General features: G+C 68.3%; 52 protein-coding genes (1 of these 52 running past the window's edge). 25 read left to right on the top strand and 27 right to left on the bottom strand.

What is annotated here, in order from left to right; genetic code table 11:
• The first annotated feature begins 13 nt into the window (after nt 1–13).
• The 4 genes from RZE79_RS12435 (at nt 14) to RZE79_RS12420 (ending at nt 3,048) form a co-directional block, all read left to right on the top strand.
• The gene (locus RZE79_RS12435) at nt 14–916 is read left to right on the top strand and encodes a LysR substrate-binding domain-containing protein (RefSeq protein WP_319360648.1); all 903 of its coding nucleotides are present in this window, start codon (nt 14–16) and stop codon (nt 914–916) included.
• Between the two features lie 33 nt (nt 917–949).
• Nucleotides 950–1,705, top strand: coding sequence for a glutamine amidotransferase (locus tag RZE79_RS12430; protein WP_319360647.1), 756 nt, complete (start codon nt 950–952; stop codon nt 1,703–1,705).
• 87 nt (nt 1,706–1,792) lie between these two features.
• A complete protein-coding gene (locus tag RZE79_RS12425; protein WP_319360646.1) occupies nt 1,793–2,431 on the top strand; it encodes a CDP-alcohol phosphatidyltransferase family protein in 639 nt (212 codons plus the stop codon).
• Between the two features lie 35 nt (nt 2,432–2,466).
• The gene (locus RZE79_RS12420) at nt 2,467–3,048 is read left to right on the top strand and encodes a glutathione S-transferase family protein (protein WP_319360645.1); all 582 of its coding nucleotides are present in this window, start codon (nt 2,467–2,469) and stop codon (nt 3,046–3,048) included.
• Between the two features lie 42 nt (nt 3,049–3,090).
• Here the strand turns inward: RZE79_RS12420 and RZE79_RS12415 are convergent, their stop codons facing one another.
• Nucleotides 3,091–3,867: an IclR family transcriptional regulator gene (locus tag RZE79_RS12415; RefSeq protein WP_319360644.1), complete on the bottom strand. Its 777-nt coding sequence runs from the start codon at nt 3,865–3,867 to the stop codon at nt 3,091–3,093.
• A 131-nt stretch (nt 3,868–3,998) separates the two neighbouring features.
• Here RZE79_RS12415 and RZE79_RS12410 point away from each other — a divergent pair, with 131 nt between their 5' ends.
• From RZE79_RS12410 to RZE79_RS12345, 14 genes are all read left to right on the top strand, one after another.
• The gene (locus RZE79_RS12410; RefSeq protein WP_319360643.1) at nt 3,999–4,970 is read left to right on the top strand and encodes a tripartite tricarboxylate transporter substrate binding protein; all 972 of its coding nucleotides are present in this window, start codon (nt 3,999–4,001) and stop codon (nt 4,968–4,970) included.
• A gap of 11 nt (nt 4,971–4,981) precedes the next feature.
• Nucleotides 4,982–5,863, top strand: a complete 882-nt coding sequence (locus RZE79_RS12405) for an SDR family oxidoreductase (protein ID WP_319361162.1) — start codon at nt 4,982–4,984, stop codon at nt 5,861–5,863.
• A gap of 2 nt (nt 5,864–5,865) precedes the next feature.
• Entirely contained in the window at nt 5,866–7,014 is a 1,149-nt protein-coding gene (locus tag RZE79_RS12400) for an acyl-CoA dehydrogenase family protein (RefSeq protein ID WP_319360642.1), read from the top strand.
• 75 nt (nt 7,015–7,089) lie between these two features.
• Nucleotides 7,090–8,703: an acyl-CoA carboxylase subunit beta gene (locus RZE79_RS12395; RefSeq protein WP_319360641.1), complete on the top strand. Its 1,614-nt coding sequence runs from the start codon at nt 7,090–7,092 to the stop codon at nt 8,701–8,703.
• Between the two features lie 20 nt (nt 8,704–8,723).
• A complete protein-coding gene (locus tag RZE79_RS12390; RefSeq protein WP_319360640.1) occupies nt 8,724–9,887 on the top strand; it encodes an acyl-CoA dehydrogenase family protein in 1,164 nt (387 codons plus the stop codon).
• Between the two features lie 12 nt (nt 9,888–9,899).
• Nucleotides 9,900–10,739, top strand: coding sequence for an enoyl-CoA hydratase-related protein (locus RZE79_RS12385; RefSeq protein WP_319360639.1), 840 nt, complete (start codon nt 9,900–9,902; stop codon nt 10,737–10,739).
• 15 nt (nt 10,740–10,754) lie between these two features.
• A complete protein-coding gene (locus tag RZE79_RS12380) occupies nt 10,755–12,773 on the top strand; it encodes a biotin carboxylase N-terminal domain-containing protein (RefSeq protein ID WP_319360638.1) in 2,019 nt (672 codons plus the stop codon).
• Entirely contained in the window at nt 12,770–14,578 is a 1,809-nt protein-coding gene (locus RZE79_RS12375) for an acyclic terpene utilization AtuA family protein (RefSeq protein WP_319360637.1), read from the top strand. The genes RZE79_RS12380 and RZE79_RS12375 overlap by 4 nt, the downstream gene beginning before the upstream one ends.
• Nucleotides 14,579–14,610: 32 nt before the next feature.
• On the top strand, nt 14,611–15,606 hold the full coding sequence (locus RZE79_RS12370) for a tripartite tricarboxylate transporter substrate binding protein (RefSeq protein ID WP_319360636.1): 996 nt from the start codon (nt 14,611–14,613) through the stop codon (nt 15,604–15,606).
• 5 nt (nt 15,607–15,611) lie between these two features.
• Nucleotides 15,612–16,832, top strand: a complete 1,221-nt coding sequence (locus RZE79_RS12365) for a CaiB/BaiF CoA-transferase family protein (protein ID WP_319360635.1) — start codon at nt 15,612–15,614, stop codon at nt 16,830–16,832.
• Nucleotides 16,833–16,919: 87 nt separating this feature from the next.
• A complete protein-coding gene (locus RZE79_RS12360; RefSeq protein ID WP_319360634.1) occupies nt 16,920–17,576 on the top strand; it encodes a histidine phosphatase family protein in 657 nt (218 codons plus the stop codon).
• 51 nt (nt 17,577–17,627) lie between these two features.
• Entirely contained in the window at nt 17,628–18,590 is a 963-nt protein-coding gene (locus tag RZE79_RS12355) for a DnaJ C-terminal domain-containing protein (RefSeq protein ID WP_319360633.1), read from the top strand.
• A gap of 2 nt (nt 18,591–18,592) precedes the next feature.
• The gene (locus RZE79_RS12350) at nt 18,593–18,913 is read left to right on the top strand and encodes a chaperone modulator CbpM (protein WP_319360632.1); all 321 of its coding nucleotides are present in this window, start codon (nt 18,593–18,595) and stop codon (nt 18,911–18,913) included.
• A gap of 218 nt (nt 18,914–19,131) precedes the next feature.
• A complete protein-coding gene (locus RZE79_RS12345) occupies nt 19,132–20,100 on the top strand; it encodes a fimbrial protein (RefSeq protein ID WP_319360631.1) in 969 nt (322 codons plus the stop codon).
• A gap of 10 nt (nt 20,101–20,110) precedes the next feature.
• Here the strand turns inward: RZE79_RS12345 and RZE79_RS12340 are convergent, their stop codons facing one another.
• Nucleotides 20,111–21,850 (bottom strand): dipeptidase, encoded by a 1,740-nt coding sequence (locus RZE79_RS12340; protein WP_319360630.1) that lies wholly within the window; start codon nt 21,848–21,850, stop codon nt 20,111–20,113.
• Between the two features lie 48 nt (nt 21,851–21,898).
• Between RZE79_RS12340 and RZE79_RS12335 the strand changes: the two genes are divergently transcribed.
• Nucleotides 21,899–22,483 carry a DNA-3-methyladenine glycosylase I gene (locus tag RZE79_RS12335; protein WP_319360629.1) on the top strand — a complete coding sequence of 195 codons (585 nt, stop codon included), beginning with the start codon at nt 21,899–21,901 and terminating at the stop codon, nt 22,481–22,483.
• 106 nt (nt 22,484–22,589) lie between these two features.
• On the opposite strand, the gene RZE79_RS12330 is transcribed toward RZE79_RS12335, so the two are convergent.
• The 3 genes from RZE79_RS12330 to metE form a co-directional block, all read right to left on the bottom strand.
• Entirely contained in the window at nt 22,590–22,934 is a 345-nt protein-coding gene (locus tag RZE79_RS12330; protein ID WP_056573774.1) for a hypothetical protein, read from the bottom strand.
• A 200-nt stretch (nt 22,935–23,134) separates the two neighbouring features.
• Nucleotides 23,135–23,890 carry a hypothetical protein gene (locus tag RZE79_RS12325; RefSeq protein ID WP_319360628.1) on the bottom strand — a complete coding sequence of 252 codons (756 nt, stop codon included), beginning with the start codon at nt 23,888–23,890 and terminating at the stop codon, nt 23,135–23,137.
• 133 nt (nt 23,891–24,023) lie between these two features.
• Nucleotides 24,024–26,369, bottom strand: a complete 2,346-nt coding sequence (gene metE / locus RZE79_RS12320) for a 5-methyltetrahydropteroyltriglutamate--homocysteine S-methyltransferase (RefSeq protein WP_319360627.1) — start codon at nt 26,367–26,369, stop codon at nt 24,024–24,026.
• A gap of 99 nt (nt 26,370–26,468) precedes the next feature.
• Between metE and RZE79_RS12315 the strand changes: the two genes are divergently transcribed.
• Nucleotides 26,469–27,395 carry a LysR family transcriptional regulator gene (locus RZE79_RS12315; RefSeq protein WP_319360626.1) on the top strand — a complete coding sequence of 309 codons (927 nt, stop codon included), beginning with the start codon at nt 26,469–26,471 and terminating at the stop codon, nt 27,393–27,395.
• An 83-nt stretch (nt 27,396–27,478) separates the two neighbouring features.
• Entirely contained in the window at nt 27,479–28,744 is a 1,266-nt protein-coding gene (locus RZE79_RS12310; RefSeq protein WP_319360625.1) for an MFS transporter, read from the top strand.
• Here RZE79_RS12310 and mmsB read toward each other — a convergent pair.
• Genes mmsB through RZE79_RS12285 form a run of 5 tightly spaced genes read right to left on the bottom strand, consistent with a single transcriptional unit; the run spans nt 28,729 to nt 33,890 of the window.
• Nucleotides 28,729–29,625, bottom strand: a complete 897-nt coding sequence (gene mmsB, locus RZE79_RS12305; protein ID WP_319360624.1) for a 3-hydroxyisobutyrate dehydrogenase — start codon at nt 29,623–29,625, stop codon at nt 28,729–28,731. The genes RZE79_RS12310 and mmsB overlap by 16 nt on opposite strands.
• A gap of 40 nt (nt 29,626–29,665) precedes the next feature.
• Complete coding sequence (locus tag RZE79_RS12300) at nt 29,666–30,784, bottom strand: enoyl-CoA hydratase/isomerase family protein (protein WP_319360623.1); 1,119 nt, start codon at nt 30,782–30,784, stop codon at nt 29,666–29,668.
• 36 nt (nt 30,785–30,820) lie between these two features.
• A complete protein-coding gene (locus RZE79_RS12295) occupies nt 30,821–31,975 on the bottom strand; it encodes an acyl-CoA dehydrogenase family protein (RefSeq protein ID WP_099796512.1) in 1,155 nt (384 codons plus the stop codon).
• Entirely contained in the window at nt 31,972–32,325 is a 354-nt protein-coding gene (locus tag RZE79_RS12290) for a lysozyme inhibitor LprI family protein (RefSeq protein ID WP_228121800.1), read from the bottom strand. The genes RZE79_RS12295 and RZE79_RS12290 overlap by 4 nt, the downstream gene beginning before the upstream one ends.
• Nucleotides 32,326–32,366: 41 nt before the next feature.
• Nucleotides 32,367–33,890, bottom strand: a complete 1,524-nt coding sequence (locus tag RZE79_RS12285; RefSeq protein ID WP_319360622.1) for a CoA-acylating methylmalonate-semialdehyde dehydrogenase — start codon at nt 33,888–33,890, stop codon at nt 32,367–32,369.
• Between the two features lie 160 nt (nt 33,891–34,050).
• Here RZE79_RS12285 and RZE79_RS12280 point away from each other — a divergent pair, with 160 nt between their 5' ends.
• Nucleotides 34,051–34,959 (top strand): LysR family transcriptional regulator, encoded by a 909-nt coding sequence (locus RZE79_RS12280; RefSeq protein WP_153284808.1) that lies wholly within the window; start codon nt 34,051–34,053, stop codon nt 34,957–34,959.
• A 13-nt stretch (nt 34,960–34,972) separates the two neighbouring features.
• On the opposite strand, the gene RZE79_RS12275 is transcribed toward RZE79_RS12280, so the two are convergent.
• From RZE79_RS12275 to RZE79_RS12260, 4 genes are all read right to left on the bottom strand, one after another.
• A complete protein-coding gene (locus RZE79_RS12275) occupies nt 34,973–36,034 on the bottom strand; it encodes a DUF4241 domain-containing protein (RefSeq protein ID WP_319360621.1) in 1,062 nt (353 codons plus the stop codon).
• Nucleotides 36,035–36,046: 12 nt separating this feature from the next.
• Nucleotides 36,047–37,444, bottom strand: coding sequence for a CoA transferase (locus RZE79_RS12270; protein ID WP_319360620.1), 1,398 nt, complete (start codon nt 37,442–37,444; stop codon nt 36,047–36,049).
• A gap of 114 nt (nt 37,445–37,558) precedes the next feature.
• Complete coding sequence (locus RZE79_RS12265; protein WP_056573812.1) at nt 37,559–38,197, bottom strand: 3-oxoacid CoA-transferase subunit B; 639 nt, start codon at nt 38,195–38,197, stop codon at nt 37,559–37,561.
• Nucleotide 38,198: 1 nt separating this feature from the next.
• Nucleotides 38,199–39,002 carry a CoA transferase subunit A gene (locus RZE79_RS12260; protein WP_319360619.1) on the bottom strand — a complete coding sequence of 268 codons (804 nt, stop codon included), beginning with the start codon at nt 39,000–39,002 and terminating at the stop codon, nt 38,199–38,201.
• A gap of 92 nt (nt 39,003–39,094) precedes the next feature.
• On the opposite strand from RZE79_RS12260, the gene RZE79_RS12255 reads away from it, so the two are divergent.
• Together RZE79_RS12255 and RZE79_RS12250 are read left to right on the top strand one after the other, a co-directional pair.
• Complete coding sequence (locus RZE79_RS12255) at nt 39,095–39,661, top strand: LuxR C-terminal-related transcriptional regulator (RefSeq protein WP_062476432.1); 567 nt, start codon at nt 39,095–39,097, stop codon at nt 39,659–39,661.
• Between the two features lie 205 nt (nt 39,662–39,866).
• Nucleotides 39,867–40,013 carry a hypothetical protein gene (locus tag RZE79_RS12250; RefSeq protein ID WP_172438277.1) on the top strand — a complete coding sequence of 49 codons (147 nt, stop codon included), beginning with the start codon at nt 39,867–39,869 and terminating at the stop codon, nt 40,011–40,013.
• Between the two features lie 15 nt (nt 40,014–40,028).
• Here the strand turns inward: RZE79_RS12250 and RZE79_RS12245 are convergent, their stop codons facing one another.
• The 13 genes from RZE79_RS12245 to RZE79_RS12185 all read right to left on the bottom strand — a co-directional run bounded on the left by RZE79_RS12245 (nt 40,029) and on the right by RZE79_RS12185 (nt 55,427).
• Nucleotides 40,029–40,997: a tripartite tricarboxylate transporter substrate binding protein gene (locus tag RZE79_RS12245; RefSeq protein WP_319360618.1), complete on the bottom strand. Its 969-nt coding sequence runs from the start codon at nt 40,995–40,997 to the stop codon at nt 40,029–40,031.
• Nucleotides 40,998–41,044: 47 nt separating this feature from the next.
• Nucleotides 41,045–41,425, bottom strand: coding sequence for a VOC family protein (locus RZE79_RS12240; protein WP_319360617.1), 381 nt, complete (start codon nt 41,423–41,425; stop codon nt 41,045–41,047).
• Entirely contained in the window at nt 41,422–42,405 is a 984-nt protein-coding gene (locus RZE79_RS12235) for a hydroxymethylglutaryl-CoA lyase (protein ID WP_319360616.1), read from the bottom strand. Before RZE79_RS12235 ends, RZE79_RS12240 begins: the two co-directional genes overlap by 4 nt.
• On the bottom strand, nt 42,402–43,574 hold the full coding sequence (locus tag RZE79_RS12230) for a CoA transferase (protein ID WP_319360615.1): 1,173 nt from the start codon (nt 43,572–43,574) through the stop codon (nt 42,402–42,404). The genes RZE79_RS12235 and RZE79_RS12230 overlap by 4 nt, the downstream gene beginning before the upstream one ends.
• A 118-nt stretch (nt 43,575–43,692) precedes the next feature.
• Nucleotides 43,693–44,466, bottom strand: coding sequence for a hypothetical protein (locus RZE79_RS12225; RefSeq protein WP_319360614.1), 774 nt, complete (start codon nt 44,464–44,466; stop codon nt 43,693–43,695).
• On the bottom strand, nt 44,466–45,164 hold the full coding sequence (locus RZE79_RS12220; RefSeq protein ID WP_319360613.1) for a phospholipase D-like domain-containing protein: 699 nt from the start codon (nt 45,162–45,164) through the stop codon (nt 44,466–44,468). Before RZE79_RS12220 ends, RZE79_RS12225 begins: the two co-directional genes overlap by 1 nt.
• The gene (locus RZE79_RS12215) at nt 45,164–50,431 is read right to left on the bottom strand and encodes a DNA repair ATPase (RefSeq protein ID WP_319360612.1); all 5,268 of its coding nucleotides are present in this window, start codon (nt 50,429–50,431) and stop codon (nt 45,164–45,166) included. The genes RZE79_RS12220 and RZE79_RS12215 overlap by 1 nt, the downstream gene beginning before the upstream one ends.
• A 12-nt stretch (nt 50,432–50,443) precedes the next feature.
• On the bottom strand, nt 50,444–50,989 hold the full coding sequence (locus tag RZE79_RS12210; protein WP_319360611.1) for a zf-TFIIB domain-containing protein: 546 nt from the start codon (nt 50,987–50,989) through the stop codon (nt 50,444–50,446).
• Nucleotides 50,986–53,172, bottom strand: coding sequence for a hypothetical protein (locus RZE79_RS12205; RefSeq protein ID WP_319360610.1), 2,187 nt, complete (start codon nt 53,170–53,172; stop codon nt 50,986–50,988). The genes RZE79_RS12210 and RZE79_RS12205 overlap by 4 nt, the downstream gene beginning before the upstream one ends.
• Nucleotides 53,173–53,226: 54 nt before the next feature.
• Nucleotides 53,227–53,871 carry an OB-fold-containig protein gene (locus tag RZE79_RS12200; protein WP_319360609.1) on the bottom strand — a complete coding sequence of 215 codons (645 nt, stop codon included), beginning with the start codon at nt 53,869–53,871 and terminating at the stop codon, nt 53,227–53,229.
• Between the two features lie 42 nt (nt 53,872–53,913).
• Entirely contained in the window at nt 53,914–54,273 is a 360-nt protein-coding gene (locus tag RZE79_RS12195; RefSeq protein ID WP_319360608.1) for a hypothetical protein, read from the bottom strand.
• 2 nt (nt 54,274–54,275) lie between these two features.
• A complete protein-coding gene (locus RZE79_RS12190; RefSeq protein WP_319360607.1) occupies nt 54,276–54,998 on the bottom strand; it encodes a PspA/IM30 family protein in 723 nt (240 codons plus the stop codon).
• Between the two features lie 12 nt (nt 54,999–55,010).
• A complete protein-coding gene (locus tag RZE79_RS12185) occupies nt 55,011–55,427 on the bottom strand; it encodes a YjfI family protein (protein WP_153284824.1) in 417 nt (138 codons plus the stop codon).
• Nucleotides 55,428–55,568: 141 nt separating this feature from the next.
• Between RZE79_RS12185 and RZE79_RS12180 the strand changes: the two genes are divergently transcribed.
• Nucleotides 55,569–55,738, top strand: the start of a protein-coding gene (locus RZE79_RS12180; RefSeq protein ID WP_319360606.1) for a LysR family transcriptional regulator. Its footprint extends 748 nt past the window's final position; 170 of the gene's 918 nt are visible here — the first part of the coding sequence; its start codon is at nt 55,569–55,571; the stop codon falls past the right edge of the window.

Here is a 55,738-nt window from a genome sequence, read left to right as displayed (position 1 = left end):
AGGAGCCGCGCCCGTGCGAGTCGACATCACGCTGCAGCAACTCGAGGCCTTCGTCGAAGTCGCGAAGACCACCAACTTCCGCGCCGCCGCGCAGGCGCTGCATGTGTCGCAGCCGGCGCTGAGCCGCACGGTGCGCATCGTCGAAGAGCTGGTGGGCGCGCGCCTGTTCGACCGCGACACGCGGCATGTGGAGCTCACGCCGGCCGGGCGCGAGCTGCTGCCGATTGCGCTGCGCATCCTGGAGAACTTCAACAGCTCGTTCAGCGAGCTATCGCAGTTTCTGGAAGGCCGCAGCGGGCACCTGACCATCGCGGCGCTGCCCTCGACCGGCGTGGCACTGCTGCCCGGCGCCATCGCCGAGTTTCGCGAGCAGCATCCGCAGGTGCAGTTCTCGCTGATCGAAGGGCCGGCCGACGCGGTGCGCGCCGCGGTCGACGAAGGCCGTGCCGACTTCGGCCTCAGCGTGCGCCCGGCCCCGCACGAGCCCCTGCTCTACCGGCACCTGCGCGACGACCCCTTCGTGCTGCTGTGCCGGCGCGACGACCCGCTGGCCGCGCGCGCCTCGGTATCGTGGTCGGTGTTCGCGACGCGGCCCTTCATTGCGAGCAGCTTCCAGAGCAGCATCCGGCCGATCACCGACGCCGCCTTTCTGCAGCGCGGCCTGCAGGTGCAGCCCGCGCTCGAATACCCGAGCGTGGCCGTGGCCGGTGCGCTCGTCGCGGCCGGGCTGGGGCTCACCGCCCTGCCCCGGCTCGCGCTGCAGCTGTCGCAGAACGACGAACTCACCACCGTGCCGCTGCAGCGTCCGGTGATGTCGCGGCCCATCGGGCTGGTCACGCGCGCCGGGCGCTCGCCCTCGCCGGTCGGCCGCGCATTCATGGACCTGCTGCACCGCCGGGAATCGCCCCCACGCTGACTCCGGCGCGCCAGCTGCGGCATCATCGACGCCATGCACAGCACGCCCCCGTATCCCCTGGTCATCGTCAAGGTCGGTGACACCCATGACGCGCTGCGCGAAGGCCGCGGCGACTTCGAACACTGGATCGCCGACGGCCTCGGCACGCAGACCCTGCCCCTTGTCGTGGTCGACCCGCGCCGCGGCGACACGCTGCCCGCGCCCGGCCAGGTGGCCGGCGTGGTCGTCACCGGCTCGCACGCGATGGTGTCGCACCGCGAGCCCTGGAGCGAAACCACGGCCGCCTGGCTCGCCGAACTGGTCGCACGCGACACGCCCGTGCTCGGCATCTGCTACGGCCACCAGCTGCTGGCGCATGCGCTCGGCGGCGAGGCCGGCCATCACCCGCAAGGCCCCGAGGTCGGCACGGTCACCGTGACGCTCGACGCAGCTGCCGCCGGCGACGCGCTGCTCGGCGATCTGCCCGCGCAGTTCCCGGCGCAGGCGATCCACTGGCAGAGCGCGCTGCGCCTGCCCGAAGGCGCGGTGCGGCTGGCCCACAGCGCGCATGAGCCGGTTCATGCCTTCCGCGTGGGCGCGCAAGCCTGGGGCCTGCAGTTCCACCCCGAGTTCGACGACGAGACCATGGGCGGCTACATCGACCTGCTGGCCCGCGACCTCGCCGCGGACGGCCTCGATGCCGCGGCGCTGCGCGACGGCGTGCGCCCCACGGGCGCGGCGGCGGGCCTGCTCGGGCGCTTTGCGCGGATCGTGGAGGCCAAGGCCCAGGCGCAGCAACCAGGCGCCTGACACCGCCGACGGACGTCGGACCGCGACTACAAAAAGCGGGCCGCGCTTGGGTTAAGGTGCGATTCCTTTCGCTGCTTTCCCCACCCCATGACCACGCCTTCGCCCACGCCGGCCCGCAAGCACTTCTCGATGATCCGCGGCTTTCACCTGGCCGACGTGTTCACGCTCGGCAACGCGGCCTGCGGCGTCGGGGCGGTGTTCTTCGCGATGGCCTTCATGCGCAGCCAGTCGCTTGCGCACTTCTACTGGGCCGCGGCGCTCGCCCCGGCGGCCTTCATCTTCGACGTGCTCGACGGCCGCATCGCGCGCTGGCGCCAGACCAACTCCGCGCTCGGTCGCGAACTCGATTCGCTGGCCGACGTGATCTCGTTCGGCGTGCTCCCCGCCGCACTGGCCTTCGCGGCTGGCCTGGACGGCGGCTGGGACTGCGCGGTGCTCATCTACTTCGTCGGCTGCGGCGTGAGCCGGCTCGCGCGCTACAACGTGACGGCCGAGGCACTCTCGGCTGGTGCCGACAAGGTGAAGTACTTCGAAGGCACGCCGATCCCGACCAGCGTCGTGCTCGTGGGCGTGCTGGCCTACGCGGCCTCGAAGGGCGCCATCGGTGCCAACGTGTGGGGCGGCGCCTGGACGCTCGGCCCGTGGCAGCTGCATCCGCTGGTGCTGCTGTTCGCGCTCTCGGGCACGCTGATGATCAGCAAGACGCTCCGCATTCCGAAGTTCTGACGAGCCCCGTCCTCAACGCACCAAGGAGACCTCGCATGACCATGAAGCTGTATTTCGACCCACGCAGCCGTGCGCAGGTCGCCAAGTGGATGCTCGACGAGGCCGAAGTCGACTACGAGATCGTGCCCACCCTCATCAAGGAGGGCGCCCACAAGCGCCCCGAGTTCCTGAAGATCAACCCCGCCGGCAAGCTGCCCGCGCTGGTCGACGGCCGCACGCGCATTTTCGAGAACGCGGCCATCTGCATGTACATCGCCGAGAAGTACCCCGGCAAGCGCCTGGCACCGGCCGTGGGCACGCCCGAGCGCGGGCGCTACCTGTCGCTCATGGTCTATTCGACCGCGCAGCTCGAGCCCTCGATGGGCGACAGCCTGCTGAAGATCAAGAGCAACAACAGCGCGCGCGGCTGGACCGATTTCGAACACGCCAAGGACGCCGTCGAACGCGAGCTCGGCGACGGCCCCTACCTGTTCGGCGCGCAGTTCACGGCGGCCGACGTGATGATCGGTTCGATGCTCATCTGGCACCGCGCCTTCGGCGGCCGCACCAACCGCCCCAAGCTCGACGCGTACATCCACCGGCTGCAGGCGCGGCCGAAGGGCATGAAGTTCGGCTGAGGCGGGCGGCAGCAACACACGTTGCCTCGCCGCGCCTCGCTGTCATGGCGGTTGCGGCGAGTCGGGCGTCAGCTGAGGCAGCACGCGGCGGATTTCGTGCCGCATGGCCTGCGCCAGTTCATCGACACGCGAACGCGGCAAGCGGCTCTTGGGCCCGATGATGCTCATGGCGGCGTTGCCGCACGAGCCCATGCGGAACTGAAGCCCCACGCCGGCCACGCCGCCGGCATGGATATGAGAGTGGCCACGCTGCCGGGTCTGCGAAACCCACCGTTGCAGCTTCGGCAGCCCCACGTCATGGTCCGCATACTCGTCCCGGTGGCGCGCGTAGTGATGCACCAGCGCCTCGTCCGAGAGCGTGGCCAGCAGTGCAATGCTGGCCACGCCCAGGCCCAACAGGCGTGTGCCGCCCACGTTCAGCGCAAACGAGCGCACCGGGTGCACGCCTTCTTCCAGGTGAACGCAGTAGCTGCTGTCGCCCGAGCGCACCACCAGGAAGACGCTGTCACCTGACAGGCGCACCAGGGTCTTCATCACGGGGCGGCATGCCTGCGTCAGCGGCGAGCGCTCCATGCACGTCGCCCCCAGCGCCATCGCCTCGATGCCCAGGTGGTAGAGGCCGCTGTCTGCGTCCTTTGAAACGAGCCCTTGCTGTTCGAGACTGGACACGATGCGCCAGGCGGTCGTGCGGTCCAGGCCGGTCCGCTGGACCAACTCGCGCAACGCCGTCCCTGACGCGTGTCCAGCCGCAATCCAGCGCAGCAGCGCGGTCGCGCGGTCGATGCTCTGGGCACCTGGAATGGCTCGTGTCTGGGTCATGGTGTGCACATTATGCGCAACCCGGCGACTAGTGTTTGCGCCGCCGCAACGCCTCCTTTTGAATCCACATGTCGCTCTTTGCGCAACCGCGCGAAGAACGAATTGGCGTTCAAACACAAAGGAGACAAGGCATGCATTCATCATTTCGACGTCGGCTGCTTCTGGCGCTGGCCGCGACGCTCGCGGGCTGGGGCGCCACCTGCGCCGCAGCGGATTTTCCGACCCACCCTGTCACGCTGGTCGTTCCCTTCCCGGCGGGCGGTGCCACCGATTCCCTGGTGCGGCACGTCGCCGACCGCGCCGGCCGCGAACTGGGGCAGCCCGTGATCGTCGAGAACAAGCCGGGCGCGGCGGGCGTGCTCGGGGCCAACCAGCTGGTTCGCTCCGCGCCGGACGGCTACACGCTGTCCATCCTCCCCGAATCGGTCTTTCGCCTGCCGCATCTGCAGAAGACGCAGTTCGACCCCTTGAAGGACTTCAGCTACGTGATTCACTTGTCCGGCTACGCGCTGGGCATCGCGACGTCGAGCACCTCGCCCTGGCACGACTGGCAGGCGATGGTCGCCGACGCCAAGAAGCGCCCCGGCCAGATCAGCTACGGCACGACCGGCGTCAACGGCACCATGCATGTCACGGTGGAGGAAATGGCCCAACGCCAAGGCATCCGGTTGAACCATGTCCCCTACAAGGGCGAATCGGAAATCATCGCGGCGCTGCTGGGCGGACATATCGACCTGGCGGTCACGGCCGGATCGATCGGCCCCATGGTCGACGATGGCAAGGCGCGCGTGCTGGTCGTATGGACCGCCAAGCGCGTGCCGCGCTGGCCGGCCGTTCCCACGCTGCGCGATCTGGGCCTGGACATGGTGGCCAACTCGCCCTTCGGCATCGCCGGCCCCAAGGGCATGCCGCCCGCTGTCGTGAAGACCCTGCACGACGCATTCCGCAAGGCGCTCGAAGACCCGAACACCCAGAAGTTGCTCGAGCGCCTGAACCAGGACAACGCCTACCTCGACAGCGAGGGCTACGCCGCCTTCGCCCGCGAGCGCTTCGAAGCGGCCCGCAAGCAGGTCGCACGCATGAACCCGGCGACCAACCCATGAGCGCAGCAGCCATGCACTACGAGTCCGTCTTCCGCCCGCGCCTCTTCGAAGGCAAGGTCGTCGTCGTCACCGGCGGCGGCAGCGGCATCGGCCGCTGCACCGCTCACGAACTGGCCAGCCTGGGCGCGAGCCTGGCGCTGGTCGGCCGCACCGAGAGCAAGCTCCAGGCGGTGCGCGAGGAGATCGCGGCCCTGGTGCCCGACGCGACTGCGCGCATCAGCACGCATGCCTGCGACATCCGCGACGAAGCCACGGTGCGCGACACGGTGACCGCCGTGCTGGCGCAGCACGGCCGCATCGACGGTCTTTTCAACAATGCCGGCGGGCAGTTCCCCTCGCACCTGCGCGACATCACGCAGAAAGGCTGGGAAACGGTGCTGCGCAACAACCTCACAGGCGGCTTCCTGATGGCCCGCGAATGCTTCACGCAGTGGATGGAGACGCATGGCGGCGCCATCGTCAACATCATCGCGGACATGTGGAACGGCATGCCCGGCCTGGGCCATTCGGGTGCGGCGCGCGCGGGCATGCTGTCGTTCACCGAAACCGCGGCTTGCGAATGGGCCGCGGCCGGCGTGCGCGTCAACGCCGTCGCACCGGGCTGGATCGCTTCCGGCGGGCTCGACAGCTACGACGCGGCCTTCAAGGAACGCATCAAGGCCCTCAGCCGCAAGGTGCCGATGCAGCGCCTGGGCACCGAGGCCGAGGTGGCGGCGGCCGTGTGCTTCCTGCTGTCGGAGGCGGCCGCCTTCATCACCGGATCGACCTTGCGCGTGGACGGCGGCGTGCCGAACGCACGCCACACCTGGACGCTGGCCGCTCATCGCAACGCCAAGCCCTACAACGGCTTTCCGCTCTACCAGAGCCCGGCCTTCCTGGACGAGGAGGCCTGAGCATGTTGCAGCCGCCCAACCCGCGCTACTACAGCGCCGACCACGAGACCTTCCGCGCGACCGTGCGCCGCTTCTTCGACACCGAGGTCGCGCCCCATGCCACCGCCTGGGACGAGGCCGAGGGCTTTCCGCGCGAGCTCTACCGCAAGGCGGCCGACGCCGGCCTGCTGCAACTGGGCTTTCCCGAAGCCTACGGCGGCGTTCCCTGCGATGCGTTCTTTCGCATGATCCTGTGCGAGGAGCGCGCCTGGGGCGGCTCCGGCGGCGTGGCCTCGGGCCTGTTCTCGCACACGATCGGCGCACCGCCCATCGCGGCGGCCGGCAGCGACGCGCTGAAGGCGCGCGTGCTGCCCGGCATCCTTGCGGGCGAGAAGATCGCAGCGCTCGCCATCACCGAGCCGTCGGGCGGCTCCGACGTGGCGCAACTCACGACCACAGCACGGCGCGACGGCGCGGTCTACGTCGTCAATGGCGGCAAGCTCTTCATCACCTCGGGCATGCGGGCGGACTACTTCACCGTCGCCGTGCGCACCGGCGGGCCCGGTGCCGGTGGCGTCTCGTTGCTGCTGATCGAGGGCGACACGCCCGGCCTGTCCCGCAGCCCGCTCAAGAAGATGGGCTGGTGGGCGTCCGACACGGCCGAGCTGTTCTTCGCTGACTGCCGCGTACCGGTTGCCAACCTCATCGGCGAGGAAGGCCAGGGCTTCGCGGTGATCATGCGCAACTTCAACCACGAGCGGCTGGCACTGGCCGCGGCCGCATGCGGCTACGCCCGCGTGTGCCTGCACGATGCGCTCGAATGGGCCCGCGAGCGCCGCACCTTCGGCAAGACACTGGCGCAGCACCAGGTGATCCGCCACAAGCTGGTGGACATGGCCACGCGCATCGAGGCCACGCGCACGCTGCTCGACGATCTGGCGGCCCGGCTGGACGACGGCCAGTCGCCTGCCGCACAGATCGCGATGGCCAAGAACTTCGCAACGCAAACCTTCCAGTTCTGCGCCGACCAGGCGGTGCAGATCCTCGGCGGCATGGGCTTCATGCGCGGCACGCGCGTCGAGCGTCTCTACCGCGAAGTCAAGGTCATGACGATCGGCGGCGGCGCCGAAGAAGTCATGAAAGACCTCATCGCCAAGCGACTCGGCGTCTGAGCCCTTGCATTGGATATAGGCCCCCTTCGGCACATGCAGATTGTTTTCTCGCGCACCTCCAGCGAAAGTCCTTTCATGACCCCGTTCTCCTCCCGTCTTCATCCCGCCTCCGAGTCCTTTCAGGCGCAGCGCACAGGCATGCTTGCCTTGATCGGTGAACTGCGTGCGCTGGAGCAGCGCGCAGCCGATACGTCGGCGCGTGCCGCCGCCAGCTTCGAGCGGCGTGGCGCGCTGCTGCCGCGCGAGCGCCTCGCCCGCCTGCTCGACACAGGCCGCCCCTTCCTGCCTTTGGCCAGCCTCGCAGGCTACGGCATGGACGACCCGGACCCACAAGCCTGCGTGCCCGGCGGGTCCCAGGTCGCCGGCATCGGCTTTGTGAGCGGCGTACGCTGCATGGTCGTGGTCACCGACTCGGGCATCGACGCCGGCGCGTTGACCGAGTCTGGCAACCAGAAGCTCATGCGCTGCCAGGAACTGGCGTTGCAGAACAAGTTGCCCTTCGTGCATCTGGTGGAATCGGCCGGTTCCAACCTGCGCAAGTACCGCGTCGAGAAATTCATTCGCGGCGGCGGCATGTTCTACAACCTCGCGCGCCTGTCGGCCGCGGGGCTGCCCGTGATCACGGTGGTGCACGGCTCGTCCACCGCCGGCGGCGCCTACATGCCCGGCCTGTCGGACTACGTCGTGATGGTGCGCGGCCAGGCCAAGGCTTTTCTTGCGGGCCCGCCGCTGCTCAAGGCCGCCACCGGCGAGATTGCCACCGACGAGGAGTTGGGTGGCACCGACATGCACGCCACCATCAGCGGCCTGGCCGAGTACGTGGCCGAGGACGACGCACACGCCATTGCGCTGGCGCGCGACATCCTGGCCACGCTGAACTGGGAACGCCCCGAGCCGGCCCGGGACGTCGTGCCGCCGCGCCTCGACCCACAGGAGTTGGCCGGCGTGATGGTGCTCGAGCACAAGAAGCCGGTCGACATGCGCGAGGTGATCGCGCGCATCGTGGACGACTCGCGCTGGATGGATTTCAAGCCCGACTACGGCGCCGCCACGGTCTGTGGCCACGCGCGCATTGAGGGCCATCCGGTGGCCTTCATCAGCAACAACGGCCCGATCGACCCAGGCGGTGCGACCAAGGCGGCGCAATTCATCCAGCTGTGCAACCAGTCGGGCACGCCCATCGTGTTCCTGCAGAACACCACGGGCTTCATCGTGGGCCGCGCCTCGGAAGAGGCCGGGATGATCAAGCACGGCTCCAAGATGATCCAGGCGCTGTCCAACTCGAAGGTGCCGCACATCACGCTGTACTGCGGTGCGTCTTTCGGCGCCGGCAACTACGGCATGTGCGGCCGGTCTTTCCAGCCGCGCTTCTGCTTCTCATGGCCCAACGCACGCACGGCCGTGATGGGCGGCGAGCAGGCGGCGACCACCCTGGAGATCGTCGCGCGCCAGCAGGCCGCGCGCAAGGAAAAGCCAGTGGACGAAGCCCGGCTGGCCGCGCAGAAAGGCGAGATCGTCGCCAACTTCGAAGCCCAGGCCAGCGCCTTTTACACCAGCGGCCACCTGCTGGACGACGGCGTGATCGACCCGCGCGACACCCGCGCCGTGCTGGCTTTCGTGCTGGCCACGGCGCGCGAGGCGCAGGCACGCACACCACGCACCATGCAATTCGGCGTGGCCCGCTTTTGAGACAACCAGGAGACAACGCAATGCTCTACACCCAGGAACACCACGAACTGATGGCCAGCATCCGCCGCTTCATCGCGGCAGAGATCGATCCCTTCATCGATGAATGGGAGGCCAACGAGATATTTCCCGCGCACGAGCTGTTCAAGAAGATGGGCCAGCTCGGCTTCCTCGGCATCACCAAGCCCGAGGAATATGGCGGCATGGGGCTGGACTTTTCCTTTGCCCTGGCCGCCGCCGAAGCCATTGGCTCGGCGCGTGCGCAGGGCGTCGGCATGGGCATCGGCGTGCAATCGAACATGGCCACGCCCGCGCTCGCTGCCTTCGGTTCCGACGAACTGCGGCGCGAGTTCCTGGCACCGGCCATCGCGGGTGACATGGTGGCCAGCATCGGCGTGTCGGAGCAAGGCGCCGGCTCGGACGTGTCTTCTCTCAAGACCCGCGCACGACGTGTCGGCGACGACTACGTGATCAGCGGCGCCAAGATGTGGATCACCAACGGTACGCAGGCCGACTGGATCTGCCTTCTGTGCAACACCTCCGACGGGCCGTCGCACAAGAACAAGTCGCTGATCATCGTGCCGCTCATGGAGAACGGAAAGCGCGCCAGGGGCGTCGAGGTGCAGAAGATCAAGAAGTTCGGGATGTGGAGTTCCGACACCGCGCAGATCTTCTTCGACGAGGTGCGCGTTCCCGTGCGCAACCGCATCGGGGAAGAAGGCATGGGTTTCATCTACCAGATGAAGCAGTTCCAGGAAGAGCGCCTGGACGGGGCGGCACGGCGCCTGGCGAGCATCGAGTTGATCCAGGAAACCGCCGACTACCTGCGCCAGCGCATCGCCTTCGGCAAACCGCTGCTGGACAACCAGTTCATCCAGTACAAGCTGGCCGAACTCAAGACCGAGCTCGAGGCACTGCGCTCGCTCACCTACCGCGCGACGCTGGCCTATGTGCAGGGCGAGGACGTGATCGAGCTGGCCTCGATGGCCAAGCTCAAGGCCGGCCGCCTGGGCCGCGAGATCGCCGACTGGTGCATGCAGTTTCAGGGCGGCATGGGTTACACGTGGGACAACCGCGTCTCGCGCGCCTACCGCGACTACCGGCTGGGCTCCATCGGCGGCGGCGCCGACGAGGTGATGATGATGGTCATCGCGCGCAAGATGGGCCTGATGGACATGGGTGCCTGAGGGCGCGCGACCATGACCGAGTCCACCCCCGTCCCGCGCCACCTCCTGCTGGCGCGCCGCCACGACGTGCTGTTCGTGACGCTGAACCGCCCCGACACGCGCAATGCGTTGGCGCCCGAGGTCGTGACCGAACTCACGCAGGCCATCTGCCTCGCCAAGTCCGATGCCGGCGTACGCGCCGTGGTGCTGCGCGGCGCGCAAGGCTTCTTCTGCGCTGGCGGCAATGTCGGCAACTTCCAGGCCCGGCTCGATGCCGATGCCGGCGCGAACGACCCCGTGGCCGCTCGCAACCGCGAGTTCGGCCACTTCATGCAGCGGCTGAGCGCCCTGCCGGTGCCTGTGATCGCCGTCGTCGAGGGCGCGGCAATGGGCGGCGGCATGGGGCTGGCCTGTGCGGCCGATCTGGTGCTGGCCACCGCCGACGCCAAGTTCGCCCTGAGCGAAACCTCACTGGGCATCATCCCCGCGCAGATCGCACCGTTCGTCGTGGCGCGGCTGGGCCCGCGCGCGGCGCTGCGCCTGGGCCTGTTCGGCGAACGCGTCAGCGGCGACGCGGCCGTGGCACTGGGCCTGGTCGATGCCCTCGCAGCCGACAGCGACGCGCTCGACACGCTGCTCGCGCAGTGGCTTACCCGCCTGTGCGCCTGCGCGCCAGGCGCCAACCGCGCACTCAAGCCCCTGCTGCGCCGCTGCGGCCATGGCCGCGACAACGAAAGCGAGCTGCTGGACGAGGCCTCCCGCCTGTTCGCCGCCTGCATGCGCAGCGAAGGGGCTGAAGGCATCGCGGCCTTCCGTGAGAAGCGTCCCGCCGCGTGGCGACGCAGTTTCGAGGCCGAGGCCGTTCGCCCCTGACCAGACAAGAAAACCATGACCACTTCCAAACAGATTCGGCCCTTTCACACCGTGCTCGTCGCCAACCGCGGCGAGATCGCCATCCGCGTGTTGCGCACGGTGCGCCGCATGGGCTACGGCACGGTGGCCGTCTATTCCGAGGCCGACCACGCCAGCCCGCACGTGCGGGCCGCGGATCGGGCCGTGCTGATCGGGGGCTCCGCGCCGCGCGAGAGCTACCTGAACATTCCCGCGATCATCGAGGCCGCGCGCCGGGCCGGCGCCGACGCCGTGCATCCGGGCTACGGCTTCCTGGCCGAGAACGAGGACTTCGCCGACGCCGTCGACGCCGCGGGGCTGGTCTTCATCGGCCCGTCGGGCGAAGCCATTCGGTCGATGGGCAACAAGGCCCAGGCCAAGCGCCTGGTGATCGCGGCGGACATGCCCTGCATCCCGGGCTACCAGGGTCGGGACCAGGGCGATGCGGCCTTCATCAGCGCATCGAGCGACATCGGTTTCCCAGTGATGGTGAAGGCGGCATCGGGCGGCGGCGGGCGCGGCATGCGCCTGGTCGAGGCCGCCAGCGCGCTGCCGGCGGCATTGGCCTCGGCCCGCTCGGAAGCCCTGCAGGCCTTCGGCAGCGACGAGCTGATCCTGGAGCGTGCCGTGATCGCGCCACGCCACGTCGAAATCCAGGTGCTCGCCGACAGCCACGGCCACTGCATCCACCTGGGCGAGCGCGACTGCTCGGTACAGCGCCGGCACCAGAAGGTGATCGAGGAAGCGCCCTCGCCGGCCGTCGACGCCGACCTGCGCGCCCGCATGGGCGATGCCGCCGTCAAGGCCGCACAGGCAATCGGCTACATCGGCGCCGGCACGATGGAGTTCCTGCTCGACCGCGACGGGCGCTTCTACTTCATGGAAATGAACACGCGGCTGCAGGTCGAACATGCGGTGACCGAAGCCGTCACGGGCCTGGACCTCGTCGAATGGCAATTGCGCATCGCGGCCGGCGACCGGCTCACGCTGCAACAAGCCGACGTGCAGATGCGCGGTCACGCGATCGAGGTTCGTCTCACGGCCGAGGACGTGCCCGCCGGTTTCCTGCCGCAGACCGGCCCGGTGCTGCGCTGGCGCGCGCCCTCAGAAACCGTCTTCGATGTGCGCGTGGACCACGGCCTGGCCGAAGGCGGCGCCGTGTCGCCGCACTACGACTCGATGGTGGCCAAGCTCGTGGCCCACGGTGCCACGCGCGACGAGGCCCGGCGCAAGCTGCTTCGTGCCGTGGACCATTGCGTGCTGCTCGGCCTGGAAAGCAATCAGGGCTTCCTGGCCGACTGCCTGGCCGACCCGGTCTTTGCCGAAGGCGGCGCCGTGCACACCGGCTTCGTGCAGGAGCGTTTCAGCGAGCGCCTGAAGGAGCGCGCCACTCCCGGCGCCCGCACGCTGGCCTTCGCGGCCTTCGGTGCCGTGGCACAGGCGCTGGATGCACAGGCCGACGGGCGCGTCGTGCCGGCCGCACTGGGTGCCGGAACCGGCGGCCTCACGCTGGCGGCCGGTGCGATGCGCTGGCGCGCGCAGGTGACGGCACGCGAGGCCGGCTGGCAAGTGCTGTTGCAGCGGCTGGACGCCGAAGAGGCGCCCGCCCTGCTCGTACTGCACCAGCCGCAATGGACCGATGCATCGCGCAGCGCGTTCCGGGCCGAATGCGACGGGATGCAGGAGTCCTGCGTGATCGCGCTGGACGACGCGTCCGTGCAGCTCTGGCACGCCGGGCGCACCTGGCACCTCGACCGCGTCAGCGAGCGCAAGCAGGCTGAGACGGCAAGCGGCGGCGGCGCGGTGACAGCGCCGCTCACTGGTCGCGTCGTCGACGTGGCGGTGCGCGAAGGCGAGACCGTGCAGGCCGGGCAGCGCCTCGTGGTGCTCGAGGCCATGAAGATGGAACACACGCTCACTGCACCGATTGCCGGCCGCGTGACGGAGGTCTGCGTCGCGGCGGGCGGACAGACCAGCAAGGGCGCGTTGCTGCTGCGCATCGAGGCCCAGCCATGAGCCGCACGATCCGCATCGGCGGCGCCAGCGGCTTCTGGGGCGATTCGGCGATCGCGACGCCGCAACTGCTCGGCGTGCCCGGCCTGCAGTACCTGGTGTACGACTACCTGGCCGAGACCACCATGTCGATCCTCGCGCGTGCCCGCGCCAAGAACCCGGCACTGGGCTACGCCACCGATTTCGTTCATGCGGCCATGGCGCCGAACCTCGCAGCCATCTGCGCCAAGGGCGTGCGCATGGTGGCCAACGCAGGCGGACTGAACCCGCAGGCCTGCCGCGACGCGCTGGCCGCCGCGGCGCACGCGCAAGGATTGGCGCCGCGCATTGCCATCGTCACCGGCGACGACGTGCTGCCGCAGTTCGAGCATCTGCGCGCCCAGGGGCTGCGCGACCTGAACACGAACGAGCCCCCCCCCGACGAGCTCTACTCGGCCAACGCCTACGTGGGCGCGCGCGGCATCGCGCAGGCGCTGGCGCATGGCGCGGACATCGTGATCACCGGCCGCTGCGTCGACAGCGCCGTGGTGGTGGGCGTGCTGGCGCACGAGTTCGGCTGGCGCTGGAACGACTGGGACCGGCTCGCTGCCGGCACCCTGGCGGGACACGTGATCGAATGCGGCGCCCAGGCCACGGGCGGGCTGTTCACCGACTGGGCGCAGGTGCCGGGCTGGGCCGACATGGGCTATCCCGTGATCGACTGCGCAGCCGATGGCAGTTTCGAACTGACCAAGCCCGAAGGCACCGGGGGCCTGATTCATCCCGGCGCCGTGGCCGAGCAGATCCTCTACGAGGTGGGCGACCCTGCGAACTACCTGATGCCCGACGTCACCTGCGACTTCCGCGAAGTGAGCGTCGAGGTGCAGACGCCCGAACGGGTGCGCGTGCGCGGCGCCCGGGGCCGCGCACCGACCGCGACCTACAAGGCCAATGGCACCTGGCGCGACGGCTACCAGCTGCAGGTCCTGATGGCGATCCGCGGCATCGACGCCCCCGCGAAGGCACGCAAGACCGCCGACGCGCTGCTGCAGCGCACACGCACGCAGTTGGAGCAGCGCGGGCTGGGCGACTACACCGAGACCTGCGTCGAACTGCTCGGCGGCGAGGCGCTCTACGGTCCGCACGCACGCTCGCTGGCAACACGCGAGGTGGTGCTGCGCATCGCCGCACGCCACGCCGACCCCAAGGGCCTGAGCTTCCTGCAACGCGAATGCGCGTCGGCCGGCACCTCGATGGGGCCCGGCACGCGCTCATCCTTCTCGGGGCGTGCCGACGTCCAGCCCGTCATCAAGGTGTTCTCGTTTCTCGTGCCGAAGGCGGATGTCGCGCTGCAGATGTCGCTCGGCGACCTCATCGAAGCGGTACCCCTGCTGTCGGGTGAAGGCGTGAGCGAACCCGCCTCGCCGTCCGCGGTGGCAACGTCCGCGGACGAGCATCCCGTGGGCGAGACCGTCGCCGTGCCGCTGGTCGCCCTCGCCTGGGCGCGCAGCGGTGACAAGGGCGACGACGAAAACATCGGCGTGATCGCGCGCCGCCCCGAGTTCCTTGCCGTGCTGCGCGGCCAGCTCACGGCCGCCGCCGTGCGCCTGTACTTCGCGCATCTGGTCGCCGGCGAGGTCCATCGGTACGACGTGCCGGGTCTGCGCGCGCTGAACTTTGTGCTGCACCAGGCGCTGGGCGGTGGCGGCGTGGCCAGCCTGCGCTCCGACCCGCTGGGCAAGTCCTTCGCCCAGATGCTGCTGGACCACCCGATCGAGGTGCCGCGCCGCTGGATCGACGAGGGCCTGCTGCCCTCCCCCCTCATTTAAAAAAGCCGCTCACGGCCCCACCAGGAGACTCCATGACATCGAAATTTCGCCGCGGCATTCTGGCTGCCCCTCTCGCCGCCGTCGTCGCCTTTGCAGGGGGCGCCCTGCACGGCACCGCCCAGGCACAGGAACCGTTCCCGAGCAAGCCGATCCGCGTGGTCGTGCCCTACACGCCCGGCGGGGTGTCCGACTCCGTCACGCGGCTGGTCTTGCAAAAGCTCTCGGAGCGCCTGAAGACCCCGATCGTGGTGGACAACCAGCCCGGCGCCAACGGCCGCATCGGGTCCGCTGCCGTGGCACACGCCGCGCCTGACGGCTACACGCTGCTTGTGGTGGTGGCGGCGCACGTCATCAACCCCAGCCTGTACGCGAAGATGAGCTACTCGCCGCTCACCGACCTGAAAGGCGTGAGTCGTTTTGGCAACATCCCGCTGCTGCTGGTCTCCAGCGCGCAATTGCCACCGACCCAGCTGAAAGACTTCGTGGGCTGGGCCAAGGCCCACCCGAACCAGGTCACCTTTGCTTCCAGCGGTGCCGGCTCCGGCGCCCACCTGGTGGCCGAACAGTTCGCCCAGACCATCTCCGTACCCATGACCCATGTGCCCTACAAGGGCGTCGCGCCGGCCTTGTCCGATCTGTTCTCGGGCCAGGTGTCCCTCATCTTCGACTCGGTCCAGACCATGATGCCGCACGTCAAATCCGGCAGGCTGCGCGCGCTGGCCATGACCAGCGCCAAACGCTGGCCTGCCGCGCCCGACGTGCCGACCATGGCCGAGGCCGGCTACCCCCAGATGACGACCGGCAGCTGGATCGGACTGCTCGCGCCCGCCAAGACGCCGCAAGCCCTCGTGAGCAAGCTCTCGGCCGATGTGCAGGCAGTGCTCGAGATGCCCGAAGTGCGTGAAAAGCTCATCGAGTACGGTATCGAGCCCGTGGGCGGGTCGCCCGAGCAGTTCGATACGTTCATGCGCGCCGAATCCATCCGCTGGGCGGACGTGGTCAAGAAAGCCGGCATCCGGCTGGAGTAAACAACATGCGCGGCATCTTCGAAGGCATCAAGGTACTCGACCTGACCCGCGTGATCGCGGGGCCCCTGTGCACGCAGATCCTGGCCGACATGGGCGCCACGGTCTACAAGATCGAAAAGCCCGGCGAGGGCGACGACACCCGACGCATGGGTCCCTTCCTGCCCGACGCCGAACACGGCGGCGACAGCAACGACTCGGCGCTCTACCTGGCCTACAACCGGGGCAAGCACTCGGTCACCCTGGACATCGCCACGCCCGAAGGCGCGGCGATGGCGCAGGACCTGGCGGCGCGCTGCGACGTGGTGGTCGAGAACTACAAGGTCGGAACCCTGGCCCGGTACGGGCTGGACGAGGCCTCCATCCGCAAGCGCAAGCCGGACATCGTCTACTGCTCCGTGACCGGCTTCGGACAAAGCGGCCCCTATGCCGCAAGGCCCGCCTACGACTTCATCCTGCAAGGCCTGGCCGGCGTGATGAGCACCTGCGGCCAGCCCGAGGGCTCGCCCGGCGCCGGCCCGATGCGCACGGCCATTCCGATCACCGACGTCGTGACGGGGCTCTATGCCGCAATCGGCGTGGTCAGCGCGCTCTACCACCGGCGGGAAACCGGTGAAGGCCAGCACGTGGATGCGGCCATGCTCGATGCGTCTGTCGCGCTGAGCGGGCACCTTGCGCTCGGATATCTCATGACCGGCGCCGTGCCGGCGCGCGTGGGCAACACCAATCCGATCGCCTCGCCGTCGGAAGTGCTGGCCTGCGCCGACGGTCACCTGATCGTGGCCGTGGGCAACAACGGCCAATTCCAGAGCCTGTGTCGTGTGCTGGGACAACCGCATTGGGCGAACGACGAACGCTTTCGGACCAACGCGCTGCGCGTGGCCCATCGCACCGAACTGCGCGATGTGCTGGCCCCCTTGCTGGCGACGCGGTCCCGCGCCGAATTGCTGATGTCGTTCGAGCAGGCCGGCATTCCTGGCGGTCCTATCAACGACATGGCTGGCGTGTTTGACGATCCGCAAACGCAGCATCGCGAACTGGCGCTCCAGCTGCCGCACAGTCGCGGCATCGATGTGCCGACGGTGCGCAGCCCCCTGCGCTTTTCCGGCACACCGGTACAGCATCGGGCGTCGCCCATGCTCGGCGAACACAGTGCGCAGGTGCTGGCCGCGGAACTCGGGGTGGACGAAGACCAGCTGCGCACGTTGCGGGAGAGGAATATCGTCTAGGTTACGCAGGTTGCGCAGGCGACGGAGGGTCGGCGGGAGATGTCGGGCACCCTGCCACCGACGCGTTTCATTGGCAGAATGGCCTTCATGTCCCAGGCCACCTCCCCCTTCCCCGCCCACGCCGCCACCGGCATCGATCTGCTGAACCGCCTGGCCGCCGAGCAGCTGCTCGCGCCGGCCTGCAACCACTTCTACTTTTTGCGCCACGGCCAGACCGGTCGCAATGCGCTGCGCGTCTTCCAGGCGCCCGACGAGCCCCTGAGCGCGCTCGGCGAGCAGCAGGCCGTGCAGGCGGCCGAGCTGCTGGCCGCTGAGCCGATCGGCACCATCGTGTGCAGCGACGCGCGCCGCGCCTTCGACACCGCCCACACCGTGGCACGCGCCCTGGGCCTCGTGCCCTCCGCGCACGAGAACCTGCGCGAGCGCAACTTCGGCGCGCTCATCGGCACCTCGTCGGCCAACATCGACTGGGCCTGCGAGCCCGAGGGCGGCGAGACGCTGGCGCAGTTCGTCGACCGCAAGCGCGAAGCGCTGGCCGCCGCGCTCGCCGCGCAGCCCGCGCCGGTGCTGGTGGTGGCGCACGGCGGCACGCTCTATGCGCTGGCTGCGCTGCTCGGAGTGGCGGTCGATGCGAGCATCTTCGGCAACGCCCAGCCGTTGCGTTTTTCCCGTGCCGGCCCCACATGGGCCGTGACGCCGCTGCAACTGCGGCCAGCCGACGGCAGCGGGGCAGCGCTGGCCTGAGCCAGTTCCCGGTCGCTCTGTGCGCCGTCCCGAAAGGAATCACCACCCACCATGGAATTCAAGGACTACTACAGCGCACTGGGCGTCGAACGCACCGCGTCCGACGACGAGGTGCGCAAGGCCTACCGCAAGCTCGCCCGCAAGTACCACCCCGACGTCAGCAAGGAGCCCGACGCCGAGCAGCGCATGCGCGACATCAACGAGGCCAAGGACGTGCTCGGCGACAAGGAGAAGCGCGCCGCCTACGACGCGCTGGCCGACCGCGTGGCACGCGGCGGCCGGCCCGACGGCAGCTTTCAGCCGCCGCCCGACTGGGACACCGGCTACGAGTTCCACCGCGGCCCGCGCCAGGGCCCGGCCGACCACGCCGACTTCAGCGAGTTCTTCTCGTCGATGTTCGGCGATGCCGAGCGGCGCGGGGCCGCGCGGCAGAACTACCGCGCACGCGGCGAAGACCACCACGCGGCCATCGAGATCACGCTCGAAGACGCGCTGAACGGCGCCGAGCGCGAGCTCACGCTGCGCGCCCAAACGCTTGACGCGCAGGGCCGACCGCAGTGGCAGAACCGCACGCTCGCCGTGAAGATCCCGCCCGGCGTGCACCCCGGCCAGTTCATCCGCCTCGCGGGGCAAGGCATGCCCGGCCACGGCGGCGAGCCGGCCGGCGACCTGTACCTCGAGGTGCGCATCGCGCCGCACAAGCTGTACCGCGTGGAAGAGCGCGACCTGTACATGACGCTGCCCATCACCCCGGCCGAAGCCGCGCTGGGCGCGCAGGTGGAGGTGCCGACGCCCACCGGCGGCGTGGTCGAGGTCACGGTGCCGCCCAACGCACGCGGCGGCATGAAGCTGCGGCTCAAGGGCCGCGGCTTCGCGGGCAAGACGCCCGGCGACCTGTACCTGCTGCTCGAGATCGCGCTGCCGCCCGCCGACAGCGAGGCCGCACGCAACGCTTACGCGCAACTCGCGCAGGCGACCTCCTCGTTCAACCCCCGCCAGCACCTGGGAGTCTGAGCATGGCGAACTTTTCTTCCGTCACCACCACGACGGCCATCGGCGTCTCGCACCCGCTGGCCGCGAACGAACTGGCGCACGCCTGCGGCGCCGACACCGCCTGGGTCGTGCAGCTGGTCGAAGTGGGTATCGTGCAGGTCACCACGACCGACGCACCGCCCGAGCGCTGGGAGTTTTCGAGCAACGACCTGCAATGCGCGCTCGAAGCGCGCCGGCTCGAACGCGACTTCGGCGTGAACCTCGACGCCGCTGCGCTGATCCTCGACCTGCAGCATGAGGTGCGGCGGCTCAAGGCGGTGTTGCGCGCGAACGGCGTGGGCTGAAACACGGGCCGATTTTTCGGCGCCGTTTTGTTCACAGCTGGGCGCTCTGGAGGCCAAGCCATCGCATCGGCCCGGTGATACTGAGGCTGACACTCTGCGATGCCGCAAGCCAGGTCCGCCGATCTGCCGGCCGGAGTCCTGAAAGGCCCTGCGCGATGAACGTCGTGAACCGCCCCACAAGGTCTTCAAAAGACACGACCCCAAAAAAATTCATTGGCTTGGCGCTGGCCTCACTGGTTGCATGGCCTGGTGCAGCCAACGCGGCCCTCTGCTCGTCGAGCACCGGGCAACCCGGCATCGTGCTGTTTCCAGTCACCGGGCCGGTGACGGTCGATCCGTCGGTGGCCGTGGGCACGACGCTGGTGCGACCGGTCACCGTGTTCAGCGCCACGCCGCCAGTGACCATCACCTGCCCCGCGCAGGGCACCTCGAGCGTCGGCATCCAGTGGACCGGGGCGGGTCCTTACCTGGGCAACAACATCTACGCCACGAACATCCCCGGCATCGGCGTGCGACTGTTCTGGGACAGAGGTGCCACGGTGCCTTTTGCCACGACGGGCCCGGCCTCCTTCAAGACGGCCACGTCGTGGGGAGGCAGCGTCGCCATGGCGGTGGTCAAGACCGGCCCCATCACACGCGGCGGCTCGCTCACGGGCGAGGTGGCCACATTGACCTACCCGACCCTGGAAGGCTTCCAGATCGGTTCGGTGCGCATCAACGGCAGCATCGTGATCAACCCCGGCCGGCCCACCTGTGCCGTGACGACGCCCTCGGTGGCCGTGCGGCTGGGCAACGTCTCGAAGGACAAGTTCAAGGGCGTGGGATCGACCTCACAGGGCGAGCCCTTCAACATCGGGTTGAACTGCGCGGGCGGTATCACGGGGATCACCACCGCCATCTCCGTCACGCTGACCGATCCGACGAATCCTGACAACCGTTCCAACACGCTGTCGCTGAGCCCTGCCTCGACCGCATCGGGGGTCGGCATCCAGATCCTGAAAGGCGCAACGGTGCTGTCGTACGGCCCGGACTCGAGCGCACCGGGCACGCAGAACCAGTGGAGCGCCGGCTCGAGCGGCAACGGGCTGTTCGATGTGCCGCTGATCGGCCGCTATGTGCAGACCTCACCGACGATCAAGCCCGGGAGCGCCAGCGGACGCGCCACGTTCACGCTGAGCTACCAGTAGCCGCGCAGCGCTACTGCATCTGCTGCAGGTTCCCGATGCGCACCAGCATCTCGGTGAACATCTGCATGTCGGCGTCGAGGTCGGGCACTTCCTTGTATTCCTTGGCGTTGTGCGCGGTGTACTTCTTGCCGGGCATCGCGGGGCCGAAGTTGATGGCATTGGGCATCAGCTTGGCCGTGGTGCTGCCGGCGGTGGGCACGGGCTTGGCCTCGAGGCCGGTGGTGTCGCCGAAGATGTTGAGCAGGGTCGAGAGCCACGCGCCCTTCGGGTCGCGCGCCATCCAGTTGCCCTGGTCGTAGGCCAACTCGAGCTTCACCTGGCTGGCCGTGGCCCAGCCGTTGACCTTGGCCGCCACCTGCGCCTTCAGTTCGTCGGGCGTGCGGCCGCGCGGCATGCGCACGTTGGCCGTCACCTCGAGGCGGCCGTCGGCGCCCATGCGCACCAGCGTGGGCGACATCGTGAGCGGGCCCATGAAGTCGTCCTGGTAGCCCAGCCCCATCTTCTCGCCGAGGTAGCCGGTGCCGTAGAGCGCGTCGATGTACTGCACGGCCCGCAGGTAGGCGTTGGCGGCCAGCGGCACGCCGGACTCCTTCAGGAACAACGCCAGGCGCGGCACGGGGTTCACGCCTTCTTCGGGACGCGAACCGTGGGCCGACGTGCCCGTGACCTTCAGCTCGACGGCTTCGGCGCCACGCACGATGTCGATCGCGAACTTGCCGCCCTGGCCTTCGTACTTGCGCACGAACGCGGCCTTGGCGGCTTCGAGCTTCGCGGCCACGGCCGCGAGGTCGCCGCCCTTGAGTGTGGCGGTCGCGGTCTGCGGGATCGCATTGGCCGAGGCGGCACCGCTCATCGCAGTGATGGCGGTTGCGGCAGGGTCGGTCGCTTCCGCAGGGAAGAACACCTTGAGCGCGCCCGAGCCCTTCTCGGCCACGACCGCGGGGTACTTGCTGTCGAGCACGATGTTGTAGGCCGGCAGCGGCGTCTTGTTGCGGTAGTACTGCATCGCGTCGCCGCCGGTTTCCTCGGTGGTCTCGATCATCAGGCGCACGCCGCGTTCCACCGGCAGGCCGCTGTCCTTCACGGCCTTCATGGCGTAGAGCACGGCGGCGATGGAGCCCTTGTCGTCGATGGTGCCGCGCCCGTAGAGGAAGTCGCCCACGCGCGTCATCGCGAAGGGATCAAGGCGCGTGCCGTCGTCGAGCACCCATTCGGAGAGCAAGGCCGGCACCACGTCGGCGTGCGTGAGGATGCCGAACTCTTCGCTGCTGCGGCCCTTGAGGCTCACTTCGAAGATGCGGCCGTCGACGTTGCGATAGCCGAGCCCGAAATCTTTCGCCATCTTTTCGACCAGCTGGCCGAACGCGACCATCGGCGGGCTCTCGTGCGGCGGCACCTGCACGTTGCGAACCGTGGGCAGCGCCACCATCGTTCCGATGCTGGCGATCACGGCCTGCTGGTTCTGCAGCCGGTTGTACAGGCCGAGCAGGCGCGCGATGTTGACGAGGTCGTCGCCCGCCAGCGCCTTGCCGCCGGTGTAGGCCGCGACGCTGGGCTGCAGCGCGGGCTGGGCCTCCACCGCCTGCGCCAGGAAGGCCTTGAAATCGGGCGCCGTGCGACCGCCCTTCCAGGCGGCGGCGAGCTGGTCGAGCGCGGGCTTTTTCAGCGTCTCGGCACCGGCCGGAACACCGACGGCGAACGCCGTGAGGGCCAGCGAAAGCGCCGACAATGAAAAACGAAATTGCTGCATCAGGGTCACTCCCTCATTCCGAAAAAAATTCCCGACGATAGCCGAGCCATGCCTCACGACGACAGCCTTTCCTCACTCCAGCGATGCGCCTGGGCCCGCACCGATCCGCTGCTGGCCAGCTACCACGACGCCGAATGGGGCGTGCCCGAACGCGACAGCCGCGCGCTGTGGGAGAAGCTGATGCTCGACGGCTTTCAGGCCGGCCTGTCGTGGCTCACCATCCTGCGCAAGCGCGACGCCTTCCGCGCGGCCTTCGAGGGCTTTGTGCCCGAGACGGTGGCGCGCTTCACGCCGGCCGATGTCGAACGCCTGATGCAAGACGCGGGCATCGTGCGCTCGCGCGCGAAGATCGAAGCGGCCATCGGCAATGCCAAGGCCTACCTGGCCATGCAGGCGGCGGGCGAAGATTTTTCCGAGTTCGTCTGGGGCCTCGCGGGCGGCCAGCCGGTCGTCAACACCACGGGCACCGTGCCCACGCAGACGCCGCTGTCCGAAGCGATGTCGAAGGCGCTGAAGCAGCGCGGCTTCAAGTTCGTCGGGCCGGTGATCGTCTATGCCTGGATGCAGGCCACGGGCATCGTCGACGACCACGCGCCCGACTGCCACTGCCACCGCAGCAACCATCGCGCCTGAGCACCTGACGACCGCACAGACGTGAAAAAACCGGACGGTGCTGTCGCACGGTCCGGTCTTTTCGGGTGGTGGTCTTGCTAACCGAGGCGGCTTGCGCCGCCATCGATCACAGGCCGGCTTGACGCGTGAAGCTGCGGGCTTGCGAGGGGATCACGCTGCCAGCGAAGGATTCGCGGCGCAGGTTCTGGCCCGGGGCGTGGGCTGCTGCCACGGCTTCGTTGCGGACGGTGGCGCGGTCCACCGACGAGGCCAGCACGGGGGCCACGCTGGCCGACACGGCGTCGCTGTATTCGTTGCCGGCACGGGCGGCAGCCACGGCTTGCGGTGCCACGTCGGCACGGCTGTAGCCGGAGGTCACGGCGTGAACGCCTTCGTAGGTCTCTGCGTGGGCGGCGCCAGCGGCGGCGAGCAGGGAGAGAGCGGCGGCGGCGAGGATGTTCGAGGTCTTCATTTCAATTCCTTCTTGTGTTCAGGCTTTGGATGTCCTGAAGTTTGCCGCAAATTCCTAGGGTAAACCCCAGTCATTCTGAATCGCAGTGTTCATGGAATTGAAACAATCACGGGGAACTTTCCGACATGCGGGGCCCACGTGAAACTTTTTCGTACAAACGCGCCGCTAGTTTGCAAACTTTTGCGCTCTTTCGTCAAGCCTCAGGGCCGGCTCCAGCTGCGCACCAGCGTGCGGATCGCGACCGAGCCGCTGCCCTTGACCTCGGCGCGGTAGCTGCCGAGCAGCGCCTCGCGCTCGGCGGCAGCCTGCGGTTCGTTGCGCCAGGCGAGCAAGGCGGCCACGTCGGCATCGGGCAGCGCCAGCAGCAGCGCTTGCGTGATCAGCTTTTCGAACTCGCGCGCCACGGTCATCAGGTTGCGCGGACGCGGCGAGGTCACGCCGCGCGACCACAGCGAATCGAGCGCCGTGTCGAGCGTGCGGTCGGGCAGCGAACTGAATTGCGCGGCGTTGCCACGTGCCAGCTGCTTGACCACCGCGCTCATGAGCAGCTGACTCGAAAAATCGATCTCGCGCGCCTCGGCCACCGTCATGCGCGACAGCAGTTCGACGCGCGCCGGATCGGCCGGCCGCGCGTGCTGCTGATGGAAGAAGGTCACCTTGCCGGGCTCGTCCATCGCGGCGTAGTCGGCGCGCAGCTTGGCGAAGCGCGCCACGGCCTCCAGCACCGGAGGCGTCGGCGCAGCAGCGCCCTGCCCGGCCGCCGCCACGTCCTGACGGATCGCGGCCACCGAAGCGTTCACGTCGAAGGCGCGACCTGCTGCCACGTCGAGCGACTGCAGGGCCTTGTCGGCGATGGCGAGGTCGGGCGGCTCGAGCAGCTCGCGCGCACCGCGCGACACGGCACCGGGGCCGTAGGCGTTCTGGTAGCGCGCCTGCACGCCCTCGAACTGGAGCAAGGTTTGCGCACGGTCCTGGGCCCACCCCGTCAAGGGGGCAAGGAGCAACGACAGCAACAAGAGGCAACGGGGCGACGACAGGCGGGAAAGCAAGGACATGCCGCATTATTGGCACGCCGCGATCCCGTGCCTTTCACACCTGCGCCAGCTCCTCGCGCAGCAGCTTCGCCGCCGCCACCATGTTCGACAGCGCCGCCTCGGTCTCGGGCCAGCCGCGGGTCTTGAGGCCGCAGTCCGGGTTGATCCAGAGGTTCTCGCCCGGCACCACCTGCGCGGCCTTGCGCATGAGGCGCACCATCTCGTCGACCGAGGGCACACGCGGCGAGTGGATGTCGTACACGCCGGGGCCGATCTCGTTCGGGTAGCGGAAGCCGCCCGCGTTGTTCTCGCCGCCGAAGCCGCGCAGCAGCTCCATGTCCGAGCGGCTGGTCTCGATGGTGATCACGTCGGCGTCCATGGCCGCGATCTCCGGCAGGATGTCGTTGAACTCCGAGTAGCACATGTGCGTGTGGATCTGCGTCTGGTCGCGCACGCCCGAGGCGCTGATGCGAAAGGCGCGCGTGGCCGCCTTCAGGTACGCCGGCCAGCCCGCGCGGCGCAGCGGCAGGCCTTCGCGGATGGCGGGCTCGTCGATCTGGATGATGCCGATGCCCGCGCCCTCGAGGTCGTTCACCTCGTCGCGGATCGCCCACGCGATCTGCTCGCAGGTCGTGGCGCGCGGCTGGTCGTCGCGCACGAAAGACCACTGCAGGATGGTCACGGGGCCGGTCAGCATGCCCTTCATCGGCAGCGTCGTGAGGCTCTGCGCATACGCCGTCCATTCGACCGTCATCGGCGCTGGGCGCGCCACGTCGCCGAAGATCACCGGCGGCTTCACGCAGCGCGAGCCGTACGACTGCACCCAGCCGTTGGCCGTGAAGGCGAAGCCGTCGAGCTGCTCGCCGAAGTACTCGACCATGTCGTTGCGCTCGGCCTCGCCATGCACCAGCACGTCGATGCCGAGTTCTTCCTGCTTGCGCACGGCGAGTGCGATCTCGGCGCGCATCTTCTCGCGGTAGCCGGCGGCGTCGAGCTCGCCGCGCTTGAAGGCGGCGCGGGCCGCGCGGATGTCGGCGGTCTGCGGGAACGAGCCGATGGTGGTGGTCGGCAGCGCGGGCAGTGCGAAGCGCGTGCGCTGCACCTGCTGGCGCTGCGGAAAAGCGGACACGCGGCGGTCGTCGCCGGTCACGCTGCGCGCCAGGCGCAGCGCGACCTCGGCACGGTGCACGCGCGGGCTGGCGCGGCGCGCGGCCACCGCAGTGCGCGCGGCCGTAAGTTCAGCGGCCACCGAGGCTTCGTCGCCATCGACGGCGGCGCGCAGCACGCGCAGCTCATCGAGCTTCTCGATGGCAAAGGCAAGCCACGAGGTGAGTTCGGTGTCGAGCTTCGTCTCGGCCGCGAGGCTGAACGGCACATGCAGCAACGAACACGACGGCGCGATCCACAGCTCGCCCTGGTGCTTCTCGGCCACGGGCCTGAGCTTGCCCAACGCCACATCGACATCGGTGCGCCAGATGTTGCGGCCGTCGACCACGCCGACCGACAACACCTTGTGCGCCGGCAGCCAGTCGGCCACGCCGGTCAGCTCCTGCGGCGCGCGCACGGCATCGACGTGCAGGCCGGCCACCGGCAGCTGGCAGGCCAGGCGCAGGTTCTCGGACAGCGGCGAGAAGTACGTGGCCAGCATCAGCTTGGGCGCGCTGCGGGCCAGTTGCCAGTAGGCGCGCTCGAAGGCGTTGCGCCAGGCCTCGGGCAGGTCGAGGCCGAGGATGGGCTCGTCGATCTGCACCCATTCCACGCCCTGCTGCTTCAGGCGGTTCAGCACCTGCTCGTACACAGGCAGCAGCGCATCGAGCAGCGAGAAGCGGTCGAAGCCGGCGGTCTTCTCCTTGCCCAGGTACAGAAAGCTCAGCGGCCCGAGCAGCACGGCCTTGACCGCGTGGCCGGCCTGCTGCGCCTGCGCCACCTCGTCGAACAGGCGCGTCGATGCGAGCTTGAACTGCGTGTCGGCCTTGAACTCGGGCACGAGGTAGTGGTAGTTGGTGTCGAACCACTTGGTCATCTCGAGCGCGAAGGTGCCTTCGGCACCGTGGGTGCAGCTGTCGTCGTGCACGTGGCCCGCTTCGTCTTCCACGCCGCGCGCCATCTTGAAGTAGCGCGACAGCTCGGGCTCGTCGCCGCTGAAGTCGAAGCGCGCCGGCTCGCAGCCGAGCAACTGGATGTGGTTGGCCACGTGGTCGTAGAAAGCGAAGTCGCCCACGGTCACGAAGTCGAGCCCCGCATCGCGCTGCGCCTGCCAGTGGCGCGCGCGCAAGGTGTCGCCGACGGCTTCGAGCGCCGCATGGTCGGTCTCGCCGCGCCAGTGCTTCTCGAGGGCGAACTTGAGTTCCCGGTGAGCGCCCATGCGCGGAAAGCCGAGGATGTGGGTACGGGTGGTCATGCAGGTGGTCCGGTCGCTGATCTTGGAAACCGGTGATGGTCGGCGTTTGGCGCATATGATTCAAACGAAACCTTTTGCCCATTCGCTTGAATCATTTTCATGATGCAGTCCATCCTCGAAATCCGCCACCTGCGCACGCTGGCCGCGCTGCGCGACACCGGCAGCCTGGTGCGCGCGGCGCAGCTGCTCAACCTCACGCAGTCGGCGCTGTCGCACCAGATCAAGCTGCTCGAAGACCGCTACGGCGCCCAGCTGTTCGAGCGCAAGTCGGTGCCGCCGCAGTTCAGCACCACGGGGCTGCGGTTGCTGCAGCTGGCCGACACCGCGCTGCCGCTCATCGAAGAGGCCGAGCGCGACGTGGCGCGGCTGGCGCTGGGCCGCAGCGGGCAGCTGCGCATCGTGGTCGAGTGCCACACCTGCTTCGACTGGCTGATGCCCGCGATGGACGCCTTTCGCCAGCGCTGGCCCGAGATCGAACTCGACATCGTCTCGGGCTTTCACCCCGACCCGATCGCGCTCGTGATGCAGAACCGCGCCGAGGTGGCGATCGTCTCCGAGGAAGACCCCGATGAAACGGTCGACTACCACGCGCTGTTCCGCTTCGAAATCGTCGCGCTGCTGGCCAACGACCATGCGCTGACGGCCAAGGCGCACCTCACGGCCCGCCACTTTGCTGACCAGACGCTCATCACCTACCCCGTGCCCGACGAGATGCTCGACATCGTGCGCCAGGTGCTGGCGCCCGCCGGCGTCGAGCCCGCGCACCGGCGCACGACCGAGCTCACGGTGGCGATGCTGCAGCTGGTGGCGAGCGGGCGCGGCGTGGCGACCTTGCCGCTGTGGGCGGTGCAGAACTACCTCGACCGCGGCTACGTCACGGCACGCCGCGTGGGCGCCAAGGGCCTGACGGGGCGGCTCTACATGGCCTGCGCGCAAGCAACGTCGGCGCGGCCCTGGCTCGACGACTTCGTGCGCGTCACGCGCGAGACATGCTTCAAGAGCCTGCCGGGGATCGAATTGCTGTGAACCCGGGCGGAGGATCACGTCCGAATCCGGCCAGTGCAGGCTGGTGCACGGCCTGAAGATCGACCACCACCACGGACCGCCCCATGACCTCTCCGAAGACACTCGACGCCCCTGCCATTCCGCGCCCCCGCTTCTTCCACGGCTGGCTCGTGGTCGCCGGCGCCTTCGCCGTGATGTTCGTGGGCTTCGGCTGCGCCTACACCTTCAGCGCGTTCCTCGATGCGCTGCAGCGCGACTTCGGCGCCTCGCGCGGCGAGGTGTCGCTGGTGTTCTCCCTCGCGGGCTTTCTCTACTTCGGGCTCGGCGTTTTCAGCGGCCCGCTCGCCGACCGCTGGGGCGCGCGGCGGTTGGCGGTCGCGGGCATGGTGCTGGTCGGCCTCGGGCTGGCGCTCGCGAGCCAGGCACGCAGCCTGACGCAGATCTTCTGGGCGTACGGGCTCGGCGTCGGTCTCGGCGTGGGCGCCTCGTATGTGCCGGTGCTGGGCGCGGTGCAGCGCTGGTTCGTGCGCCAGCGCGGCTTCGCCTCGGGGCTCGCTGTGAGCGGCATTGGCGTGGGCACGCTGGCAATGCCGCCGCTGGCCTCGTGGCTCATCGACACGCTGGGCTGGCGCGATGCCTACCTGGCGCTCGGCGTGCTCGCGGCCGTGGTCGGCGTGGGCCTGGCGCTGCTGGTCGAGAACGACCCGCGCGCACGCGGCCTCGGCCCTGATGGCGATCCGCCGAAGGCGCAGGCCTCCACCGCGTTGCCACCCGGCGCTTCGGTGCGCGAGGCCATCGGCTCGGGCCGTTTCGCCGGGCTGTACGCGGCCTGCCTCATCAGTTCGTTCGGCTTGTTCGTGCCCTTCGTGCACCTGGTGCCCTACGCGCTCGACCATGGCGTGGCCGCGTCGTCGGCGGTGCTGCTGCTCGGTGCGATCGGCGTCGGCAGCACGGCGGGCCGCTTCTTCCTCGGCGGGCTGGCCGACCGCATGGGCCGGCACTACGCGCTGCCGCTGATGTCGGCGGGCATGGCGCTGTCGCTGGTGGTGTGGGCCGTGTCGGGCGGGTTCTGGGGGTTGGCCCTGTTCGCCTTCGCCTACGGCGTGTTCTACGGCGGCTTCGTGGCGCTGCTGCCCGCGCTGGTGATGGACTGGTTCGGCGGGCGCCACATCGGCGCGATCATCGGCATCCTGTACACCAGCGTGGCGATCGGCACGCTGATCGGGCCGAGCGCCGCGGGCTTCGCCTTCGACCTCACGCGCAGCTACCTGCTGCCGATCCTCGTGGCGATCGGCGCGAACCTCGTGGCGGCCGGCCTGCTGCTCGCGATGGCGCGGCGCGGCCGGCGCGCCCCTCAGCCGGCCTTCTGAACCAGCTTCAGCACGCTCGAGAAATCGAGCGCGCCGTGGCCCGCGAGGCTGTGCGCCGCATACAGGCTGCGTGCCAGGCCGCCCAGGGGCGTGGAAGCACGCACCGCGCTCGCATTTTCCTGGGCCAGTCCCAGGTCCTTGAGCATCAGGTCGGTGCCGAAACCGCCCGCGTAGTTCTTCGAGGCGGGCGACGTCTCCATCACGCCCGGCATCGGGTTGTACTTCTCGAGCGCCCAGTTGCCGCCCGAGCTGCGGCGCATGATTTCCGACAGCACCTTCGGATCGAGCCCGTTGGCCACGCCCAGCGCGAGCGCTTCCGAGGTGCCGATCATCAAGATGCCGAGCAGCATGTTGTTGCAGATCTTGGCGGTCTGGCCCGCACCGGCCGCGCCGGCGTGGAAGATGTTCGCGCCCATCTTCTCGAGCACCGGGCGCGCGCGTTCCAGGTCTGCCGTTTCGCCGCCGACCATGAAGGTCAGCGTGCCGGCAATCGCGCCGCCGGTGCCGCCCGACACGGGTGCATCGATCATCGCGACGCCCTTGGCGGCGGCGGCCTCGGCCACCTTGCGCGACGTGGCGGCGGCGATGGTGCTGCTGTCGATCACGAGCGTGCCGGCCTGGATGCTGTCGAGCAGGCCGGGCTTGCCGGCACCGCCGAGGAACAGGCCCTCGACGTGCGCGCTGGCGGGCAGCATGCTGATGACAACTTCGGCGCCGGCCACCGTTTCGACGGCCGAGGTCGCGATGGGCAGGCCTTCGGCGCCGAACTTCTTGCAGGCCTCGGCCGAGAGGTCGAAGGCGCTGAGCGTGTGGCCGGCCTTGTGCAGGTTCAGGGCCATCGGGCCGCCCATGTTGCCCAGGCCGATGAATGCGATCTTCATGTGTCTTGTCTCCGTTGTTCTGTGCAGGGAATAGAGCCGATCAGGTCAGCGATGCCAGTTCCGCCGGCATCTCGCCGCGCGGGCGCAGGTGGTCGTCGACGAAAGCGGGCGTGATCTCTTCGAGCGTGGCGGGGTTCCAGCGCGGGTTGCGGTCCTTGTCGACCAGCACGGCGCGGATGCCTTCGGCGAAATCCTTGTTCGCGCAGAAGCCCAGCGAAGCCCAGTACTCGAGGCGGAACACCTCGGCCAGCGACATGCGCGGCACGCGCTGCCAGAGCTCGAAGCTCAGCGCGATGGAGCTCGGTGCGCCCTTGGTGAAAGTCTTCGACGCGGTCTGCAGCCACGCGTCGTCGCTCTGCACGTCGCGCAGGCGCTTGGCGATGTCGAGCAGGTCGTCGCCGGCCATCAGCGCGTTGATCGTGTCGTAGTGCTCGCGCACCTTCGACGCCGGCATCTCGGTGCCCTCGCCCGCCTTGGCGAGGATGCGCGACAGCGTGGCGCGGTCGGCCCGCGCGTCGCCGCCGGTCCACTGCGTGGACGCGATGGTGGCGAGCACGTCGGCCTTGCGCTCCTGCGGCACCAGCACGTCGGCCAGGCCGCAGAAGATGGTGTCGTGCGCGTTGATGTTGGCCGCCGTGAGCGCCAGGAACAGGCCCGTGCGGCCCGGCGTGCGGCGCAGGAACCAGCTGCCGCCCACGTCGGGGTACAGGCCGATGTTGATCTCGGGCATGGCGATGCGGCTTTGCAGCGTCATCACGCGGTGCGAGGCGCCCGCCAGCAGGCCCACGCCGCCACCCATCACGATGCCGTGGCCCCAGCACAGAAAGGGCTTGGGGAAGGTGTGGATCAGGTGGTCGAGCTCGTACTCTTCGCGGAAGAAATCTTCGGCGTAGGTGTTGCGCTCGGGGCCGCAGTCGAGCAGCGTTTGATACAGCTGGCGCAGGTCACCACCGGCGCAGAAGGCTTTCTCGCCCGCCGCATCGAGCAGCACGCCGACGATGCCGGCGTCGGCGGCCCACTCGCGCAGCTTGGGCGTGAGCAGGCGCACCATGTCCACGGACAGCGCGTTGAGCGAAGCCGGCGCATTGAGCGTGGCCACGGCAAAACGCTGGCCGCCGGCGGTCTGGATTTCGTTGAAGAGAACTACGTTGTCGGTCATTGTTTTCAGGTCCTGGAGAGCGGGTTCACGGCGCGTTCAGCGGATGTCGCTGTCGCCTTCCAGCAATTTTCGCGCAACGATGACGCGCATGATTTCGTTGGTGCCTTCCAGAATCTGGTGCACGCGCGTGTCGCGCACCAGACGCTCGAGCGGGAACTCGCTCAGGTAGCCGTAGCCGCCGTGCAGTTGCAGAGCGTCGTTGCAGACATTGAAGCCCGCATCGGTCGCGAAGCGCTTGGCCATGGCGCAATAGGTGCTCGCATCCACATGGCCCGCGTCGAGCTTGCTGGCGGCCAGCCGCACCATCTGCCGCGCGGCGACCAGCTCGGTCGCCATGTCGGCCAGCTTGAACTGCAACGCCTGGAAGCTCGCGATCGGCTTGCCGAACTGCTGGCGCTCGTGCAGGTAGCGGCGCGCCGCGTCGAGTGCGCCCTGCGCCGCGCCCACCGAGCAGGTCGCGATGTTGATGCGTCCGCCGTCCAGGCCCTTCATGGCGATGCGAAAGCCCTCGCCTTCCTTGCCCAGCAGGTTCTGCGCGGGCACGCGCACGTTGTCGAAGTTGATGGTGCGCGTGGGCTGGCTGTTCCAGCCCATCTTGTGCTCCTTCTTGCCGTAGCTCACGCCCGGTGCGTCGGCCGGCACCGCGAAGGCCGAGATGCCGCTGGCACCCGCGCCGCCCGTGCGCGCCATGAGCACCAGCACGTCGGTCGAGCCGGCGCCGGAGATGAAGGCCTTGTTGCCATTGATGACGTACTCGGCACCTTGCAGCTCGGCGCGCGTCTTCAGCGAACCCGCGTCGGAGCCTGCGCCCGGTTCGGTCAGGCAGTACGACGCCAGCTTGCGCCCGCTCGTGAGGTCTTCGCCCCACTGCTGTGCCACCGCGTCGGTGGCCCAGGTGCCGAGCATCCACGTCGCCATGTTGTGGATCGTGATGAAGGCCGTGGTCGAGGGATCGACCGCGGCCATTTCCTCGAACACCAGCGCCGAGTCGAGCCGTGGCAGGCCGAGGCCGCCGATGCGCTCGGGCGCGTAGAGGCCGCAGAAGCCCAGTTCGCCCGCCTTGGCGATAGCTTCCTTCGGAAAGATGGCTTCCGCGTCCCATTGCGCGGCGTGCGGCGCGAACTCGGCCTGCGCAAAGTCGCGCGCGGTCTGCGCAAAGGCGTTCTGTTCTTCGGACAGTTCGAAATTCATTGGGAGCGACCCTTCCAGAGATCGAGCTTGGCGGTGCGTTTGCGGGTCGATTGTTCGAGGCAGCCATAGAACTCCAGCGGCCAGATCGAGCCGCCTTCGCTGTCCTTGGCGGCGGTCTTGCACCCCGGATCACGGCCCTTGAGCCAGGCGCGCTGCTCGGTGCGCAAGGCCGTGCGCTGCTGCGGCGACAGCGATTTCATCACCTCGCCGTAGCGGATGTTGAGCGCCGCGTCGGCGGCGCGAAAGTCGCGCACCGCGCAGGCGTTCATCTGCTGCTGATTGCCGTCGGGCTTGCAGTCCAGCGGACTCGCTTCATCGGCCGCCTGCGCGCCAAAGGCGAGCAGCAGCACGGCCGATGCTGCGACAGCGCGGAGCGCGCACCTCACGCACTTCACTTGAGGCTGATGGTGGTGTTGACGCCCTGGCTCACGGTGCTGTCGTCGAACCAGCGCGCCGTGACCGTCTTGGTCTGCGTGTAGAACATGATGACCTGCTTGCCGTACGGGCCCAGGTCGCCGAGCTTCGAGGCGCGCGAACCGGTGAACGAGAACATCGGAACCGGCACCGGGATCGGCACGTTGATGCCGACCTGGCCCACGTCGATGTCTTCCTGGAAGCGGCGCGCCGCGGCGCCCGACTGCGTGAAGATCGCCGTGCCGTTGCCGTTCGGGTTGCTGTTGATCAGCTCGATGGCTTCGTCGATGGTTTCGGCGTCGGCGATGCACAGCACGGGGCCGAACACTTCCTGGTCATAGATGGTCATGCCGGGCTTCACGCCGGTGAAGATCGTCGGGCCGACGAAGTTGCCCTTCTCGTAGCCGGGCACAGTGGGCTTGCGGCCGTCGAGCACCAGCTTGGCGCCGTCGGCTTCGCCGCGTTCGATGAGGCTGTTCACGCGGTCGTAGGCGGCGCACGACACCAGCGGACCCACGTCCACGCCCTTTTCAGTACCGGCGCCAATCTTCAGCGTCTTGGCCTTCTCGATAAGTTCGGGCACCCAGTTGCGCGCCTCGCCCACCAGCACCGCGACCGACACGGCCATGCAGCGTTGGCCGGCTGCACCGAAGCTCGCGCCGGCCAGTGCGTTGAGCGTCTGCTCCTTGTTGGCGTCGGGCATCACGATGGCGTGGTTCTTCGCGCCCATCATGCATTGCGCACGCTTGCCGGCCAGCGTGGCGCGGTTGTAGACGTGCGTGCCGACCTTGGTCGAGCCGACGAAGCTGATCGCCTTGATGTCGGCGTGGTCGCAGATGCCGTTGACGATGGCTTCGCCGCCATGAATCACGTTCAGCACGCCCGGCGGCACGCCGGCTTCGAGCGCCAGTTCGCACAGGCGCATCGTGACCATCGGGTCTTGCTCGGAGGGCTTGAGCACGAAGGTGTTGCCGGTGACGATGGCCATCGGGAACATCCACAGCGGGATCATGGCCGGGAAGTTGAACGGCGTGATGCCGGCGCACACGCCCAGCGGCTGCAGCAGCGTGTAGGTGTCGACGCCGTTGGCCACGTTGTTGGCCAGCTCGCCGAGCTGCAGGTTGCCGATGTTCGAGGCGTGCTCGACCACTTCGAGGCCGCGGAACACGTCGCCTTCGGCGTCCGGCAGCGTCTTGCCCTGCTCGGCCGTGAGGATTGCGGCCAGCTCGCCCATGTTCTCGCGGATGAGCTGCTGCAGCTTCAGGAAGATGCGTGCGCGTGCGCCCAGGGGCGTCTTGCGCCAGGTCTTGAAGGCTTCCTTGGCGGAGGCCACGGCGGCGTCGAGTTCGGCGGGGGTGGCGAACGGCACGCGGGCCAGCACCTGCTGCGTGGCCGGGTTGACGACGTCGCGCCATTCGGTGGTCTTCGATTCGACGAACTTGCCGCCGATGAGCAGCTTGACGGTGGCGACTTGCGTCGAGGGGGTGGTGGTGGCGTCCATGGGGTTTGTCTCCTGTGATCCTGTGAAATTCGGTACCGGATTGAACCGGTGCAGCCCGCATCCTAGCTTTGCAGATTTGCTATGACAATAGACAAATATGCGTCATCGCTTTGCAAAAATGCAAAGCACCGCATCCCACCGCACACAAGGCCGGACGCACATGGACTGGGACAACCTGCGCTACTTTCTCGAACTCGCCCGCTCGGGCACGCTGATGAGCGCGGCGCGCCGGCTGGAGGTCGACCACACCACCGTCGCGCGGCGCATCCAGGCGCTCGAAAAGGAGGTGGGCGCGCCCCTGTTTTCGCGCGAATCAGGCGGCCATCGGCTCACCGAAGCGGGCCGTCGATTGCAGCCGCAGGTCGAGGCGATGGAGAGCGCCTTCCAGGCCGTGGAGAGCACCGCGCCGGCCTCGCAGGAAGGCCTGTCGGGCCTGGTGCGCATCGGCGCCACCGAGGGCTTCGGCACCGTGGTGCTGGCGCCGCAGCTGGCGCTGTTCGCGGTGCAGCACCCGAAGCTCACCATCGACCTGCTCGCGATGCCGCGGCTGGTGCACCTGTCGCGGCGCGAGGCGGACATCGTCATCTCGCTCGAACGCCCGGCGCGCGGGCCGGTGGTGGTGACCAAGCTCACCGACTACACGCTGCGGCTCTACGCCTCCAAGCAGTACCTGGCCGCCCACAAGCCCATCAAGACGCGCGAAGACCTGCGCGGCCACACCTTCATCAGCTACGTGGACGACCTGCTGTTCAGCAAGGAGCTGCAGTACCTCGATGAACTGCACCGCCCCGACAGCTTTGCGCTGCGCAGCACCAGCGTGCTGGCGCAGCACCGGGCGGTCGCGGCGGGTGCGGGGATTGCGGTGTTGCCGGCGTTCATTGCGCAGGACGATCGCGCGCTCAAGCCAGTGCTGCCGGACGCGGCGAACTTCACGCGGACCTTCTGGATGTCGATGCCGGCGGAGACGAAGCACCTGGCGCGCATGCAGACCGTGTGGGAATTTCTGCGCGCGACGGCTGCGGCACAACAGCAGGTGCTCTTGCCCACGAGCACGGCGAACACCCAGTGACCGGTTCGCGCGCTCAGGAAAACAGGCGCTTCAGAAATCCAGGTTTGGCCGCTGGTGATGCAGCCTTTTCCAGCAGCTCGATCAGCCCGTCCACACGCGGCTTCTTGAGCCGGCGCGCGTAGTCGATGTAGCTCTCTTCCGTGTCCATGCGATAGAACTGCGGCGGCATCGGCAGCGGGCCTTCCACCGCCGCCAGCAACACGCGCAATGCGTCGAGCTGGTTCATGCGGATGGCGCTCATGATGGCGGTCTCGCCGAGCGAGGGGATGATCTCGTTGGACTGCGCGAGCCCGCCGTCGAGCAGGGGCTGGATCGCCGCCGCATCACCTGCGACTGCGGCCGCGCCCAGTGCCTCGAGCGCCGCCAGCTTGTCGGGCGAAAGGCTGGCCAGGTAGGCGTCGCTGCGCTTGTCGTCCTCGTCGCGCGCGTCGCCGCCCTGCATGACCATGAAGTCGGTCACGAGCGCCACGGGTGCGCCTGCGGCGTCGAGCGCCCAGAAGCTCGGGTAGCTGCCGTCGCCCCAGCCGGCGCTGAAGATCAGCACGTTGTTCGCGCTGCCCGCGCCCAGCGGGTAGTGGTCGGCGATGTCGGCCGAGGCGAGATCAGCGCCGAGCACGTCGTCGTAATAGCTCACGTACTCGGGGTTGGTGGCGGACTCGCGCGCCTCGCGCTCGGCCATGGCCTTGGCACCGTCGGCGTCCATGAAGCAGCCGACGCCGGCATCGACCGGGTAGCCATAGAACTCGTCGCCGCCGAGTTCGTCCTGCGATTGCCCTTCGAGCAGCGCCGCCTCCCAGTGCAGGTCGCTTGCCTGCAGGCTGCCTCGCTCACGCAGCCACAGCACGGCCAGCGCATGGCGGCCGCCGCCTTGCAGCACCTCGACGGGGAACGCGCCCCGCCCGCTCACGCTGCGAACAAAAGGTTCTCGCTCGGGCTGCACCAGCGGATCGCAGGCCACGATGCGACCGCTCGTGAGGTGCAAGTCGCCGCAAGCCTGGCGCTGCAGATGACGGGCGCGCAGCGCCTCGTCGTCAAGAAAAATGCTCTGGAGGTTGTCGATGTCTAGGTAGGCCATGCGCCCAGTTTCTCATTCCCCGGCAGCGGCGGGCCACACGGGCGGATGGCTGCCCGGCGGCATCGAAGGCCGCGGCCAGGCGGCCGGTGTGCGCGACAGCTGTGCGCTGTGACGCACCGCCGTCAGTTCGCCGAAGCCGGAGGCCGAGGTCTCGACATACGGCTCGACATCGGCCCGCGCAATCGACAGTCCGCCATCCACCCGCCCCAGCCCGCGCAGCCACTGCCCCGTCTGTGCCAGCGACACCTGCACATGCCAGCTGCCGCCTTCCTGCTGCTGCCGCCACAACGCTGCGGCGGCGCCGAGGGCGATCAGGTAGCCGCTGGCCTCATCGAGGATCTGCATCGGCATCGGGCGCGGCTTGCCGTCGCCCGCCGCTTCGCCTTCGGCGTGGTTGAAGCCCATGGCGGTCTGCACCAGCGAATCGAAGCCGCGCCGATCGGCCCACGGCCCTTGCGTGCCATAGGCCGTGAGCGACACACAGACGATGCCCGGCCGCTCGCGCGCCAGCGCCTCCGGGCCGAAGCCCAGCGCCGCGATGCCGCCGGGGCGGTAGCCCTGTACGAAGACATGTGCGTCGGCGACGAGGCCGCGCAGCACGGCGCGGCCTGCGTCGGTGCACAGGTCGACATGCGTCGAGAGCTTGCCGCGGCTGGTGTCGGCGATGGATTCGATGTTCGGCAGGTTCGGCGAATTGACCAGCATCACGTCGGCGCCATAGGCCGCCAGCGCACGCCCACCGACCGGCCCCGCGAGGATGCGCGTGAGGTCGAGCACGCGCAGGCCTTCGAGCGGGCGCTGGCCGCCCTGCAACGGTGGCAGCGCGCGCGGCGGTGCGTCGCCGATGCGCTCGATGGTGAAGAGCGGCTGGGCCGCGACTGCCTGCCCGTGCGGCGAGGCGTCCCATTCATCGAAGCGGCGCAGCGCGGTGGCCACGAGGCCTTGCGCGGCGGCGGCCGATTCGAAATCGACAGAGCGCCAGCCGGCCATTGCGGCCTCGGCATCGGCGCGCGTGGCGCTGGCCGGGTCAAGCTGCATCAGGCGCAGCGCGCCTTCGCGGTGGTGCTTGAAGTTGGCGTGGATGCGCACCCAGCCGTCGGCGCAGCGGTACATGCCGGAGAAGGTGTCCCACAGCTCGGGTACGCGGCCGTCGATGCTGAACCAGCCCGTGCAATCGAGCGCGGCATGCAGCGTGTCGACCGACACGTCTTGCCGCGCCACACCGCGCCGGTGCCCCAGTTCGCAGGCCGCGAGCGCAGCGGCCGCAATGCTGGCCTGCGCCGCGAGGCCGACAGCGAAGGACGACGGCAGCACCGGGTCGGCGCCCGTGAGCCGCGCAAAGGCCAGCGCTTCGGCGGGCAGCCCTGCCAGCTGCCACAGACCCGCCAGGACTTCTTCACTCGTTGCCATGCGTCAACCCTTCAGGGACAAGAAGAAATGAACAGGAAATGAAAAAGGCAGGGTCCGCTTGCGCGGCCCTGCCCTTGTTGTGTGTCGTTGCGTTCGCGACCTTGTGCGGATGGCTTACTGGATCAGCTTCGCACCGGTCTTGGCCTGCAGCGCGTCGAAGCTCACGCCCGGCGCGAGTTCGATCACCTTGAGGCCTTCGGGCACGACGTCCATCACGGCCAGGTCGGTGATGATGCGATCGACCACACCCACGCCGGTCAGCGGCAGCGAGCACTGCTCGAGGATCTTCAGGTCTTCGGTGCCGTCCTTCTTCTTGGCCACGTGCTCCATCAGCACGATCACGCGCTTCACGCCGGCCACGAGGTCCATGGCGCCGCCCATGCCCTTGACCATCTTGCCGGGGATCATCCAGTTGGCAAGGTCGCCCTTGGCGCTGACCTGCATCGCACCGAGGATCGACAGGTTGATCTTGCCGCCGCGGATCATCGCGAAGCTGTCATGGCTGCCGAAGATGGCGCTGCCGGGCAGCGTGGTCACGGTCTGCTTGCCGGCGTTGATGAGGTCGGCATCGACGTTGTCTTCGGTCGGGAACGGGCCGATGCCGAGCATGCCGTTTTCGCTCTGCAGCCACACTTCCTTGGTGCCGGTGTGGTTGGCCACCAGCGTCGGAATACCGATGCCGAGGTTGACGTAGAAGCCGTCTTCGAGTTCTTGCGCGGCACGGGCCGCCATCTGGTCTTGGGTCCAGGGCATCTCAGGCTCCTTCTTTCTTGTTGACGGCCTTCACAGGCGCTTCGCTGCCTGTTGCTGCGGCCTGGGCGATGGCGGTCTGGGCCTCGACCTTGGCGGCGGCGGCATCGACCGACGCGCTCAGGGTGCGCTTCTCGATGCGCTTCTCGGGCGTGGCATTGAGCACCAGGCGATGCACGTAGATGCCCGGCAGGTGGATGTCGTCGGGGGCCAGCTCGCCCACTTCGACGATCTTCTCGACTTCGACGATGCAGACCTTGCCGGCCATGGCAGCGGCCGGATTGAAGTTGCGCGCCGTGAGGCGAAAGCGCAGGTTGCCGGCCTTGTCGGCCACGTCGGCCTTGACCAGCGCGACGTCGGGCACCAGCGAGTGCTCCATGACGTAGGTCTCGCCATTGAACTCGCGCAGCTCCTTGCCTTCGGCCACTTGCGTGCCCACGCCGGTCTTCGTGAAGAAGGCCGGGATGCCCGCGCCGCCGGCGCGCAGCTTCTCGGCCAGCGTGCCCTGGGGCGTGAATTCGAGGGCCAGTTCACCGGCCAGGTACTGGCGCTCGAACTCCTTGTTCTCGCCCACGTACGACGCGATCATCTTCTTGATCTGGCGCGTCTCGAGCAGTTTGCCAAGGCCGAAGCCATCGACGCCCGCGTTGTTCGAGATGACGGTGAGGTTCTGCACGCCGGAATCCTTCAGCGCGTCGATCAGCGCTTCGGGAATGCCGCACAGGCCGAAGCCGCCGACCGCGAGCGTCTGCCCGTCGGCCACGACCCCCTTGAGTGCCGCGTCTGCGGAGGGAAAAATCTTGTTCACTCGGGCTCCTTGATGGGTGTGGAGAGTGGGTGGGAAAGGCGTCAACGATACTACCTACTCGTATACGTAGTATTTCGTAATGGTGACTCCTGATGCCCGAGATCGATTACCGGTTGGCTTTTGAGCATGCGCCCGTCGGCATGGTGGTGTCGAGCAACCGCACCATCGTCGCCTGCAACCAGCGCGTGTGCGAGATCTTCGGCGCGGAGCCTTCCGCGCTGGTCGGGCATTCGTTCAGCATCCTGTACCCGAGCGTGGCCGAGTTCGAGCGCATCGGCAAGCGCATGGAGCCCTTTCTGAACGCCAGTGGCCACTATGCGGACAACCGCATGATGAAGCGCCTGGGCGGCCTGCACGGCGCGCTGGCTGGCGAGACCTTCTGGTGCCACGTCACGGGGCACGCGATGAACCGGGCGGCGCCGCATGAGGCCGGCATCTGGACCTTCGAAGACCTGGGCTCGCGCCGCGCGGTGAAGGCCGAGCTCACGCCGCGCGAGCGCGAGGTGGCGGCGCAGGTGATGCGCGGGCTGACTTCCAAAGAGATCGGCAAGGCGCTTGGGATCAGCCATCGCACGGTGGAGTTGCATCGGGCGCGGTTGATGCGCAAGTACGCAGCGGCGACGACTGCGGAGTTGGTGCAGAAGCTGATCGCGGGGTGATTCTTTTCAGGGCGCTGTCGGTGTGTTCATGCGTTCCTTTGCATGACCCTATTCTGAGTTCTGAGCAGAAGTTCCCTGCCAGAGACCCCGGATCGTTGCGAAAACGGAAACGCCGTGTCGACAAAACCTGTGCGTCATCGCGCTGTGGGAGGCCTATCGTGGAACCACGCGAACACACCGTTCGCCCCACACAGGAGCAGACACCATGTCCACACCCCTTCATTCGGAAAAGAACCTCCTTCAGCAGACGAAGCTGTCCGTGGCCCAGGCCCGCGCGCTGGCCGGGCACCAGGTGCCCGTGGCGCTCGGCCTCGCGGCGGTGATCCTGTCGGTGCTCGGCGTCAAGCCCTGAGCCTGGGCATCTCGCTCACTCCGGCTTGATGTCGGCGCCCTTGATCACCTTCGACCAGGCCGCGAGTTCCTGGTCGACGAACTTGCCGAGCGTTGTTGGGTCCATGTAGGTCGCGAAGGCGCCCTGGTCGTCCACCTTCTTGCGGAAGGCCTCGCTCTCGACGATCTTCCTGATCTCGGCGCTGAGCTTGTTCACCACCTCGGGCGGCGTCTTTGCCGGCGCGAACACCGCGAACCACGACTCGACCTCGTAGCCCGGCAACCCGGCCTCGGCCGAGGTCGGCACGTTCGGCATCGACGCGTGCCGCTTGCTGCCCGTGTACGCCAGCGGCTTGATGCGCCCGCCCGCAAAGTGGCCGATGACCGAGGGCGGCGTGGTGATGAAGATATCGACATTGCCCGCCACCAGGTCGTTGATGGCCGGACCCGAGCCCTTGTAGGGCACGTGCGTGGCCGGCTGCTTGGTCTGGCGCGACAGCAGCTCGCCCGCGATGTGCTGGATCGAGCCGTTGCCCGACGACGCATAGAACAGGCCGCCCTCTTTTTTCTTGCCGTACTCGATGAGTTCCTTCATCGAGATCACTGGCAGCTTGCCGCTCACCGCGACCACGTGCGGCGCGCGCATCACCATCGCCACTGGCACGAAGTCTTTGGTCGGGCTCCAGCGCAGGTTCGGGTACAGCGACGGGTTGCCGACGTGGTAGCCCGAGTACTGCACCAGCAGCGTGTAGCCGTCGGGCGCGGCACGGGCCACGGCCTCAGTGCCGATGTTGCCGCTGGCGCCGGGCTTGTTGTCGATGACGACCGGCTGGCCCAGCGCGCGCTGCAGCGGGTCGGCGACGAGCCGCGCCATGATGTCGGTCGAGCCCGCGGGCGCGGTCGGCACGACGAAGGTCAGCGGTTTGGAAGGCCAGGCATCTGCAGCATGCGAGGCGGTGGCAGCCAGCGCGAGGCCGACCGCGAGCAGGCGGTGAACGGGTTTCATGAATTTGTCTCCGGTGGTTTTTGTGGACTGTCTTCGGGCTGCATGTCTCAGGGCACCAGCTCCGAAATCTCGATGAGATTCAGGTCGGGGTCGCGCACGTAAACCGAGCGGATGCGCGACGTGGCACCCGTGCGCATCACGGGGCCTTCGATGATCGGCACGCCCTGCGCGCCCAGCCGCGTGATGACTTCTTCGAGCGGCACGCTGGCGATGAAGCACAGGTCGAGCGAACCGGGCGTGGGCAGCTCGGCCTTCGGCTCGAACTCGAGCCCCTTCACATGCAGGTTGATCTTCTGCTGGCCGAAGCGAAAGGCCTTGCGGCCAGCGCCGAAGACTTCCAGTGTCATGCCCATCGTCTCCACGTAGAAGCGCACGCAGGCTTCTTCGTTCGCGGTGGTGAGCACCAGGTGATCCAGGTGGTCGATCATGCGTTCTCCTTCTGGGCCGCGCGTGCCTTGGCGCGCTCGACGATCTCGTTGAAATCGGCTGGCGGTGCGTGCCGCGTGAGCCGGTGACCAGCGCGCGAGACCTGACTCGGCAGCTCGTGCTGCACGAGCGATTCGAGTTCTGCCGCAGCGCCGATCAGCCCGTCGAGGTCCATGCCGGTGTCGTAGCCCATGCACTGCAGCATGTGGACCACGTCCTCGGTCGCGACATTGCCCGTCGCGCCTGGCGCATAGGGGCAGCCGCCAATGCCGCCGAGCGACATGTCGAGCCGATGGATGCCGGCCTCGACCGCGGCAATGGTGTTCGCCAGGCCCATGCCCCTTGTGTTGTGGAAGTGCGCCGTCCATTCCAGCGCCGGGTGCCGCGCACGCACGGCCTCGCACACGGCCTGCACCTGCGTGGGATGCGCCATGCCGGTGGTGTCGCACAGCGTGAGGCCCTGCACGCCCAGCGCAGCGAAGCGGTCGATCCAGCCCTGCACCGTCTCGAGCGGCACGTCGCCTTCCATCGGGCAACCGAACACGCAGGAGAGCGACACGTTCACCGGCACCCTCGCCTGCTGCGCCAACGCGATCACGTCGGCCAGCTGCGCGAACGACTGCTCGCGCGTCATCCGCAGGTTGCTGAGGTTGTGCGTCTCGCTGACCGACATGACGATGTTGAACTCGTCGATGCGGCTTTCCAGCGCGCGCTCGGCGCCGCGCACATTGGGCACGAGCGCGGTGTAGACCACGCCCGGCCGGCGGACGATGCGCTGCATCACTTCTTCGCCATCGCGCAGCGCTGGGATCGCCTGGGCCGAGGTGAACGAGGTCACCTCGATCTTGGCGTAGCCGAGCGTGCTCAGCCGGTCGATCAGCGCGACCTTGTCGTCGGTCGGAATGAATCGGCTTTCCATCTGGAAGCCGTCGCGCGTGGCGACTTCGTTGATGAACAGCCGCGTGCCATTGCCGGTTTTCATACGGCCTCCCTTTCGGCGCCACGCACCGGCCAGCCCGCGCCCTGCAGATCCGCCGTGTGTTCGCCCAGACGCGGTGCCGCATGCGCGATGCGCCCCGGCGTGGCGCTGAGTTTGGGCACCACGCCCGGCACCTTGAGCAGCGCGCCATCGGAGCCGCGCGCCTCGACGATCATCTCGCGCGCCAGGTACTGCGGATCGGTGGCGATGTCGGCCACGGTGTAGATGCGCCCGACCGGCACGCCCGCCGCGTCGAGCACGGCCAGCACGTCGTCGCGGCTGCGCTGCAAGGTCCAGGCTTCGATGGCGGCATCGATCTCTTCCACGCGCAGCACGCGGCCGTCGTTGTGCACGAGGCCGGGGTCGTTCTCCAGGTCCGCGCGGTCGATGGCGCGCATCAGCCGGCGGAAGATGCTGTCGCCGTTGCCAGCCACCAGAACGTAGTGGCCGTCGCTGCAGCGGTAGGCGTTGGTCGGCGCGATGCCGGGCAATGCGCTGCCGGCCCGTTCGCGCACGGCACCGAAGGCGTCGTACTCGGGCAGCAGGCTTTCCATCACGTTGAAGACCGACTCGTAGAGCGCCACGTCGATGAACTGGCCTTCGCCGCCGCGGGCCGTGCGATGGTGCAGCGCAGTCAGCACGCCGATCACGCCGTGCAATGCGGCCAGCGTGTCGCCCAGAGAGACGCCCACGCGCACCGGCACCCGGCCCGGCTCACCGCTGAGGTAGCGCAGCCCGCCCATCGATTCGCCGAGCACGCCGAAACCCGGCTTGTCGCGGTAGGGGCCGGTCTGCCCGTAACCCGAGATGCGCAGCATGATGAGCCGCGGGTTCAGCGCATGCAGCTGCTCCCAGCCCAGGCCCCAGCCTTCGAGCGTGCCGGGCTTGAAGTTCTCGATGAGCACGTCGGCCTCGAGCGCCAGCGCGCGCACGGCTTCCTGCCCTTCGGCGCTGCGCAGATCGAGGCACACGGAGCGCTTGTTGCGCGACTGCACCTCCCACCACACCGACGTGCCGCCGCGCAGCAGCCGCCACTTGCGCAGCGGATCACCGACGCCGGCGGGCTCGATCTTGATCACGTCGGCGCCGAACTCGGCGAGCGTCTTGCCGGCGAAGGGGCCGGCGATGAGCTGGCCGAGCTCCAGCACCTTCAGGCCTTCGAGTGCGTTCATGTCTGTCTCTGTCTCCAAGTGGGTTGCCCCTACTCTAGAAACAGATGGCGATGAACGGAATTGCTCTGATGGCAGCAGGCCTTCGCGAAACGCGAAGGCCTGCCATGCGCCCTGCTCGCTACTTCTTCTTCAGCGTGGACGCAGGCTTGGCAACCACCGGCGGCGCGGCCGGCGTCTTCACCCAGCCGCGCAGCATCACGCCCAGGCAGATGCCGGCCGCGAAGATCAGCCAGTACACCCACGACGGCAGGTTCTCCACGCCGCTGTGCAGGTTCATGCCGAAGGCCGCGCCGACGGCCATCAGCGGAAAGGTCAGCGCGGCGATGGTGTTGAGCTTGTGCTGCGCGCGGCTCATGTCGAGGGCCGAGTGCGCCTGCGCCTCGGCGGCGCGCGCGAGCCGGTAGTCGAGCGACATGCGCGTGTCGGCCAGCAGCAGCTCGAAGCCGCGTGCAATCTCGACCGCGAGGTCGCGCTGGTCGATGAGCATCAGGTCGCCCTTCACCGCATCGCGCGCGGCCTGAAGGGCGTCTTGCATGTTCCGCGCGGCGCGCGTAAGCGGAATCAGCGGGCCGAGGACCTGGAACAGGTCTTCCGAGGTCTCCGCGGCCTGGTGGCGAATCTCGAAGGTGCTGAACGCCGCGCGGTAGCTGTCGAGCAGCTTGGCGAGCGCGCGTTCGCCGGGGTTGTTGCCCTTGTGCAGCCATGCGCCGTCGGGCTTGCGCAGGAACACCACGGGCTTGCGCTCGGCGCCGGTGCCCGAGGGCGGCTCGTGCAGGATCACCATCAGGTGCTCCTGCTCATGGATGATGCGCTGCGCGCCGTAGGTGCTGCCCCCCAGCCGCTGCTGCATGGCGGCGGGCAGTTCCCAGTCGTAGTCGATTCGTCGTGCCATCAGGGGGCCTGCAGTTCTTTCCACAAGGTGTCGAATTCGTCCGCGAAACGGCGCACCAGCGGCGGGTCGTTGCTCAGCACCAGGTTTTCTTCGTTGTACTCGCAGGCGCTGCGGGTCCAGTTGTAGCTGCCGTTGAGCAGCCGCGCGCCGTCGAAGAGCGCGAACTTGTGGTGCATGTGGGCGTCGGTGCGGTCCACCGCCACCGCAATACCCGCCGCACGCAGCTGTCCGACGTCGCTGCCACGGTCGAACTCCTTGTCGTTGTCGGTGACGAAGCGCACCGTCACGCCGCGCCGGTGCGCCGCCAGCACCTCGGCGGTGATGCGGTCGTCCGAGAGCGTGAACACGCACAGGTCGACCGCACGCTTGGCCGTTCGCAGTTGCTCGTTGATCGCCTGCAGGCAGGCCGTGCCGGGGCTGAAGTAGGCCTGCGAGCGCACCGTGACGCTGTCGGGCGAGCGGCCGGTGTCGATCGCGCGCACCACGCCTTCGAGCCACTTGAGCAGCGACAGCTGCTCGGGGTCGGCGGTGCGCGAGCGCACGAGGTCGAAGGCGCGGTTGCGCAGCTGGCGCAGGCCGTCTTCGGGCGGCGAGGCTTCGCGCAGGGTGTGGACCAGCACGCGGCGCTCGTCGTCGCTCAGGCGCGCGTCAGCCATCGTGGCATCGAGCTGGGCCAGCAGTTCGGGCAATGCGGACATCAGTGATCCTTGTCGGCTTTGGGTGGGGCTGGAGGTACAGGCGCGCGCCTTGGTGCGGCCCGCGAGGCCTGCACCTCGGCGGCGAGGCGCTCCATGTCCTGCTTGATCGAGCGGTCGAGTTCGAGTCGGCGCTCGGTCGCCGTCACCAGCGGCAGGATCAGCTCGCGGTAGGTCACGGCGATCTGCAGCATGGCGTCGGCCAGGCGCTGGCCTTCGCTCGGGCCTTCGACCGGCGGCGCGGGCTCGGGCTTGAGCGCGTCGACCGCGCGCGCCACGTCGAGCATGCTGCTCGCGATGCGCTGGCTGCCGTCGATGTCGGCGCCACCCAGCTTGCGCTGGCGCACGAACTCGTCGCAGATGGCCGTCCAGCGCGCGCTTTCCTCGGGCGTCGGGCTGCCGAGCAGTTGCGCCAGGCGCAGCAGGTTTTCCTCGGCGCCGGTGGTCAGCGTCTGGGCCTCGCCGCGGTAGTGGTCGCGCAGCAGCGCGTCGAGTTCGTCGTCGCGCATCAGCGGCGTGATCTTGCCCGCGAGCTTGGTCATGTTGCGGTAGCTGCCCTGCAGCTTGAAAGGCGGCGCGGTGCGGTAGCTCTCCTGCTGCGCAGCCGAGGCGATGTAGGCCAGGTTGACCTTCAGCAGCAGGTCGCGCGCACGGAACAGCCGCTGCAGCAGCGCCTTGATCTCTTCCAGCTCGACCGAGCTGTAGGCGTGCGACAGCGCGCTGCTCGGCACGTCGTGGCCCTGCGCCATCTTCACCAGCAGCTGCACGTCCTTCGGGTCGCGCGAGGCCAGCGGCATCAGCGTGGGGTTGGAGGTCAGGCTGTTCTCGATGTACGAGAGCGCGAACGCCGCCTCGCGGCCCGAGAGCACGTCGCCCAGGTTGTAGATGTCGGCGCGGTTGGCCAGCATGTCGGGGATCTTGAACACGTCGCCCGACTCGGTGTACGGGTTGCCCGCCATCACGATCGCGAAGCGCTTGCCGCGCATGTCGTAGCTGCGCGGCTCGCCGTTCCACACGCCCTCGATGCGGCGCGTGCCGTCGGCCAGCGCGATGAACTTCTGCAGGAACTCGGGGCTGGTGTGCTGGATGTCGTCCAGGTACAGCATCACGTTGCTGCCCATCGCCAGGCCCAGGTTGAGCTTCTCCAGCTCCTGTCGCGCCGCGCTGTTGGGCGCGTTGGCCGGGTCGATGGCGGTGACGCCATGGCCCAGCGCCGGGCAGTTGATGCGCACGAAGATCAGGCCGAGCCGGTCGGCCACGTACTCCATCAGCGTCGTCTTTCCGTAGCCGGGCGGCGAGATCAGCAGCAGCAAACCCATGCGGTCGGTGCGGCTGCCCTCGCCCGCCGAGCCGATCTGCTTGGCGAGGTTGTCGCCGATGATGGGCAGGTACAGCTCGTCGATCAGCTGGTTGCGCACGAAGGTCGACAGCGGCTTGGCCTGGAACTGGCTGAGCTTGAGCCGCGCCTTCTCGCGTTCGAGCAGCTCGTGGCGCAGGCTGTGCAGCGCCTCGTAGCCCGGCACCGCATGCAGGGTGTGAAACAGGAAGCGGCGCCAGAAGTCGTTGAGGTTCAGCGTGAGGCGGCCCTCGGCCACGCGCGGGTGCTCGCCGCGCAGGCCTTCGACCGTGCGGTCGAGCGCCGCGTTGACGCGGGTGCGCTGCAGCGGCATGGCCAGCACGCTGGCCGCGTCGTCGATCCAGTCGATCGATTGCGGCGCCTGGTGCGTCGCGTAGGCGCGCACCCAGTCGCGCGCCAGGCGCCAGCGTTCGGCCGGCGGTGCGGCGTCGAGGTCATGCTGCCACGCGTCGCGCCGGCCGCCCCGCTCCAGCTCGCGAAGCAATGCAGCAGCCAGGTCTTCGCCCGCGCCGGACACGGCCCAGGTGTCGCCGCCATGTTCGCTGGCCAGTTCGCGCACGAGGTACGCGGCGGCCTGGTCGCACAGGGTGGTCACGCGGCCGTCGTGCGCGTCGCGTGTTTCGTCGCTCGCGGTGTCGGCCAGCGGCAGCAGGTCGGGCACCACGTCGCGGGCGAAATGGTTCAGCGCGCGTGCGATGTCGGCTTCGAGCTGCTCCAACGCATCGCGCCGGCCGAAGAGCGCCAGCATCTGCATCGAAGCGCGCGCGCGGCGCAGCATCGACTCGCGGTGCGCGATCAGGTGGCCGTGCTGCCAGTAGAGCAAGGCCAGCGCGCGCTCGGTCGGGCCCCAGGCCAGCAGACCGGCCTGGTCCTGCATGCCGACGAGCGCACCCAGCAGGCGCATCGCGTCGTCGTCGTGGATGCCCTTCTGGTAGCCCTCCTGATACCGCGCCGCGGCAAAGCGGCGGACCATGTCGAGCAGTTGCGGATGCAGCGGGTCTTCGGCCAACAGCGTGAGCACCTCGGCCCAGCTGCGCTCGGTCTTGCCGTCGAGCAAGGCTTCGAGCAGGCGGCCGGCCAGGTACTCGGCGCGCGACAGCTCGGGCGTTTCCGACACCAGCGACTGGTTCCAGTAGCGTTGCAGCGGCAGCAGCCGCGGCTCATCGACCGGGCTCTGGTAGTCGGTGCCCGTGACCTGGTAGGCCATGCCCTCGTCGCGGGCCACGAGCGTCAGGTCGACCGGCTGGCGGTGCACGGTGAAGGCGTGGCGACCGAGGCGCAGCGTGTCGCCGCCTTCGCTCACCAGCTCGCGCTTGTCGCGGATGGAGCGCAGCGCCTGGTCGCGCGCGGTCTTCAGGCGCGTGTCGAGTTCGTCGGCCTGCACCGCGGCGCCCAGCGTGCGCAGGTCGGCGATCAGCGTGTGCAGCTTGCCGATCATCGGATCGGCTGCGAAGTAGCTGTGGACCTGCGTCAGGTCGCCGAACTGCGCGATGCGGCGCGGAATGCCGTCGAGGATGCGCCCTGCCGCATCGACCACGCCCTGCGCGCGGCGCTGGCGCGCTTCCACCAGGCTCTGGCGGCGCGCGGACAGCGCTTCGTACACGGTCTCGCGCTTCTCGGCGATGTCGGCCAGGAAGTCTTCCTGCTCGGCGAAGCGGCCTTCGATCTCTTCGAGCTGGGCCAGCAGGCGCGTGAGCGCGTCGTCGCACTTCTCGGGCGTGTCGGCGAACTCCAGCGCGTTTTCGACCGCCTGGCTGAAGAGCTTGAACTGCGCACCGAACTCGGCACGCGCCTCGGTCGCGCCCAGCGACTTGCGCCGCATGCGCGCGTCGGCGCGCATGCGGTTGATGTCGGCATAGATCAGCGAGATGCGGTCCAGGATCGAGGTGCGGATCACCGCATCGCCGCCCGGCAGGCTGCCGAGCTGCTCGGTCAGCAGGTCGAGGCCGGCCGCCTGTTTGTCGAGCGTGGCCAGCATCTGGCCGAGCGCCGGCGACGTGGCGAGGTTGGGCAGTTCGAGCGCGAGCTTGTCGAGTGCCTGGCGCTGGCCGTTGAAGGCGGTGTCGGCCGCCAGGAACTGCATGGCGCGCTCGCCGATGCGCTGCTGCTCGGCCTCGAGCGCCGCGTCCATGGCGACGATGCGCGGCAGGTCGGCGTAGCGCAGTTCCTTGAGCATCTGCAGCGCGCCGCGCCGTTCGCGCAGGCGGCCCAGCGCCTTCACGAAATCGTCGGGGGCACGCCAGAGCGTGCTGGCAATGTCGACCATCAGCGCGTGCTGCTCGTCTTCCGCACGGGCCAGCGCCCGCGCGGTTTCGCGGCGGATGGTGTCGACCTTTTCGAACTCGGCCAGCGTGCTGCGCGCCACCTCGGCGATGCTGCGCAGCTCGCCCATGAGGCCGGCGGCCTCGGGCGCGTCGAGCCAGAAGTAGGCGTCGCTCACGCGGGTGCACTGGCGAATGAGGTCGTCGTAGGCCGCACGCGTGGGCGCCTGCTCGCGCACCGCGCGCGCGATGCCCATGAGGTCACTCACGCCGCGCACCAGTTCGGCATTGCCGATCTTGCCGAAGAAGCCGGTGGCGGGCGGCTGCGCGCTCACATGCTCTTCGCTGGCGAAAGGCGTCTGCCACAGCTGCATCGGGTGCACGCGCGTGGGCTCGCCGTTGTCGCCGTTGAACACCAGGATGCGGCCGTCGGCAAAGCGCGCGTAGCCGTTGGCGATGATCGGCGTGGCGAGCTTCTTGTCGATCAGGTTGTAGTTGAAGAGCGCATAGCGCCCCGGCTTGCGGTCGTAGAACACATAGGCCACGTCTTCGCCGTTGGGCGATCGCAGCATGCGCTTGAAGCGCAGGCTTTCGACCACCTCGGCCGGCAGGTCGAAGCGCTTGTGCTCGCCCGACTGCAGGTAGTAGCCGCCGGGAAAGATGATGCCGTGGTCTTCGGGCAGCTGAACGCAGGAGCCGCCGATGGCGTCGATGCGCTCGACCTGCTGCGTGCGGATGTTGAACACCAGATAGCGCGTGGTCTGCTCGCGGTAGGGCTTCACGCGCAGCAATATCAGCATGCCGAGCTTGGCCCAGGCGATCTCGGCGTCGGTGAGCGACTGGCTCTTGTCTTCCACCGGCTCGCTGTAGATGCCCAGGCCGGTCTCGGTGTTGTTCTCGATCTTGATCGTGAGGTCGCCGCCCAGCGTCTCGACGAACACGGTGTCGAGCACGTTCACGTGCGGGTGCTTGCCGCCCACGTGGTCTTCGCGCGTGGCCACGGTCCACTCGAAGTCGTGGCTGGCGGGCAAGGCAATGTCGCGTTCGCCGCGGTTGTCGACGTAGTGGATGCTGCCGTCGCGCTCAATGGCCCAGCGGAACACGCGCACGTCGCTCAGCTGCTGGCCGATCTGGAACGAGGCGAGCAGCTTGTCCTGCGTGACGCGCAGCTGCAGCAGTGTGGCCTGCTTGTAGTAGGCGTAAAGCTCGCGGAAGTCGGAGACGAAGCGCGTGTCTTCCAGGAAGGAGCCGGCCAGCGGCACGGGCTGCAGCTCGTCGTTTTCGGTGGCGGCTTCGCCCGGCGCTGCGAGCCGGTACAGGCCGAACACGTCGCCCACGGCCGTTTCCTTGCGCAGGCCGATGAACACGTTGTAGCCGAACAGCAGCAGGTCGCCGATGCGCACGATGTCGCGCGCCACGGCGTTGTTCTCGGTGCGCGCGCGGGTGCGCAAGATCAGCGCCTGGTCGGAGCGGCCGAACTCGGCGAGCCGCTGCTCGTTGAGCGCCTCCGTCTTCTTGAGCAGGCCTTCGCCCTGGGTTTCGAGCCGCTTCTTCAGCAGGTCGTAGCTGCCGCTGCCGGAGACCAGCGCTTCGGTGGCGTCGATGGGAGCCTGGGCGCCGGGCGGCGCGCCGGTGTCGTCGGTGGGTTGCATGGATCGGCGCGGTCAGTCCGCGCGCAGCAGTGCGAGCAATTCGTCGCGGTGAGGCTGGGTGTCGAGCCAGGTGCGGATGCGGTCCAGCTCGTCGATGCAGTCGTTGCCGTAGCGGCGGCGCAGCGCGGCAAGGCGCGCCTCGCGCACCTCCTCGGTCTGCAGACGGCGCTGCCAGCCGTCGGACAGCAACTCGTCGAGCCGGCCGGCCAGGCCGCGGCTCACGAGGGCGCGCCATTCGCCCTGGTCGAACCAGAGGTTCTGGCAGGCCACGCAGCGGTCGATGCGGAAGTCGGGCCCCGCACTCACGCGCAGGCGCTGCATCAGCCGCTCGCATTCGGGGCAGTGGCGCACGGCGGCGAGGTCGAACACCTCGATCACCTCGTCGTCGACCTCGTGCGGCACGCGCTTCGGGTCGGCGGCCTTCCAGGCGCGCCAGTCGTCCATGCCCATCACCATGCCTTGGCAATCGCCGCATTGCACGCCCAGCAGCGCTTCGGCCAGCGCCACCGGCTGCATCGCCGCGCCCCCGGCGCAGCTGCACTTCAGGTTCGGATTCACTGCGCGTTTCCGTTCAAGGGGCGGAAGGTGGAGATCAGGTTCTGCAGCGCCGACTTCTGGCTCTCGGTGCCGTCGTTGGCGATCTTGTTCATCAGCGAGGCGACGCTGAGGTTCTGGATTTCGCCCGACGAGTTGCCCAGCGCGCCGACGATGTCGCGCAGGTCTTTCACCACGTCGCGCTCGCCCGAAAGCTGTTCCTTGAAGGCGACCTGCACCGCCTGGCTCTTGGAGATGACACCGTCGATGCCCTTGCCCACCGAGAGCGAGCGCACGAAGCTGTCGAAGTAGTCGCCCGAGCCGCCGACGATGTCGATCTTGGCGTTGGCGAGCGCGGTGCCGAGCACGTCGGCCTGTTCCTTGGCAATGGACGTTTGCGCGTCGATGCCCTTCATGGTTTCGATGTGCGACTTTTCCAGGCGCATGCGGAACTCTTCGTGGTCGCGCGTTTCGGGGCTCATGGACTTCATGGCCTCGAACTTCTCGTGCAGGCCCTTCGCCTCGGCGTTGAAGCGCGCTTCGATCACCTGTGCATCGGCCTGGCCCGACTTGAGCGTGGCTTCGGCATCGGCCGTGCGCACGTTGACGTCGGCGAGGCCGAGCTTTTCCTTGCCCGAGGCTTCGGCGTCGAACTTGGCACGCATGCCGGCGGCTTCGGCCTGCGAGCGCGCTTCGATGACTTGCGCATCGGCCTGGCCGGCCTTGAGGATGGCGTCGGCATCGGCCTGGCGCACGTGCACGTCGGCGAGGCCCAGCTTTTCCTTGCCCGAGGCTTCGGCCTCGAAGGTGGCCAGGCGCGCCTGCGCGGTGGCGATCTCGACCTTGGCAGCCGCCAGGCCCGGTGCGGCGGATAGGGCTTCCATGCCCTCGGCTTCGCGCTTCTTCGATTCGGCGTCGCGCTCGGCCACCTTCAGCTTGGCATCGGCCAGCGTGAGTTCTTCGGCCGCCTTGTGGCGCGCGCGCTTTTCCTGGGTTTCGGCCGCCTTCACGTCGATCACCATCTTCTCGTCGGCCTGGCCCTCGGCCATGATCACGACCGATTTCTTGGTGCGCTCGGCCTCGGCGACCACGCGCAGTTCCTTGATCGCTTCTTCCTGCTCGGCGACCGTGCGCTCGACCACGATGCGCTCGCGGATCACGTCGGCAATGGCCTTCTTCTGCACTTCGACGGCCTTGTCCTTCTCGATGCGCTGCAGGGTCACTTCCTTTTCGCGATCGACGATCTCGAGGTCGCGGGCACGCGTGACCTTTTCTTCCTCGACGGCCACCGCGCGCTTGCGGTTGTTTTCGGCCACTTCTTTTTCGCGCTGCACGTTCTCTTGCTGCACGGCCACGGTCTGCTCCGAGAGCAGGCGCGCGGTTTCGGACTTGGTGCGCTCTTCGGACTGGATCTTGGAGGTCTCGGCTTCCTCGCGGGCACGCACGCTGGCGATCTCGCGGTGCTGGCGCGAGGTGGCGTCGGCCTGCTGGCGCTCGAGTTCGAGCAGCGCTTCTTGCGTTTCGACGTTCTTCTTCTTGATCTGCATTTCCTCGTTGCGGCGCAGCTCGTTGGTGCGCACGTGCTCGACCGCCGTCAGCTCGGTGATCTTCTTGATGCCCTGCGCATCGAGGATGTTGTTGGCGTCGAGCTCCGACAGCGGGGTCTGCTCGAGGTAGTCGATGGCGGCGTCTTCGAGCACGTAGCCCGAAAGGTCGTTGCCGATCTGGCTGATGATCTGGTCGCGGAAGCCGTCGCGCGCCTGGTACAGGTCGACGAAGTCCATCGACTTGCCCACCGTCTTCAGTGCTTCGGAGAACTTGGCCGAGAACAGCTCTTCGAGCGTCTCGTGGTTCGAAGCCCGCGCGCAGCCGATGCCCTGCGCCACCTTCAGCACGTCGTCGGCGGTCTTGTTGACGCGCACGAAGAACTTCACCTTGATGTCCGCGCGGATGTTGTCGCGGCAGATCAGGCCTTCGTTGCCGGAGCGGTCGATTTCGATGGTCTTGACCGAGATGTCCATCAGCTCGGCCTTGTGGATGATCGGGTAGACCATGCGGCCGGTGAAGGTCACCTCGGGCTCGGCGCGCAGCGTGTTCACGATGAGTGCGTGGCCCTGTTCGATCTTTCGATAGAACTTGGCGAACATCGCGAACAGGCCGAGGATGACCACGGCCAGTATGACCACGGCAAAGATGATGGGCTCCATTTTTTCTCCAGATTTGCTTTAAGAGCGAACGAACAGTAAGGGGGGGGCGCGCGGTCAGACGATGTCTTCGTGCGCCGCGATGAGGTAGCGCGCGGCCACCTCGTCGTATTCGAGGATGAGCGCGTGCGAGCCGCGCTTGAGGGCGTTGGGCGTGGGCGCCCAGACGCGGATGTTGAGGCTGGCGCCGCGGCGCGCCACTTCGGCGCGGCCGTCTTTCTCGTTCACCACGCCGGTGACGACGCGGCAGACCTGGCCCACCAGCGCCGCATTGCTCACGGCCGTGTGGCTCACGAAGAGGCCCTTGAGCGGGCGAATCGCCACCGCCGTCACCGGAATGGCGAGCGCCGCGCTGGCCACCAGCAGCACCGTGCCGGCCAGCAGCTTGAGCACCATCGTCGGCACCAGCGGCAGCAGCCACTCGCCGCCCAGGCACGAGAGCGTCCAAGCCACCAGCACCAGCAGGCTCACGGCCACCGAGAACGGCACGCCGTTCAGGCCGAAGGCAACCACGTAGCTCGCGATCTGGCCCATGTCGCTGGTGTCGCCGTCGGCATGCGTCTGCAGGTCGACGTCGATCCCGCTGCTCTCGAAGTCGACCATGCCGACCACCGCGAGCACCCAATAGATCACCACGACGCCGAGCAGCACCGTGTAGATCGCGGTGGGGTACCCCGTCACCGCTCCCATGAAATCGCCCATTGATCCTCCCGCGTGCGGGTTGGTTGTTGTTCTCTTTTCTTCTTACCTGCCGCCCGGCTTTTTGGTGCCGGTATTCTTCTTGTTCGCCTTGCCCGCAAAGGCAATCAGTTCGCGCGTGGCCCTCTCCTTGATGGCCAGGCGGTCGTCGGGTGCCAGACCATAACGCGCTGCCAGAAATTCGTAGTCGGCCGCGTTCAGCGACACCGTGAGGCGCGGCCGCTTCGGCTTCGAGGTGGTCGCCAGGCCCAGCACCTGCCGGATCTGGTCGGGCGTGGACACATGCTGCTCGAAGGCCGCGGTGCGCACGGCCTCGAGCACGGCCTCTTCCACGTCGAAGGCCACCTGGACCGCGCGGATCGCCTCGTCCGAGCCTTGCCAGCGAACCGGCTTGACCCGCACCATGGTCACTCCACAGCCGGTTCGGACGGTCCGGACGGCTTGGCCTGCCGGGCGCGGATGCGCTCCATCACCTTGCCGGTGCGGTCGGCGTCGTTGCCGATGCCCGCCGCGGCCAGCTTCTTCTCGAGCGCGCTGTGGCCGAACTCGTCTTCGAGCTGCTGGCCCGCCGTCATGCGGTCGGACAGTTCTTCGTGGCGCGAGCGGATGCGCTCCAGCGACTCGCGCGCACTGGCCAGGCGCGAGCCGCCGCTGCCGATGTTCTCGGAGATCGACTGCGTGGCGCGGTAGACGCTCTCGGTGGTCTTGGCGATGCCGATCTCGCGCTCGTGCTCGCGGATGCGCGCCTCGGCCGACTTGATCAGGTCCTTGAGCCGCGACACCTGCAGCGCATACGAAGCGTGGGCCTTGGCCTGCTCCTCGAGTTCCTGCTCGAGCGTGCCGACCTTGGACGCCACGTCGAGCGCCAGGCCTTCCTGGGTCTTGTTGAGCGCTTCGAGCGCCAGGCCTTCGTAGCGCGTGACCTCGCCCTTCAGGCGTTCGATTTCGCGGGCCGACTGCATCTCCTTGGCCATCACGCCGGTGAGGTCGCCCTTGGCCTTTTCGATGCTGTGCTTGGCGTCGATGATTTCCTGCTCGTAGATGCGCGTGGCGTTGCTGTCGATCACGCTCTCGCCGATTTCGCGGGCGCTGCCTCGCAGCAAGGTGACCAGCTTCTTGATGACTGTCATGGTGATCTCCGCTTAGTTCAGGAATTCGGACAAGGCGTCGAGCGCATCGAGCGCGTTGTCGCTGAGCACGGCCACTTCGCGCGCGATGTCTTCCACGCTCGCATTGCGCCCCAGCGCCCCGGTGAGCACGTAGCGCCCACCCACGCGCCCGAAGGACGACAGCGGCACCGACGGGTTGAGGTCGAGCAGCGATTCGAGCAACTCGGTGCGCCGCTCGGGTTTCACTTCTTCCTCGGTCCAGAGGTAGCAGATGCAGATGATCTGCATGTCGGAACTGGTGACGAAGATCGGCAGCTCATCGCGCCCTTCGATGCTCACCTGGACCACGGGCGTGCTGCCCGGAATGGGCTGCAGCTGCACGGGCAGCCCGCCCATCGCCGCGCCAGCCAGCGCATCGAGGCCCTTGAGTTGATCGAGCAGTGATTGCATACCTCTCCTTTGGGTTGTCTACCGTTGGAAGCGCGCGATGCTTCGCTGGATTCACTATAGGTGCAGCGACATAACATGTCAAAAATTCTTTTAGCCCATGCGCATGACTTTCGGCACTGGCGCGCTCTCTAGAATCCGCCGATGGCCCCCACCATCAACCCCGCGCGTGTCGATTTCGTGACGCTGCGCCTCTTCTGCGCCGTGGCCCAGTCGGGCAGCATCACCAAGGGCGCGGAGGCGTGCCACCTCGCGCTCTCGGCGGCGAGCCGGCGGCTGTCCGACTTCGAAGCGGCCACGGGCTCGAAGCTGCT

Source organism: Variovorax sp. EBFNA2, from assembly GCF_033802765.1.
In the GTDB taxonomy this organism is placed as follows: domain Bacteria; phylum Pseudomonadota; class Gammaproteobacteria; order Burkholderiales; family Burkholderiaceae_C; genus Variovorax; species Variovorax paradoxus_H.
This window is presented reverse-complemented; position numbering and strand designations above follow the sequence as displayed.

Excerpts from the sequence above, each read along its gene's own strand:
- RZE79_RS12430 (WP_319360647.1), top strand. The coding sequence starts at position 950 with ATGCACAGCACGCCCCCGTATCCCCTGGTCATCGTCAAGGTCGGTGAC.
- RZE79_RS12425 (WP_319360646.1), top strand. The coding sequence starts at position 1,793 with ATGACCACGCCTTCGCCCACGCCGGCCCGCAAGCACTTCTCGATGATC.
- RZE79_RS12420 (WP_319360645.1), top strand. The coding sequence starts at position 2,467 with ATGACCATGAAGCTGTATTTCGACCCACGCAGCCGTGCGCAGGTCGCC.
- RZE79_RS12415 (WP_319360644.1), bottom strand. The coding sequence starts at position 3,867 with ATGACCCAGACACGAGCCATTCCAGGTGCCCAGAGCATCGACCGCGCG.
- RZE79_RS12410 (WP_319360643.1), top strand. The coding sequence starts at position 3,999 with ATGCATTCATCATTTCGACGTCGGCTGCTTCTGGCGCTGGCCGCGACG.
- RZE79_RS12405 (WP_319361162.1), top strand. The coding sequence starts at position 4,982 with ATGCACTACGAGTCCGTCTTCCGCCCGCGCCTCTTCGAAGGCAAGGTC.
- RZE79_RS12400 (WP_319360642.1), top strand. The coding sequence starts at position 5,866 with ATGTTGCAGCCGCCCAACCCGCGCTACTACAGCGCCGACCACGAGACC.
- RZE79_RS12395 (WP_319360641.1), top strand. The coding sequence starts at position 7,090 with ATGACCCCGTTCTCCTCCCGTCTTCATCCCGCCTCCGAGTCCTTTCAG.
- RZE79_RS12390 (WP_319360640.1), top strand. The coding sequence starts at position 8,724 with ATGCTCTACACCCAGGAACACCACGAACTGATGGCCAGCATCCGCCGC.
- RZE79_RS12385 (WP_319360639.1), top strand. The coding sequence starts at position 9,900 with ATGACCGAGTCCACCCCCGTCCCGCGCCACCTCCTGCTGGCGCGCCGC.
- RZE79_RS12380 (WP_319360638.1), top strand. The coding sequence starts at position 10,755 with ATGACCACTTCCAAACAGATTCGGCCCTTTCACACCGTGCTCGTCGCC.
- RZE79_RS12375 (WP_319360637.1), top strand. The coding sequence starts at position 12,770 with ATGAGCCGCACGATCCGCATCGGCGGCGCCAGCGGCTTCTGGGGCGAT.
- RZE79_RS12370 (WP_319360636.1), top strand. The coding sequence starts at position 14,611 with ATGACATCGAAATTTCGCCGCGGCATTCTGGCTGCCCCTCTCGCCGCC.
- RZE79_RS12365 (WP_319360635.1), top strand. The coding sequence starts at position 15,612 with ATGCGCGGCATCTTCGAAGGCATCAAGGTACTCGACCTGACCCGCGTG.
- RZE79_RS12360 (WP_319360634.1), top strand. The coding sequence starts at position 16,920 with ATGTCCCAGGCCACCTCCCCCTTCCCCGCCCACGCCGCCACCGGCATC.
- RZE79_RS12355 (WP_319360633.1), top strand. The coding sequence starts at position 17,628 with ATGGAATTCAAGGACTACTACAGCGCACTGGGCGTCGAACGCACCGCG.
- RZE79_RS12350 (WP_319360632.1), top strand. The coding sequence starts at position 18,593 with ATGGCGAACTTTTCTTCCGTCACCACCACGACGGCCATCGGCGTCTCG.
- RZE79_RS12340 (WP_319360630.1), bottom strand. The coding sequence starts at position 21,850 with ATGCAGCAATTTCGTTTTTCATTGTCGGCGCTTTCGCTGGCCCTCACG.
- RZE79_RS12335 (WP_319360629.1), top strand. The coding sequence starts at position 21,899 with ATGCCTCACGACGACAGCCTTTCCTCACTCCAGCGATGCGCCTGGGCC.
- RZE79_RS12330 (WP_056573774.1), bottom strand. The coding sequence starts at position 22,934 with ATGAAGACCTCGAACATCCTCGCCGCCGCCGCTCTCTCCCTGCTCGCC.
- metE (WP_319360627.1), bottom strand. The coding sequence starts at position 26,369 with ATGACCACCCGTACCCACATCCTCGGCTTTCCGCGCATGGGCGCTCAC.
- RZE79_RS12315 (WP_319360626.1), top strand. The coding sequence starts at position 26,469 with ATGATGCAGTCCATCCTCGAAATCCGCCACCTGCGCACGCTGGCCGCG.
- RZE79_RS12310 (WP_319360625.1), top strand. The coding sequence starts at position 27,479 with ATGACCTCTCCGAAGACACTCGACGCCCCTGCCATTCCGCGCCCCCGC.
- mmsB (WP_319360624.1), bottom strand. The coding sequence starts at position 29,625 with ATGAAGATCGCATTCATCGGCCTGGGCAACATGGGCGGCCCGATGGCC.
- RZE79_RS12300 (WP_319360623.1), bottom strand. The coding sequence starts at position 30,784 with ATGACCGACAACGTAGTTCTCTTCAACGAAATCCAGACCGCCGGCGGC.
- RZE79_RS12295 (WP_099796512.1), bottom strand. The coding sequence starts at position 31,975 with ATGAATTTCGAACTGTCCGAAGAACAGAACGCCTTTGCGCAGACCGCG.
- RZE79_RS12285 (WP_319360622.1), bottom strand. The coding sequence starts at position 33,890 with ATGGACGCCACCACCACCCCCTCGACGCAAGTCGCCACCGTCAAGCTG.
- RZE79_RS12280 (WP_153284808.1), top strand. The coding sequence starts at position 34,051 with ATGGACTGGGACAACCTGCGCTACTTTCTCGAACTCGCCCGCTCGGGC.
- RZE79_RS12275 (WP_319360621.1), bottom strand. The coding sequence starts at position 36,034 with ATGGCCTACCTAGACATCGACAACCTCCAGAGCATTTTTCTTGACGAC.
- RZE79_RS12270 (WP_319360620.1), bottom strand. The coding sequence starts at position 37,444 with ATGGCAACGAGTGAAGAAGTCCTGGCGGGTCTGTGGCAGCTGGCAGGG.
- RZE79_RS12265 (WP_056573812.1), bottom strand. The coding sequence starts at position 38,197 with ATGCCCTGGACCCAAGACCAGATGGCGGCCCGTGCCGCGCAAGAACTC.
- RZE79_RS12255 (WP_062476432.1), top strand. The coding sequence starts at position 39,095 with ATGCCCGAGATCGATTACCGGTTGGCTTTTGAGCATGCGCCCGTCGGC.
- RZE79_RS12250 (WP_172438277.1), top strand. The coding sequence starts at position 39,867 with ATGTCCACACCCCTTCATTCGGAAAAGAACCTCCTTCAGCAGACGAAG.
- RZE79_RS12245 (WP_319360618.1), bottom strand. The coding sequence starts at position 40,997 with ATGAAACCCGTTCACCGCCTGCTCGCGGTCGGCCTCGCGCTGGCTGCC.
- RZE79_RS12240 (WP_319360617.1), bottom strand. The coding sequence starts at position 41,425 with ATGATCGACCACCTGGATCACCTGGTGCTCACCACCGCGAACGAAGAA.
- RZE79_RS12235 (WP_319360616.1), bottom strand. The coding sequence starts at position 42,405 with ATGAAAACCGGCAATGGCACGCGGCTGTTCATCAACGAAGTCGCCACG.
- RZE79_RS12230 (WP_319360615.1), bottom strand. The coding sequence starts at position 43,574 with ATGAACGCACTCGAAGGCCTGAAGGTGCTGGAGCTCGGCCAGCTCATC.
- RZE79_RS12225 (WP_319360614.1), bottom strand. The coding sequence starts at position 44,466 with ATGGCACGACGAATCGACTACGACTGGGAACTGCCCGCCGCCATGCAG.
- RZE79_RS12220 (WP_319360613.1), bottom strand. The coding sequence starts at position 45,164 with ATGTCCGCATTGCCCGAACTGCTGGCCCAGCTCGATGCCACGATGGCT.
- RZE79_RS12215 (WP_319360612.1), bottom strand. The coding sequence starts at position 50,431 with ATGCAACCCACCGACGACACCGGCGCGCCGCCCGGCGCCCAGGCTCCC.
- RZE79_RS12205 (WP_319360610.1), bottom strand. The coding sequence starts at position 53,172 with ATGGAGCCCATCATCTTTGCCGTGGTCATACTGGCCGTGGTCATCCTC.
- RZE79_RS12200 (WP_319360609.1), bottom strand. The coding sequence starts at position 53,871 with ATGGGCGATTTCATGGGAGCGGTGACGGGGTACCCCACCGCGATCTAC.
- RZE79_RS12195 (WP_319360608.1), bottom strand. The coding sequence starts at position 54,273 with ATGGTGCGGGTCAAGCCGGTTCGCTGGCAAGGCTCGGACGAGGCGATC.
- RZE79_RS12190 (WP_319360607.1), bottom strand. The coding sequence starts at position 54,998 with ATGACAGTCATCAAGAAGCTGGTCACCTTGCTGCGAGGCAGCGCCCGC.
- RZE79_RS12185 (WP_153284824.1), bottom strand. The coding sequence starts at position 55,427 with ATGCAATCACTGCTCGATCAACTCAAGGGCCTCGATGCGCTGGCTGGC.